Origin of the sequence: Rhodanobacter terrae (genome assembly GCF_042657005.1) — a bacterium.
Taxonomy (GTDB): domain Bacteria; phylum Pseudomonadota; class Gammaproteobacteria; order Xanthomonadales; family Rhodanobacteraceae; genus Rhodanobacter; species Rhodanobacter terrae.
Map to the genome: position 1 here is coordinate 1 of NZ_JBHSNG010000021.1, position 57,671 is coordinate 57,671.

A 57,671-nucleotide genomic window follows, 5' to 3' on the forward strand; every position below is an offset into this window, starting at 1 on the left:
TTCATGGACGTGTTCAGCCGCAAGATCGTCGGCTGGCAGGTCTATGCCGAAGAGAGCAGCGCCCAGGCCAGTGAAGTGCTCAAGGATCTGTGCGTGCGCGAAGCGATACAGCCCCACCAAGTGATTTTGCATTCGGACAACGGTGGTCCCATGAAGGGCGCCACGATGCTGGCGACCTTGCAGGCCCTCGGCATCATGCCGTCCTTGAGTCGTCCGCGCGTGAGCAACGACAACCCCTATTCGGAATCACTGTTCAAGACGCTGAAGTACCGGCCGGCTTATCCGCTGGACGTGTTCGACACGTTGTTCGCCGCGCGAACCTGGGCGACCGGGTTAGTGCACTGGTACAACCACGAGCATCGTCACAGCGCGATCCGCTTCGTGACGCCCGCCCAGCGCCATGCCCATCTGGATCAGGCCATCCTGGATCAACGCGTCGCGCTCTACGAAGCCGCACGTCAATCTCAGCCGCTACGTTGGAAAGGCGCTACGCGCAACTGGACGCGCATCCATACCGTCCATCTGAATCCCGACCAGGACGCCATCACGACAGCTCGTAACCAGGAACGAAAAGCCGCCTGAAAATTAATCATTGAGGCGACAACTAGCTTGAAATTTTCCGTGTGGATGCAGCTTGCTCGGAAGAGAGCATCCCCAAAATCTCCAAGAGTGCATTGCGGAACATGTGCCTCAAGATCGCTCCCGAGCAGGTCGCTTATGGCCGACTTGGGATTCGTGGCTACCACGCCGCCCGGCCACCGGTGTCGGCCGAACACGCAACAGTCCGCTGCGAAATTCCAGGCCTGATCAGCCACATCGATAGCACGCAGTTCGACGTTCGGTCCTGGAGCATCTTTAAGCTGTCGATGTTCTGCGAGCCGCCTTGGTTCTATGTTTTTTATGACGAAGCGACAGATAAAGCTTTGGGGGCGTGGCTTGGTTTTGGGAAGTCCGACCGATTTGCTCTATCGCTTGCATTCCGGGACATGGGAGCACGGCAAAAGCGCGTACCTCCGTATATCGCTCAGGATCGGGGTGGCGAGTACGGGTCAACCTTCTGGGAACAGTTGCTGCCCCGGTTCAACTCGGCGAAGTACTCGCGAGCTTCAGGCGCTCCCCGCTTTGGCGGCCTGGAGGAAACGGCACTGAAGCAAATCAATTTCCGCATCGCCAACCGGCTCGACGGCGCGACCTGGGCAGATCAGCACAGCCGAGCAGCCTCAGGCAACAAGAAAAGTCGGGCAACAGCCCGGCTCGAGCTCGCGATCATCATCCAGGAAGCCAGGCATTTCTGGTTCCACGAATGGAACAAGACGACCCACGGAACCGCTGATGGGTGCCCAGACGACCTGCTTGCTCAGGGAGTCCAGGAGTTCGGCCACATTGGCCATCATGTTACTTGCGATCTTTCGTACTTGATCGCTACATCGATCCCGGTAGACATCACGCTGAACAAGCGAAAGGGCCTGCGTTGCGGCTACCGCGAGTATTGGTCTGACGAACTGAACGCAATCAGGCGGCCCTACAAATTTGAAGAGACTCGCCTCGACCCTGCCAATCCAAGCACGTTGTATGTCAGATGTGATGGCAGGTGGATCACCACGCACTCCCGGGATCACGGCGTGATCCTGCCACTCTCGGATGAAGGTAAGTTCTTCGAAAACTATCGGGGGCGTAGCAATAGCAGGACGGCCCGTGAGGAAGGGCGTCAAAGCCACGAGCGCATTGCGAAGCGGATGGAGCAACTCGAGGCATCAGCCGCCGCCGCGGCTGCCTGCGACGAAGCGGACAGTGGCGCCGCCAACAGCACCACACCCCCAGCGTCGCCATCGATCAAGCCCCAAATCGAATCGATCGACTTCGATCGGCTGCCCGACATTCCGTTTCTACCATGATACGAAGGAGACAGAATCATGTTGCTGACTGGCACGCTGGAGCACGCTCACTTCAAGGCGTGGGAGCGGGAGGCTCGCGTCTGTATCACTCATGCATCGAAAGGCACCTTGGTATTCGTGGTAGGTCCGTCCGGCGCGGGAAAGTCGACGCTCCGAAGCCATCTTGAAGGAACCTCGTACCGGTCAGACGCTGACCCATCGAAGAATCAGATCCCGCTCGTTTCCGTCCTGGCCACAAACTCGGAGAGCGGCTATTTCTCGTCGAAGGATTTCTACAGCCGCATGCTGGGCCAGCTAGGCGACCCCTTCAGGCGCGAGGGCACTTTGGCGGGGAGTCCACAAGCAAAGCAGATGACGCCGGAGCAACTGGATTTTCTTGGCGAACCGTTCTGGGACTCCATCCGTGTTTCGATGACGGAGACGAAGATCAGGCGCGCTTTCGAATGCCTGGCACAGGCTGTACACCTACAAGCGATCTTCGTCGACGAGGCTCAAAGCATGTGCCTCACTCACGTGAATCGCAGCCCGTCAGATCACCTCGAAAGTCTGAAGATCCTTGCCGAAAGGCTTGGAATCATCATCTTTCTCTTTGGGACTTACGACCTGCTTGACATATGGAACCACAGTGCGCAGCTCAACCGACGTAGCCATCTGATTCATTTGCAGCGCTACGACACAGATCTGGACGCCGACCGTGCGGCGTTCTACTCGGTGTTGCGTATGTACTCGAAGGCGATTGGCTTCGAGGAGCCAGCCACGCTGAGCAAACATGCTGAGACCGTCTTGGCATGGACTTTCGGCGTGTTTGGCGAAGTCGAGAAATTGTTCGAGCGCGCGAGGTTCACCGCCTTGGCACAAGGACGGGATGGACTTCGCTGGCAAGACATCGAGGAAGCCAAGTACACGCCAATCCAGACGGAACGCCTAAAGCACGAAATCGAGACAGGGGAGGCACGGGTCAAGGGCGAGCTTCCCAAGCCAGCGAAAGCAGCGCCGACGAAACGGGGGAGCAAGCATCCAGGTCGGCGCAATCCTGTCCGTGACCCCTGTGGCCCCCAACCATGAAGACCATACTCGCGCCGCTTCGCCTGTACGGCTTGGGCACGCCACAAGTTGAATCGCTAGCATCGTTCTATTGCCGCTTGGCTGACGCACACCAAGTTACGCCGAAGCAGCTGGCCAAAGTGCTGTTCAATGATTCGTCGTACTTGAGCATCGACGACGCCCCGGAACTCAAGAGCATCGATCTCGATGCACGGATCTTTTGCACGCATTCGGGCCGAACCGCGGTGATAGTCGAGCGGTTGGAGAAATTGACAGGCGCCGCAAATCTGGCATGCGGGACACTGTTGCGGCTTCGCGGTGCCCTCAGTCGAAACCAGACGGGATCGAGCGTGCAACGGCGCCGATGGTGTCCGATGTGCTACGCGCAGCTCGCCGATAGGATTGTGGAGCCTCTCGCGTGGTGGATTCCGCAGATTACACGCTGCCCGTTACATGGGGCGCGACTCACGGATCGTTGTGCCCGATGCGGCTCATATCAACGCGACTGGCGCATAGGTTCGGTTCGGATGCTCTGCATCAAATGCGGCTTTGCGTTGAAATCCGCTGACAGAATGCGAGACGAAAGCACGCCGTGGGAGGCGTGGTGCCACACCGAGATGTTGAAAGTTCTCACACACATCGCGACGCCCAAATCCGCGGATATTCCGCACCGCGCTGTCGATATATTCCTTGCCAAAGCCATACGGCTTGCCGCGCTGGAGGGGCGCCCATGCCCGGTATCCAGCGAAACAGCGAAGATGCGAGCACTTGGGCACCGCTTGACCACCATATTCGGCATGGCCGCGCGCTGCGGAACAACGCCTATGGACATTTTCTTGCGGCCTGAGGAGGCCGTTTCCCCTGGCCTGTTCGAGTCCGACATTGACACCCCAAGACCGCCGCAGCGACGGGGATTCAACAAACATGGTTATCGACTTTGTGAACGCACGATGCGCAAGTTGCTGGCCCTTCCGAACACAACCATATTGCCCCCCTTCACAAATATATGTTCGGAATATGCGGTGAGCCTCTCCAACTTCAAGCGAAAGAACTCGGAGCTTTGCGCGAAGTACAGTAATGAACGAAGACACCGCATCGAGATCGCCAAGAGCACAAGGTTCGAAGTTGCAAGCAGCTATCTCACCAAGCTGATCGAACAGCTGCAGCGATCCGGTAAGCGCCTACATCGGATGAATACCGTGGCTCAGATGAGGCGGGAAATCCACGTCTCGAAGGCCATCGCTCGCTCGGCGATACGCGTTGCCTTGGCCAAGATGAATGCGAGTCGCGAGATCCAGCCTTCTGACAAGGTTAGTCAAGATGATGTTTCGTCATCGAGTCAGCCACGCGCGTAGGCTTTCGAGCAAATGTGTGACGTCCTACCCCACCCATCGGCAGGTTTAAGAGTGGCTAAGATAACGCCCAAGAAGCTTGCGCAATTGCTGGCTGCCGCCAGGACTACAGCGCAAGGCGTAAACCCCGAGCACGCACAACAGCAGTTCTTCAAAGCGTTGCTTGATGCGACGGTCTACGCTCATGTTCCAGTGGGGAGCCCACCTCGGGGCGTCATGCGCTTCATTCAGTTCATACGCCCTGACAACGGACAGACTGCGTTGCCGTTCTTCAGTGACAAGGGGCAAGCCGAAGCGGCCGCGAACAACACAGCCCTCGTCGTGGCGATGTCGGGCCGGCATCTATTCGAGCTGACACGAGGTGCCTCGCTGATGCTCAATCCGAACGTGGATGCGATCGCGCTCTACCCACCGGAGGTTACGGCCCTCTTGGAGGGAAGACCGCTTGGCAGCTTCACCATGGGCGAGATGCCGGCGCAGACCGAATTCCTGGTCGGGCCACCATCTGTGTCCACGGTTGCGCTGAACATGATCCTACGCAATCTGTTTGAGAAGGAGGCCACGGTAAAGACGGCATTCCTGACGGAGCTGCATCGTGAAGACGATAGCGCAGCAGTCATCCTGCTCCTCACCATCGTGGCTGCCAAGGCACAGCAGGAGCGCCTCCTCCAACTGGTTACGCTCGCATTCAAAACAGAGGCACTTGAGCCCGCTCTGCCGCTCGACATGAGATTCCTGGCACCAGATGAGTCACTCGACCAAATTTGCAACCGTGGCGTGCAGATCTTCGGGACTTGATGAAGGCACTGACTGCATGCTTGCTGCATCTACAGGTTCAGAATCACTTCGGCGAGTTCATCCAGGCGCGCTTTGCGCTGTCGCCATGCCGGCATATGCCGATCCAGCAGCTTGAAGAATCGTGGGCTGTGGTTATGTTCCCTGAGATGGCATAGCTCGTGAAGGATCACGTAGTCGATGCAATCGCGCGGCGCTTTCACCAGCCATGGATTGAGCGTGATCTTCCCTGTCGGTGAGCAGCTTCCCCATTGGGTTTTCATGGCCTGCAGGCGCATGGGCGGCCGCGTCGACTTCCAGCGCAGGGTCGTGAGCATGTCGTCGATGCGTGCGGCAAAAACCGTGCGGGCGCGGGCGCGGTACCATGTCTCCATGGCCCCGCGAATCGAGGCCGGAGCCGTGTCGGGGCTGCGTATCTCAAGGCGACTTCCGCACAACTTCACGGCGGCCTCGGCAGCGGTGGCAGGTATCACTTTCAGCCGATAACGACGACCGAGGTAAATCACGGTTTCCCCGCTGACATATTCGCGCGGCAGCACATGAGTGTGCCGTCGGCGGAAGCCGGTCAGGTGGCCGTGCACCCATCGCGCGCGCTTGCGCACTGCAGCGAGTATGGCCAACCGCGACGCATCGGCCGGCGCATCCACCAGCACCCGGCCTGGTGGTTCGACATGGATGGCAATGCTTCCACGGAGGCGCCGCGGCTGGCTGCGCACCACGAACCGAATGACTTCACCGCCGTAATGGATACTCCAGCCGGCTTCCGGCGACGAGGCATCAGCCACGGCTCAAACCCACCCGCACGATCTGGATAATCTGGTCGACTACAGCCTTCGCCTGGTCCAGCCCCACCCGCGCGAAGAGTTCCGGCAGCAGCGCCTTGCGCACCGCTGCCTCGATGTTCTGCGGGTTGAGCGAGTTCTCGGCGATGGCATTGCGCACCACCTGGTCGATCTCCACGGCGAGATCGATGTAGGCCCTGTGTTCCACATCCTCCATGCCGTCGAAGGCCGCGTCGCCCAGCACCAGCTTCAGCGCACCAAAGTAGGCCATGGCGTGCCGGTTCTCCGCGAACGCGGGCGGGATGCCGGGGACATCGCGCGCCTCGACTTTCTGTTCGAAGGCCTTGAATAGCGCGTATTGCTTCAGCGGGTGGTCGAACATGGCCTCCGCTTCGGCGATGGCCTGCCGCAGCAACTCGCCAAAAACCTTCTGGGCATAGGGGTCTTCGGCGAGTTCCTGCTCGATGGTCTTGCGCACCCGGGTCTTGATCAGGTCGGTTTCGTTGCGGGTCTTTTCCTCCGACCAGGTTTGCGGATCCTCGACCTTGCCCAGCTCGTGCACCAGGTACACGCCCTGCGGGTCGCGCACCTCCTTGCCGATCACCTGCTTGTCCACCAACTTGCGGATCTGCTCCTCGTAGACGCTGTAGTCGATGGTTTCCATCGCGTCTCGGCGGGCAATCTGGCGCAGACTGGAAAAGAAGCGCAGATCGTCCTTGTAACGACGGATCAGTGCCTCGGAGAAACTCTGGTCCTCGAAAAAGCTACGCGATGACAGCGCCGTCTGCAGACACAAGCCGAACTCGGTCAGCGCCGCCGAGAAGTCGTCGCGCAGCTTCTGCCGCTCGTCGTACTCCTCGCCATCGCCCCCCTTCACCAGATGCGGCTTCAGAATTTCGCGGTACTGCTCGGTATCCTTGCGGTTGGCCACACTCTTGAAGAAAGACCACAGGCGGTCGTGCAAGGTTGGCAGGCGTTTGTACTGGGTGCTGAAGTCCTGGTACAAGCCGTCGATATCCGCCAACTCGTACCCGCCCTGGGTGCGCTCTTCCAGATCCTGATAGGCGCGCACGGCGACATCCAGTTCCTTGAGGATGCCGCGGTAATCCACCAGCACGCCGTAGCGCTTGGCATCGTGCAGGCGGTTCACGCGCGCCACGGCCTGGATCAGGTTGTGGCCCTTCAGTGGCTTGTCGATGTACAGAACGGTGTTACGTGGCTCGTCAAAGCCGGTGAGCAGCTTGTCGACCACGATCAGCAAATCGGGCGAACCGTCGCAGCCGAAGTCCTGCAGCGCCTGCTTCTCGTATTCCTCGGGATCAAGCTTGCGATCCACGATGTTCTGCTTCCACCACTTCTGCACTTCCGGCATCGCGTCTTCGTCGATCTCGGCATTGCCTTCGCGGGTATCGGGTGCGGAGATGACGACGGCACTGGTCACCAACCCGGTATCGTCCAGTGCCTTCTTGTAGCGAATCGCATCGAGCTTGCTGTCGGTGGCTACCTGGCCCTTCAGGCCAAGATCCAGCTGCTTGATGTTTTCGTTGAAGTGGGTGGCGATATCCCAGGCGATCAGTTCGATGCGGTTGGCCGCGCCGTAGATAGCCCGTTTCCCGGCGAACTTCTTCTTGAGATCCGAGCTCTGCGCCGACGACAGCGAAGCGGTGATCTTGTCGAACCAGCGGTTGACCGCCTCCTCGTTGATGTCCAGCTCGGGCACGCGCTCCTCGTACAAGAGCGGCGCCACGGTTTCGTCCTCCACCGCGCGCTGCATGGAATAGGCGTGCACGATGGCGCCGAACTTGTTCGCGGTCTTTTCGTTCTTCAGCAGCGGCGTACCGGTAAAGGCGATATAGGCCGCCCGCGGCAGCGCCTTGCGCATGCGCTCGTGGGTTTCGCCGCCGTGGCTGCGATGGCCTTCATCCACCAGCACGATCAGATCCGGCGAATCGTTGCGGCATTCCGCCAGCTTGGAGGCGGTGTTGAACTTCTGCACCAGCGAGAAGGTGATGCGCTCCGTGCCATGACCGATGCGCCTGGCCAGTTCCCGCCCGGAGGTCACCTTGCTACCCTCGCCTTCCTTGCGGGTGGCTATCGCCGAGCCGAAGGCGCCGCCGGTCATGAAGTTGCGCGCCAGCTGGGTTTCCAGGTCGATGCGGTCGGTCACCACCACCACGCGGCATTCTTTCAGCGCGCGGGTCAACAGCAGCGCCTTGGTGAGGAACACCATGGTGAAGCTCTTGCCCGAACCGGTGGTATGCCACAGCACACCGCCTTCGCGCCCACCGTCGGGGCGCTTCTGCGCGATGCGTGCCAGCAAGGCGCGGATGCCGAAAAACTGCTGGTAGCGCGCCACCAGCTTGCCGACCTTGCGGTCGAACAACACAAATCCGCGCAGGAACTCCAGCAACCGGGCGGGCGTTAGCAGCCCCACCAGCAGGCGGTCCTGATCGTTGAGCAGCATCGGCTGCGACCACATCGCCTCGAAGTACCTGCGCAACCGGGCCGGCTTGCCTTCGAACAACGCGCGCTGCGTATCCAGCGGCAGCGTGCGGTTCTTGATCGCTTCCAGCGGCTTCTCGTCGAACTCCTCCTCGCGCCAGCGCGCCCAGAACTTGGTTGCGGTATGCGTAGTGCCGTAGCGACCGTCGGTCTGGCTGATCGACAGCAGCAGCTGGGCATAGGCGAACAGCTGCGGAATCTCGTCCTGACGCTGATTGCGCAGGTGCTGGCTGATGCCTTCGGTGACCATCGCCTTGCCGACCTGCCCCGACTCCGGCCGCTTCGCCTCGATCACGACCAGTGACAAACCGTTGACGTAACAGACGATGTCCGGCGTGCGGTGATGCGTGCCCTGGGCGGACAGCAGCTCGCATTCCTCGGTCACGTCCCACAGGTTCGCGGCCGGATCGGTCCAGTCGATGATGGCGATGGTCGGCTGGTGCTTCTTGCCGTCCGGCATGAACTCGGTGACGGTAATGCCCAGCGCCAGCTTGTTGTACAGCCGCTCGTTGGCCGCCAACAACCCTTCGGCCATCGACAGCGCCGACAGCTCGCGCACGATCTGGTCAATCGCGCTGGGTGACAGCGGATAGCGCTCGCCCTTGTAGTCGAAGCGGCGACTCTGCAGCACCTTGATCAGGCGCGGCTTCAACAGCACCTCGCGCGTGCTCCCGCGCTGCGCCAAACATTCGGCCGCGGTCAGATAGCTCCAGCCCAGATTCGCCAGCAGGTGCAAGGCCGGCAGGTGGGCGCTGTATTGCTCGCGGGTGTCGGGGGCGCTGTCGTTCATGGGCTGGCTGCCTCCGCAGCTTCGGGCAGATGCACGCGGCGCTTTCCGGTAAGCAGCTGCTGCATCAATGCGTTCTTCTCGTCACGGAACGATGCGACCTTCTTTTCCAGCAGCCAAATCTCTCGATCGGCCTGATCCAACAGCTCAGCGATGGCCAACTGTTCCTCCATGGGAGGCAGCGGCACGTGTAACTTCTTGAAGTCGTTCCAACGCAGGCTTCCACGGCGATCTACCGAACTATTGGTCGCTGCGGCAAAGATTTGCCTGAAATGCTCTGTCTTGAGCAGACGGTAGAGATAACTGTCATGCACCTCTGCACTCGTCTTGAAGACTGTGTACATGGGACTCACCAAGCCAAAATCATACAAGTCCTGATAGCCGATAGAGCCTTCCTCAATGTGATTCGTGGCGTACACGAAGCATCCTTTTGGAACCACTTTGTAAGTGGACAGGTCCTTGCTGAAAACTTGCTTCTTGAAGTAGCTGAGCGAATCGACAAGGCCAGCATGCTTCGTGCAGGAGAGCACCGGATAGTTTTGACCCCCGCTGTGTTTTTTGCTGACTTCGTGCGCTATGGATTCAATGCGGGGATATATCCATTCCCCGGGGATCGATCCATGAGGAGTCGAAATTTGCCTAACTTTGGAGCGGAAGCGTTCAAGCCTCCGCTTGCCAGTGAGCACTTTCGAGACAAATGCCCGCCGCTGTTGGCGACTATTATCTAGCAATCGCTCGGTCACAGTGATGGCGTGATCCCATGTCCGCAGTACATGAACAACCCTCCGCTGTTCCGTTACGGACGGCAGACCGAATTTCATTTTTCCGTAGGAGGAAACATTCAAGTGTTTTTGCGCGAGGCCGGTTTGGCCAGCGAACACCTGCCTTCGGCCCGATTCCGAGTTAGTGAGTTGGCTTAGATACTCCGGAAGCAAGTACTTAGGCCGAGGGCGGGCAAAGAGAATGTCTATGCAATTGGCGCCGTCATACTCGGGTGGTACGACACAGGCTGTGCCGGCGAAGCCAGTACGCACAACAAGCACGTCTCCAGTGCGCAGAATTGACTTCTTGTTCTTGAGGCTCCCTTCTTCGGACAGAAAAACCCAGTTAGCGTCATTGACTTTGTTTTCGCGGACATTGCCTGAGCGAAATGCGCGTACGCCCTTAGGTGCATCAACGTAATAGGTGCTCGGATTGACCACGATGCCAACGCTGACGGTTTCACAAGCATCAGCGACCGTGGTGTAGGTCCATCCCTTAGGAAGCATCTTTGCCTCCCTTGCGGCCACGCTTCTCCACGGTCTCCAACTCCTTGATGTCCTCCACATCCGCCGCCAGCGCCTCGGCCTGCCGCCGCTTCGCATCGAACTCGGCATAACGCTCGTGCGCCACCTGCTGCATGCGCTCGTGGCTGATCCGTCCCGCCCCTTTCAGCAGCGGCCGCTCGTTGAAGTCCATGAAGTTGTCCACGTACTGGCGCCAGTCGGCCATGCGGATGTCCTGCCGTTTGCTGGCGCGATCCTCCGCATAGTCGAGGAACATGGCGGCGATGCGGTTGAGCTCCTCTACCTCCGCCGCGGAGAGGTAGTTCTTGGCCACGATCACGTCGGTCTTGCGCACGCGCCCGGCCATCCAGCTGGTTAGCGCCATGTTGGGCTGGCTGGGGTCTGCGCGTTTGAACACGATTTCTGCCGCCGTCTGCTGGGTGACGGCAAACAGCATCTTGTTCTGCACCACGGCGAAGAACTGGCCGGCTGCGGCGGGGTCGTCCCCGTAGTCCACCGACAGCGCGAACAGGTCGCGGATCTTCTGGTAGAAGCGCTTCTCCGAGGTGCGGATTTCGCGGATGCGTTCCAGCAGCTCGTCGAAGTAATCCCAGCCGGCGGGATCCTTCAGGCGCTCGTCGTCGATGACGAAACCCTTGACCAGGTACTCCTTGAGGTGGGTGGTGGCCCACTGGCGAAACTGGGTGCCGCGCGGGGATTTCACCCGGTAGCCCACGGCCAGGATCATGTCGAGGTTGTAGAGTTTGAGCGGGCGCCGCACCTGCCGGCTGCCCTCGGTGCGAACTATTAAGTCATCTTTAATAGTTGGCTCGCCCTGCAATTCGCCCTCCGCCAGCACGTTCTTGATGTGGATGTTGATGTTGGGCACCGAGGTCTGGAACAACTCGGCCAGTTCCGCCTGGCTCAGCCACACGGTGCCGTGATCGGCACGCAGGTAGAAACGGGCGCTGCCGTCTTCGGTGGGGTAAAGCACCAACTCGCCATAGCTTGGCGACGGCGCACCGCCTCCTTCGGGTAGCGCCTTTTTCGGCGGCTTGCGCTCACTCATAGCCAAGTTCCTTCAGGTAGCCGGCCATCTGCTCTTCCAGCCTGGCCAGCTCGGCCTTCAGCTCCAGCCGCTCCTTGCGTACCGCCATCAGGTCGATCTCCTCCTCTTCCTCGAAGGTGTCGACATAGCGCGGGATGTTGAGGTTGTAGTCGTTCTCGGCGATTTCCGCAGGGCTGGCCAGGTAGGCGTACTTGTCGACGTTGGCACGTGCCTTGACCGTATCGAGGATGAGCTGCAGATCTTCCTTTTCGCGTAGAAAGTTCTGGTTCTTGCCGTCCTCGTAGCCGCGGCTGGCGTCGATGAACAGCACCTTTTCGTCCGCCTTTTTCTTGCGGAAAACCAGGATCGCCGCAGGAATGCCGGTGCCGTAGAACAGCTTCTCGGGCAGGCCGATCACGATGTCGAGCAGGTTCTCGTCGATCAGCTGCTTGCGCAGCCGGCCTTCGGCCGACCCACGGAACAACACGCCATGCGGCACCACCACCGCCATGCGACCGGTACGCGGCTTCATGGTCTCGACCATGTGCAAGATGAAGGCGTAATCGCCTTTGGTGCGCGGCGGCACCCCGCGACGGAAGCGGCTGAACTTGTCGGTATCGGCGCCTTCGTGGCCCCACTTCTCCAGCGAGAACGGCGGATTGGCCACCACGATGTCGAAGTGTTTGAGGCTCGCCTCGCTGTCGAGCAGCTTGGGGTTGCGAATGGTGTCGCCCCACTCGATACGGTGGTTGTCCTCGCCGTGCAGAAACATGTTCATCTTGGCCAGCGCCCAGGTGCTGCCGATGGCCTCCTGACCGTACAGCGCGTACTTGCGCGAACCCGACCGCTCGCGGATCAACCGGCCGACCTTGAGCAACAGCGATCCTGAGCCGCAGGTCGGGTCGCTGATTTCGTCACCCGCATGCGGGTCCATCAGTTGTGCCATCAGGGCAGAGACTTCCGGCGGCGTGTAGAACTCGCCGGCCTTCTTGCCACTGGTGGAGGCGAAGTTCTTGATCAGGAACTCGTAGGCATTGCCGATGATGTCCAACGTGCCGACGCGGCTGGGCCGCAGGTTGAGTTCCGGCTTGGCAAAGTCTTCCAGCAGGTGGCGCAGGATGTCGTTCTTCTGCTGCTCGTCGCCGAGCTTGGTGGAGTTGAAGCTGATGTCCTGGAACACGTCGCGCAGCTTGCCGATATTGGCTTCTTCGATGGCGTGCAGCGCCTTGTCGATGCGCTCGCCATTACCGGGGGCGTGACGTTGCTCGTACAGCGCGCGGAAGTTGGCGCGCGCCGGCAGCACGAAGCGCTCGTTCTTGAGCATCTCCTCGATCAGCTCGGGATGCTCGCCGTACTCGGCCTTGTAGTTGTCGTAGTGATCCTGCCAGACGTCGGAAACGTACTTGAGGAACAGCATCGTGAGGACATAGTCCTTGTAGATGCTGGGGTCCACGGTGCCGCGGAACGTATCGCATGCCGACCAGACAGCGGCGTTAATGGTGTCCTGGGCGATATCTTTCACGCTCATCTTCGATCCCTTTTCTGATTCAGCCGAGCCACTGCTCGGCGATGGCTGCCAGTTCCATCTCGCGATTTCGGAGCAGGGACTGCAGCACGTTTTGTTCGGCGGCGGCGAGCTTGGCCAGGGCGACGATCGCCTGTTGCTTGACCATCGAGGGCACCTTGATAGGGACGGCCTCAAGTACCGGCTTGCGGATGCTGAGCTGGGAGCTGCCTTCGGCAGCTTGTGCCAAGTAGCGCTGAACAGGCCCTTGGTTGAGCTGCCATGCCAGGAATTCCGGAAGCACCTCCCCGTACCGTTTCAGACGCAGCACATAGAGATGAGGGGTGCAGACCGTGTGCTCAGACAACCCGGTCACCACGCAGGCGTAGTTCGACGCTCCGCGGGCAGTGAAGAGGATGTCCCCATCCTGTAGCCAATCCGGTTCCTTGCGCCCGCGAATTTCGGTCCGTATCAGCTCGTCGCGGTTTTTGAGACCGGCTGGCGATACATCCTTCATCTGGACCACCGCGACCGAGCCGCCCGGAGTCTCAGCGATGGCGCCTCGGAACGGATGACCCTGGCGGACATCGGCCAAGGCTTGTAGCTCTGTTTGATATGCGTCATCCGACATGATGCGAACATTACTTGACATGCACCGGACTGACAACTATGTTTCATATAAATTAAAGCATCAAGTGTATTGATGCATTTGTGGTGATAAAGATGGCAAAGAACGAAAAAAGACATCCAGCCGCGTGTCCCATGCCGCCTCCGGCGTCCTGCGGAACCCAGGCTCCAGCAACACGGCCAAGTCCCTGGCCGGCAGCGTCTTGGCGCAATCGCGAACAAGCAAGGAGACCTCTACCTCCGTTGCCAGCAAGGCTGCCAAAGCACTGGATGACGGCCGGATGAGCCGCGTCACGAAGACTCTGGCAGGAAGCGCGCTCACGCAGAGGAAGAAGTAAGCGCAACCCGTAATGCCTGGATCGCCCCGTCATCTGACCGCACCGGAAGGCCCGCCTCCATGAACGAGAACATCAGCTCGGCCGCAAATGAGGGAAATCTCCCGCCGCCCGGTACTTCCGACGATCTGCAGGTGCTAATTGCTCGGGCGCGAACGGCGGTCGATTCGATTTCGGAGCAGGTGCAGGAGGTTGCAGCCAACGCTGCAACCGTGACGCTGGCGAAGAAGCAGGCGGCTGATGCACTGACAGAACTCCGCACCAAGCAGGAAGAGATCACGACTGCGGTGGCAGGCATCGGAACCGCGAAAACCGATCTCGATGGACGAATAGCGACTGTGGCCGCGCAGGTCACTGAAATTGAGGGTGCGCGCAAGCACGCTGATCAGACCCGCAGCGAACTGGATGGAGTGCTAGCAGAAGCGACTCAGCACGCAACGAATGCCGATGCCTTCAAGAAGGCGGCACAGTTGGCAAGCGAGGAATCTGTCGGTGCGTTGAATAGTCTGCAAGCTGCCAAGACAGCTGCACAAGGCGACAAGGAAGCCATAGCCACCGCACGAACCGAAGCAACGGCAGCGGCGGAAGTGACCAAGAGCCTGGCCGCACGAGCCGAAACGATCGAACAACGTGTCGCTACCTACGAAGATCGCCTGAAAGAGCTTGAGGCCCAGTGCGCCATCCAGCTGAAGGCGATTGACGATCTACTTCCGGGTGCCACGAGCGCGGGACTTGCCACTGCCTTTGATGACCGCCGCAAGACCTTTCTTGACCCTGGGAAGCACTGGCAATGGATCTTCGTCGGATCCCTTGTGGCGCTAACCCTCCTGGCAGGTACAGCGCTTTTTCACTCCTTCTTTTCCAGCACAACACCTACGCTCGAAAGCGTGTTGGTACTCTGGCTGACCCGGCTGCCTGTAGCTGTAACCCTCGCGTGGCTGGCACTGCACGCAAGCCGCGAAACCGCCCTCGCAAAGCGCCTTGAAGAAGACTACGGATTCAAGGCGGTCACGGCAGCCTCGTTCCAGGGTTTCCACAAGCGGATGACGGAAATGGGGGCGGCAAGCGCAGACAACGCGCCACTCTCCAAGCTCTGCGAGGGCGTGCTTGCGACGATCGCAAACCCACCGGGCCGAATCTACGAGAAACACGAACTCAGCGTGTCGCCGTCTGCAGAGTTCGCCAGCGCTGCAAAAAGCGCGACTGATGTGATCAAGGCAGCAAAGTCGCCGCTGGGGTCGGGTCTGCCGGGAGGCTAACACTCAACTGCAATGTGGCGTTCTGTGACACCCAACCGCGCACTGGCGATGGGTAATGGCTGTTCAGCCTTGCTCGACCACGCGACGCGGTGTTGATACGCAATATCCGAACTCATCCGGCTAGTGCACGGATGCAGCGTGATGCGGCGAGGCGCATCCGCTGAACTCCGCTCGATCGCGGCCACTTCATGGTCAAGCGCACGTGCCCATAACGAAAAAGCGGCAATTCGTGTCAGAACCCGAGGCGGCATAAAGCGTCAAAAGTGACACTTTATGGTGATTTGTCCAGGAGTGTCGGTGAAGAACCCATCGAATGGTGCGCCCGGAGGGATTCGAACCCCCGACCAATGGCTTCGGAAGCCACTACTCTATCCAGCTGAGCTACGAGCGCATTCTGTAACGATTTTTCCCGGCTCGCCGTCCCAATTTGAGTAAAGGACGGTGTGACACTTTACCCGCACTTGGGACCGATGAGTACTGCCTTCGGAGGGCAGTACTCTATCCAGCTGAACTACGGGCGCATGTATGACCGTGCGCGATGCCGAAGCCGCGAGGCCGGCACCGCGGGGAGCGCAGTATAGCCGAGATGCCGTCGGGATGGACCGGCGTGCGGGGGAGCAGCTTTTGTGGCGCTTGCTTTTGTGGGAGCGGCTTCAGCCGCGATGCTCTACCGTCACCAAGAGCTTCGCGATTGACGTCGCTCCCACAGCTGTTGTCCCACAGACCTTCAGCGCGCCTTGAGCAGCGTGGTCAGCGTGTCGGGCTTGCTGGTGTCGCGGACCAGGTGCGGGTATTTCAATCCGTCGTGGTAGTCGATGCGGATCGTCCTGTACTCGTCGAAGTTCTTCACCAGCAGCTCTACCGGCTGGTTCTGGTCCTTCGCCGAGGCTGTGATGGCATCCTTGAGCCCGTCGGCGTCATAGTCGTGGCCATCGACGGCGATCACGGTCATGCCCGGCGACAAGCCGGCCTTGAACGCGGGGCCGTCCCACAGAACGTCATTGATGCTGCCGCCCTTGCCGATGGACACACCTAGCGAATAAGTGAGATCGACGGTATGCCGCCGCGCCTCGATCGCCTTCACTGCCTCGGACGGCTTGTCGGTGTAGACCAGCTTCCAGCCGTGCGACTCGAGGCCGCCGATCAGCGGGCCGTGGCCATCCAGGCGCGTGCGCAGATATTTCGCCCAGTCGTACGGCGCGATGTCGTTGAGTGTCTTGACCACGTCCTCGAACGTGTAGGTGTCGACGTCCCATTTGCCGGGATTGATGCCGAAGAACGCCTTGCCGAAATCGTCGATGGTCTTCTTGCCGCCGCTCAGCTGGCGCAGCTGGCCGTCGACGTCCAGCCAGATCATCTGGCCGGCCGAGTAATAGTCCTCGCTGGCCTGGTAGTTGCGATACGGCAACGGGCGGCGCTGCGCGATGATCGGATCGTTGGTGGTGTCCTGCACGTTGCGGAAGCTGGCCAGGCCCGGACGGCCCTTGTCGTAGGTGGCGGCGGTAAAGGCCCACATGTCGTGCGCCTGGTCCGTATCCCACAAGCCCGAACGCACGGCCATCACCTGGCCCCAGAACTGGGTCTGGCCTTCGTAGACCCACAGCAAGGTGTCGCTCATCGGCACGTTGAAGTTCGGCGTGGCCAGATCCGCGCCACGGCGATACTTGCCGTCCCAGGAGTGGTTGAATTCGTGCGAGAACAGGTCGCGGGCCAGCGCGTTCTTCTTCCACTCGGTGAAGAAGTCCGCCGACGTGCCGTCCTCGCTGGAGCGATGATGCTCCAGCCCGTTGCCGCTCATCTTGTCGCTGAGCGAGACGAGGAAATCGTAGTGGTCGTAGTGATGCGCGCCGTACATCTTGTACATCTGCCGGACCAGGTTCTGGAACAGCTTGATCTGCTCCGGCTTGATCTCGAGGTACTTCGGATCATCGGCGACGATGTCCATGTGCACCGGCGTCCCGGCGCCAGGGTCCAGATCGATGCGCTTGAAGAATTTGCCGGCGTAGATCGGCGAATCGACCAGGTCGTCGTAATTGATCGGCTTGAAATTCAGCGTGCCGCCGTCCCTGGAGGCCACTTCCAGCGCGGTGCCGGCCTGCCAGCCGACCGGCAGTTTCACGCTGGCTTCGGTGTTGATCCGGCGCGCGAAATAGCCGGCCGGATACATCGTCACCGAGTTCCACTGCAGGTTGAGCATCTCCGGCGTCATCACCACGCGGCCCTGGCGCTGGTCCTGGGCCGAAAGGAACTGGAACTCCACTTCCACGCCGCTGGCACCTTGCGGCACGTCGACGTGGAACGCGAAGACGTTGAGCGGGTCGCGCGTCCACGGCAGCACCTGGCCGTTCGCCTTCACCACCAGCCCGGCCATCTTGTCGATCGTGCCGTTCGGCGAATGGTTGCCCGGCAGCCACTGCGGATACAGCAGGGTCAGCGGACCGGCCTGCGCCGGGATCGTCTCGTGCACGCGGAAGATGCGGTGGGCTACGTCGGTGGCGTCCACATCGATCTTCAATGTGCCCTGGTACGGCACATCCTGTGGCGCCGGGACATCGGCGAGCGCACCGAAACTGGCCAGTCCGAAGGCGGCGGCGGCGAGGGCGGAAGCAAGACGGGTGACTTTCAATGGGTTCTCCGGGAGGGAAGGTAAGAGCGTGTTGCCCTGCCGCACGAACCGAACAACCCACGGTACGCAACGGGTAAAACCAGACGGGCGCCTGGATTCCGTACCGGCGAAGACGGCCCAAGCATGGATCCAGGCGGCCGATGCTAGACCGGCAGCCCCGCGCTTAACCCATGCCGAAGGTCATGACCGCGGGTTGCCGGCATCCGATCCGGCCGCCGCATCCGGGTGATGGCATCCATCTTGCTCTTACCAACTCGTACGGGTTGAAGCCGGTACCGCGACCCGCCATTGCCGAGACCCGCATGCACTATCTGTTTGCCGAGCACCGTCATCACGCCAGCGACGCCGATCAGCGCCGCGAGTACCGCCATTACCTGGCGCGCCAGATGGGTCCGATGATCCACGCGCTGATGCTGATGGCGGCGCTGGCATATGGGGTGGGGGTCGTCGCCAGCGCGCTGATCCGCAGTTCGCCGCTGCCGGTACTGCTGCGGCTGGCGCTGCTGCTGCCGCTGCTGCTGGTAGCCATGGCCACCAGGCATGTACGGCGCCCGCGAACGCTCAGCCTGCTGGCGCTGCTGTGCGTATTGCTGCTGGAGATCGGCATCAACCTGAACAGTTTCGGGCACGTGCCGGAGCAGCCGCTGGTGATGCCAGGCTTGCTGTTGCCGGTCGCCTCGTCGGTCATCTGGCTGGGCCGCTGGGATTTCGCCGCGGCCATGGCGATGTGCGCACTGGGGCCGCTGCCGGTGCTGTTGCTCGGCAATACCGATGACGTGCAGATTTTTCAGTACTTCGTCTACATGGCGATCGCGATTTCGCTGTCGGCGGTGCTGCGCGCGTTCATGGCCCGCACGCTGTTCGCGCAATTCCGGCTGGAGCAGCAATTGCGCGAGCAAGCCTATACGGACGGCCTGACCGGCTTGCTGCTACGCAACCGTTTCCTCGAACTGGCACGGCTCGCGCTGGACGACATCCATCGCCAGCAGAAACCGGCATGCATGCTGTTTCTGGATGCCGACCATTTCAAGCAGCTCAACGACGATTACGGTCATGCCGCGGGCGACGCGGCCCTGATCGCACTGGCTACCGCGATGCGCGGGCAGATGCGCCCGAACGATCTGATCGGCCGCATCGGTGGCGAGGAGTTCGCGATACTGCTGCCCGGCCTCGACCTGGAGCTAGCCGGCCAGCGCGCCGAGCAGTTGCGCGTGGCCGTGCGGGCGATCCTGCGCCCGGACGGCCCGCTGACCGTCAGCATCGGCGTCGCCGAATGCGACCAAGCCGGCGAGAATATCGGGAGCCTGCTGGCGCGCGCCGACCAGGCCATGCGCCAGGCCAAGCGCGGCGGCCGCGACCGGATCGTCAGCGCGCCGGGCTGCTGACCGACGGGCTCACCCCGCGCCGGCAGCCAGCTTGCTGTGCCGGATGCCATAACCGAAATAGACCAGGCCGCCCAGCGCCATCCAGATGATGAAGCGCTCATAGGTGATCCACGGCAGGCCGTAGATCAGCACGGCGGAGAACACGATACCCAACGGCGCGGTGAACCACACCGCCGGCGTGCGGAAGTTGCGCTGCAGGTCGGGGCGGCGCACACGCAGCAGCATGATCGAGCCGCAGATGATGATGAAGGCGCTGAGCGTGCCGATGTTGACCAGTTCGGCCACTTCGCCGATCGGCAGCAGGCCGGCGATGAGGGCGGTGAACAGTCCGAGAATCACGGTCGGTCGCGCCGGTGTGCCGAAGCGCGGGCTGACCTTGGCGAACCATCCCGGCAGCAGCCCGTCGCGCGCCAGCGCGAACCAGATCCGCGCCGCGCCCAGCATGAAGGCGAACAGCACGCTGGTGACGCCGATCACCGCCGCCGCCGCGATGATGATGCTGAGCCAGTGCAGCCCGATCGATTCGAACGCGTCGGACACCGACGCATCGCCGCCGAGGTGGCTGTACGGCGTGATGCCGGTCAGCACCAGCGACACCGCGATGTACAGCACCATCGCGATCGCCAGCGACAGCAACACCGCGCGCGGCAGGTCGCGCTGCGGGTGCTTCGCCTCTTCGGCAGCCGTGGTCAGCGTGTCATAGCCGAACACCGCGAAGAACACCACGCTGGCGCCGGTCAGCACGCCCTGCCAGCCGAAGTGGCCGATGCCCGTGGTGGCGTCCACGATGCGCGCGGGGATGAACGGATGCCAGTTCGCCGTATTGATGTAGAACACGCCCACCAGCACCACCAGCAGCACGCCGATCACCTTGATCGCCACCACCGCCGTGTTGAAGCGCGCGCCCCATTCGGTGCGCACGGTCAGCAGTACCGCCACCGCCACCGACACTCCGGCCGCGATCACGTTGAAACGATGGCCGTCACCCGGTGCGGCGATCGCATGAGCGCCGTGTACGCCGAAGACCTGCTGCAGGTAGTACTGCATGGTCTGCGCGCTCATGCTCTCCTGCGCCCACTCCGGCAGATGCACGCCGGCTGAGTTGAGCAGCACCTGCACGTAACCGGACCAGCCGATCGCCACCACCGCGACCACCAGCGCGTATTCCAGCAGCAGATCCCAGCCGATGATCCAGGCGACGCATTCGCCGAGCACCGCGTAGCCGTACGTATAGGCGCTGCCGGTGACCGGGATCAACCCGGCGAACTCGGCATAACACAGCGCCGCGCAGGCGCTGCCCATTCCCGCGATGATGAAGCTGAGCGCCACCGCCGGCCCCGCGTTGGCGGCCGCCTGCTGGCCGGCCAGCACGAAGATGCCGACCCCGATGATGCCGCCGATGCCGATGGCGGTGAGCTGCCACAAACCCAGCACGCGGCGGAAATCGCCACGCGAACCCACCTCCGCCTGCAACTGCTCGACCGACTTGTGCCGCACCAGCTTGCTGAAGAAACTCATCGCATGACCCCTGAAAGCAAGCGGCGATCATAACGAATGCGCCCCGACACACACAGCGCAGTGCAACACGGCGCCGGATTTTGTAGGAGCGGCTCCTGTGGGAGCGGCTTCAGCCGCGAAGCTCCACGCGATGCCTCAGTTCGCGGCGGAAGCCGCTCCCACAGCAGCAGACGGCTTGCCCAGCCACGGCAGCGCCAGCGCGCTGAGCCCGAACACCGCCGCGATGGCCAGTGCGAAACGGCCGTCCAGATGGGCGACGCCGAACCAGCGGCCGCTCAGCAGCGGCACCAGCGCCGTCGCCAGCAAGCGGGCACCTTCCGCCCACAACGCCCAGCGCCGCCGCTCCATCAACGCACCGAGCACGCTCAGGCCGGCCACCAGATAGAACGCGTAAGCCAGCAGTGCCGGCAGGCTGGCGGTGCCGGCCATGCCGAGGAACTGCGTGGTCATCCCCAGCAGTAGCGCAAACTGCAGCAAGGCATAGATCATCCATGCCTTCGGCACCGGCGGATCGAAGCGTTCGTTGGGCACCGCGAAGGCCGGCTTGGGGTAGCGCGCCGCCACGTCGTCCGGCCGCCAGCCCGGCGGCTTCAGCCATAGCAGCAGCTTGTCGCGCCAGCGCCGTGCGTGCCACGCGTCCACGGCGGTGTGCCAGTACACCTCGGCATTCGCCCACAGCGGGTTCCAGCTGCGCAGCGGCGAGCGCGTACCGTAAACCGGCGGGTCGTTGTCGTCTTCCTCGACGAAGCTGCCGAACAGCCGGTCCCATACGATCAGGATGCCGCCGTAGTTGCGGTCCAGGTAGCGGTCGTTCACCGCGTGATGCGCGCGATGGTTGGAGGGCGAGCAGAACACCCGGTCGAACCAGCCGAGCCGGCCGATCTGTTCGGTGTGCACCCAGAACTGGTACAGCAGGTCGATCAGCGCCACGATCACGAACACCTTGAACGGTACGCCAAGCACGGCCATCGGCAGGTAGAACAGCCAGCCCAGCAGCATGCCGCTGCCGGTCTGGCGCAGCGCGGTGGACAGGTTGTAGTGCTCGCTCTGGTGATGCACCACGTGCGCGGCCCACAAGATGTTCACCCGATGCCCGCAGCGGTGCAGCCAGTAGTAGCAGAAGTCGTACAGCAGCAACGCGCCGGCCCAGACCCACCAGCTGTCCGCCGGCAGCGCGAACAGCGCCAGGTGCTCGACGCACCACGCGTAGATGCCCAGCGTCAGCAGCTTGCTGAACACCCCGACGATCTGCGAGATCACGCCCAGCCCGATGCTGTTCATCGCATCGCTGCCCGCATACGCCCGGCGATCGCGCAGCTTCGCTGCCAGCAGCTCGATCCCGATCAACAGGAAGAACACCGGCGTCGCCCAGGTGATGATGAGTTCCTGCGTGTTCACTGCGCTGCTTCCGCCTCGATCATGGCCGCCTCGGTGACGGTATCGTCGCGCTGCACCGAGCGCGCGATCCACCACCAGGCCAGATCATACGTCGACAGCACCACGGGTAGGCCAGCGCGGCAGCGAAGCCATTCGCAGCTGCAGCAACAACGAGCCCCGGAAACGGATGCGGCGCGGTCCTGCCGGACCGCGCCGCATCCCTGCGAACGGTTCGCTCAGAGCTTCGCGTTGATATTGAAGAACAGCATGCGCGGTGCGCCCGCCTGCAGGGTCTGGTTGTACCCGCTGGGATCGGAGGCCACATAGCCGTTGGTGCCGGTGGTGGCGTAATAGTGCTTGTCGGCGAGGTTGGTGATGTTGAGGCCCAGGCTCACGTCCTTCAGCACCGAGACCACGCCGAGGTCGTAGTTCACGCCGGCGTTGAACAGCCAGTACGACGGCACCTGAGAGTCGTTGATATAGGTGATGTAGCGGCGGCCGGTGTACTTGCCGTCGAGGCTGGCGCTCCAGGGACCGGCGATGTAGCTCAGACTGCTGGTGAACATCCAGGTCGGAATGCCCACCACGTACTTGCCGGCGGTGGCCACCACGCCATTGTCTAGGTAGTCGTCCTGATACGTCGACTTGTCGTACGACAGCGAGTTGAGCCAGCGCAAATGCTCGACCGGCTTCCAGATCACCGCCAGGTCGAGGCCGGTACTCTTCACCGAACCGACGTTGTTGAGCACGCTGGAACAGGTCACCACCGCGGGGCACGGCGTCACCGACAACAGGCGGTTGTTGAAACGGGTGAAATAGGCGTCGGCCGAGGCCTCGAACGTGTCGCCGTGCACGCGGTAGCCCAGCTCCAGGGTCTGCGACTGTTCCGGCTTCAGCCTGCTCTTGCTCGCATTGAACGCCGCCTGCGACTGGGTAAACGGCAGGATGCCGTACGACGCCAGGTTCTTGCTGTAGGACGCGTAGATGTCCTGCTGACTGTCGATCTTGTAGTCGACGCCGGCCTGCGGCAGGAAGCCGTCACGGGCGACGATCCGGCCGGCGGCATAGCTGCTGGGGGACAGCGACGTGGCGGTGGTGGTCGTGTTCAACGCCTTGGTGCCGAAGTTGACGGTGAGCTTGTCGTCCATCAGATGGATGGTGTCTTCCACGTAACCCATGCGGGTGGTGGTGTCGTAGTTCTGGAAGAAACCGCGCGCCATCGGCGCCCCGTTCTTGTAGAAGTTGCTGAGATAGGTGTACTGGCCGCTCAGCGCGAAATAGTTGCGCTCCTGGTTGTTGTTGGCGTCTTCGCCCCACACGCCCAGCTCGACGTCGTTGTTGTCCAGCGAAAACTGCAGCGAACCGGTGAGGCCGGTACGGTCCAGGCCGTAGTCGGTGGTGCGCATCGCGATCGGCACGGTCGACGACGATGCCACGTACGGCGTCGCCCACTGCCCTTCGCCGCGGTCGTCGTGATTGTAGGCACCCGCATTCAGTGTGGTGCCGCCGCCCAGGTTGAACGAGCCGCTCAGGCCTACCAGTTTGTCGCGACGGATGCCGCCGCCGGCGTAGTAGTTCACGTCGCCCTTGTCGTAGTTCGCGGGCAGACCGTTCAACGAGGCGGGATATGGGCCCTTGCCGGCGATCGCATTGGCGACCTGCACGGCCTGCGTCCAGTCCGGCTGCCAGTAGTCGTAGTTCCAGCCCAGCACGCGCTCGCTGGTCAGCGACAGATCCTGATAATCGTATTCCTTGCGTTTGGAATCGTCGACGAACAGGCTGATGCGGTTGCCGTCGCCCCACTGGTAGACGCTCTTCAAGTTGATCTGATTCGAGCGCTGGTCGCCGTAGCCTTTCCATTTGCCGGTATCGGCGTGGTCGTACGACACGTAGGCCGAGAAACCGTGGTAGTCGCCGGTATCCAGCCGCACGAAGGTGCGATGCGTGCTGTCGGAACCCAGGGTCTGGTTGACGCGCGCACCGGCCGTGCTGTCCGGATCGGCCGAGAAGAACTGGATGGTGCCGCCGAGGTTGCTGCTGGATGCCGTACCCAGCGCACCGGCGCCCTGCGCCAGTTCGACGGTGCTGAGGTTGTCGCTGGTGATCGCGCGGGTGATCTGCAGGCCGTTGGTGACGCCGTAGCTCATGTTGCCGAGCGGGATGCCGTCCAGCGTGAAGCCGAGGCGGCTCTGGTCGAAGCCGTGCAGCGTGATCTGGGTCGACCACTCGTATGCACCCCATGGATCGGAGGACTGGAAGTTCACGCCCGGCAGCTTGTCGATCGCCTTGAGCGGGCTGCTGCCCGGCGGCAGCGCCTTGATGTCCTCGATGGTGACTTTCTGGATCTGGCGCGTTTCGCCGGTAGCCACCACCGACACGGCTTCCATGGTCCTGGCGTTGCTCGGGCCGGCATCGGCCATGGCATCCGTAGCTGCCGCGACCGCGGGCGCGGCACTGTTGTCGGTCGTGGCGGCAAACAGTGCGCCGCCGTGCAACGCACCGAGGGTGGCCAGCGCGAGCGCGGTTCGGCGAATCGAAACCTTGTGCAGAGACATGCAGAATCCTTCGCGCAGGCATTCGTCGGGAATGCCCGCGTCACGTGTGACAGGGGGTCACCGGAGCCCCTCCGGTGGATGTCCGGGTAGCATGATTTGCGAATGTGATGCCGCCGTTACATCCGCGTGTACGAATGCGTATGGACGTCTATTTCGTACCGCCCCCCATGCGCACATGGGCGGACACATTCCCGCCTTGCCCGCTTGCAGCGACGGCGGCATCCGCCGCAAGCAAGGCCTTGCCCTGCGCCCGCGGCAGCTGCACGCCAAGCAGCGCCGCCAGGGTGGGTGCGATATCGCGCATGTCGATCGAACCGAGATCCCTGGCCGCCGGCACGCCCTTGCCCTCGATCAGGAAGGTCGAGCGCATCTCGGGAAGCGCCGCGTCGTAACCGTGCATGCCGCGGTAATGCCCGGGCGACAGCACCGGCGCGTCGGGCTTGAGGCCCATTTCGTTGCCTGGCCTGAATTGCACGAACCAGCTGGCCTGCGCCGTGCCGCCACGGGCCACGACCTGCTCGTGATCCAGCACATGCGCAATGCCGTATTGCGGATCGGCCTGCAGCTGCCTCAGCAAGGCGGCGACTTCCGCCTTGACCGCGGCGTTCGATGGATCGCGCAATACGATCGCCGCGCTGCCGCCGTCGTTCCATGGCATCGCCTGCCAGCCGGTCACCTCGGCGCCCTTCAGCGTGATCAGGCCCGCCTTGATGAATGGCAGGTAGAGATTGACGTCATGTTGCACCGGTGCGAAGCCATGGTCGGAGACGACCGCCACGACGCCATCCGGGTGCACGCGCCGCGCGGCCGCCACCAGTTGGCCGATCAGCTGGTCGATGCCTTCGAGCGTCTTGCGCGATGCCGGGGTATCCGGCCCGCTGGCATGTTGCTGCGTATCCAGCGCGGTGAGGTAAGCCGTCATGAAATACGGCTTGCGCGTTTCCAGCAGCTTGATCGCGAAACGCGTGCGGTTCTGATCGCCGGGCAGATCCTCGGCGATACCGTCGGCATACGAACCGAGGTCGTGCTCCAGCGACGGCAACAGGCCTGGTGTGGCCAGCGCCGCGAGCAGCTTGCGATCGTCGGCGGTACCGGTGCGCCAGATCTGCGGCAGGTTCCAGTCCACCTGTGCGCCCACGCTCACCGGCCAGTGCACGTTGGCGGTGCTGAGGCCGGCCGCATGCGCCGCATCCCACAACGTCGGCACGCGGATATCGCTGGCGTACCAGTCCCAGCCCTGCTGGTTCTTGTTGGTGGGGTCGAAGGTGAGGTTGCCGCCGATGCCGTGCAGGTTCGGCGACACCCCGGTGATCAAGGTGGTATGGCTGGGATAGGTCAGCGTGGGCAGTACGCCGCGCACGTCGCTGGCATATGCACCCTGCTGCAGGAACGCTTCGAGATTCGGCAGCTTCAGGCCGCGCTGCCGCGCCTGCAGCACGTCGGCCGGACGCAGGCCGTCGATCGAGATCAGCAAGACCGGCGTGGCGATTGCCCGCGCGGACGACAACCCGGCGAGAACACCCAGGGACAATGCGAGCAGCAGACGACGCATGCGGATTCCGCAGAAGGCAAAGGTGCCGCGCATGCTCGGGCAGCATCACTGCAGCCGCATGACAGGCGTGCGTCGACTCCGCTCAGCGGGCGAGCGCTTCGCGGCCGACCGCCGGATCGTCGGTGAAGAACGCATCGATGCCGGCATCGAGATAGACGCGGATCTCGGCGATCAGGCCGGCTTCGTTGTAAGTCACCGGGTCGTTGCCGTGGCGAAAGTCCGTGGCCAGAAACTGATTCTCCGGACGGAAGGTATACGGATGCAGCTCCAGTCCCGCCGCATGCGCGTCGTGCACCAAAGTGGTCGGCCGGCCCAGACGGCCGTCCGCCCCGAGCGGAATGATCGCCGTAATGCTGGGGCCGATCGCATCGGCATAGCGGGCGACTTTGCGCAACCCGGCCGGCGTCATCATGTCGCCGTAGTCGAGCTTGCCGCCCGCGGCCGCCACGTCGTACGGCTGCTGGTCGGCGGCGTCCATCAGCTGCAGCAGACGGATGTTCGGATGGCGCTGCCGGGCATGCACGCCGCCCAACCGGTCGTGCAAATATTCGAGATTGGATATCTCGAACGACTGGATCTCCACCGGCGCCGTGCGCGTGTAGCTGTGCGCCGCCAGCGTGGCCAGCAGCCTGTCTTCCATCGGCAGGCCGAGCTGGCGAAAATAGCTGCCGTGCTTGATCTCCGGAATGATGCCGACCGGATGCCCGACCACCGCCGACTCGGCGGCCACGAAGTCGATGATTTCCTCCAGCGTGGGAATCTGGAACTCGCCGTCGTACTTCGTGCTGCGCAACTGCGGCAGGCGTTCGCGGGCGCGCAGCGTCTTCAGTTCCGCAAGAGTGAAATCCTCGGTGAACCAGCCGGTGACGGCCTTGCCGTCGATCGTCTTGGTGGTCTTGCGGCCGGCGAACTCCGGATGGCTTGCCACATCGGTGGTGCCGCCGATCTCGTTCTCGTGGCGGGCCACCATCACGGCGTCCTTCGTCATGACCAGGTCGGGCTCGATGAAGTCGGCGCCATCGGCGATCGCCTTGCCGTACGAGGCCAGCGTGTGTTCCGGCCGCCACGCAGGCGCGCCGCGATGACCGATCACCAGTACCTTCGCGGCAAGCGGCTTTTCATGAAGGGGAACGGCAACGGGCATGGCCAATATTCCAGCGACGGCGAGGGTGACGCAGCACAGGTGAAACATCGCGGCAACTCCAGCGGCAAGCACTGCGCTGACGAAATAGCCGCCACGCATGACAATCGCATGTTAGTCCTGGCCGCCGCCTCGCGGATCAGCCGCGCGGGTTCCCTGTTCGGCCCATAGACCGCAAACTGCAACATGCGGCAGGCAGCATGTCGCGTTCGCCACCAACCGGGTTGCCCATGACCATCGTGTTCCATCGCCGCTTGCTGCTGCCACCTCTCCTGCTTGTTGCCCTGCTGGCTCTCCTGCCCTGCGCGCAGGCGGCGTCCGCCACCGCGGGATCGCAGCCGCACCGGGTGATCCTGTTCGTGTGGGACGGCATGCGGCCGGATGCGATCAGCGCCGAGGACACGCCGAACCTGCTGGCGCTGGCGCAGCGCGGCAGCAGGTTCGAGGACAACCACTCGACCTACCCCACCTTCACCATGGCGAACGCGTCGAGCTTCGCCACCGGCGCGTTCGTCGGCCCAACCGGTTTCTATGGGAACCACTTCTGGGCACCGGGCGCCAGCGGCCCCAATGCCAAGGGCGCCGCCGTGGATTTCCACAACCCGATCTTTACCGAAGACTATGCCATTCTGCGCGATCTCGACGCGCACTTCGGACACGCACTGCTGGAATTGCCCACGCTGTTCGCGGCGGCGCAGAAGGCCGGCCTGACCACTGCCGCGGTCGGCAAGTCCGGCCCCGCGTTCCTGCAGGACTATAAGCAGGGCGGCGTGATTCTCGACGAGAACACCGCGCTGCCGCTGGCGTTCGCCAGGGAGCTGCAGCGGGCCGGCTACGCCTTGCCTGCCCATACCGCGAACACCTATTCGTCCGCCCAGCTCAGCCTGCGCGAGGACAACGACTCGCCCACCGAGCAGGGCAAGATGGTGACGCTGAAGGATGGCGTGACCGCGGACGCCACCGCCGCGGTGGAGACCACGCCGGCACCGGCCAACGCCTGGATGATGAAGGTGTATCTGGACGTGATCCTGCCGAACCACCGGCCCGATCTCAGCGTGGTGTGGCTGCGCAACCCGGACACCACCCAGCATATGTACGGCGTCGGCTCGCCGGAATTCCATCTCGCCTTGAAAGCGCAGGACCAGCTGCTGGGCCAGCTCGAAGCCCGGCTGCAGCAGCTCGGCATGGCCCAGGACACCGACATCATCGTGGTGTCCGACCACGGCCACAGCAACATCGCCGGTCCGCGCGACCTGTTCCCGCTGCGCCAGATCAACGATGGCCGCGTCGCCGGCATCGACAACGAATGGGGCTACTCGGTCTCCGGCGGTATCCGCCTGGCCGATCAGCTCACCCGGGCCGGCTTCAGCGCGTTCGACGGCTCCGGCTGCATGTACGTGCCGGTGCTGAGCGGCCTGCGCGCCGACGGCAGCTCGCTGCAACCGACCCGCTTCGACGACGACGGCCACCTGTGCGGCAAACCCGGTCCGTACACCACGCCCAGCTACGTCGTGCCCGAACCGCTGCCGAAGGATGCGCTGGTGCTCGCGTCGAACGGGGGCACCGAATACCTCTACCAGCCCGAACACGATGCGGCCCTGATCAAGCGCACGGTGCGCTTCCTGCAGTCGCGCGAATACGTCGGCGCGGTCTTCGTGGCGAAGCGCTACGGCGACATCCCCGGCACCTTGCCGGCGGAAAGCGTGCATCTGGAGAACGCCGCACGCGGGCCGGACATCATCATCAGCTACGCCTGGAATGCGGACGCCGTGATCCAGGGTTTCCGCGGCACCGAATACGCCAGCCAGGCGAACGAGCGCGGCGAACACGGCAGCTTCAGCCCGATCGACGTGCACAACACCTTGCTCGCCGCCGGCCCCGGCTTCCGGCACGGCTTCAGCGATCCGCTGCCCAGCGGCAACGTGGACGTCGCTCCCACCATCGCCGCCCTGCTCGGGCTGTCGCTGCCCAGGGCGCAAGGCCGTGTGCTGCACGAGGCCCTGGCCGGCGCACGGATGCGCCCGCTCGCCGACTACCGCGTCACGCCGACCTCGCTGCAACCGAAAGAGCCCGCCACCGGCCTGAGCATGCGGCGCATCGACGGCAGCCCGCTATCCGCCACGCGCTTCGACTTCACCGTGCGGCTCAAGCAGCTCAGCGCCGGCGGCAAGAGCTGGACCTATTTCGACCAGGCCGGACCGGAGCGCCATTGAGCGCAACGACCGCGCTCACGGTCGCCGCGCCGGATCTGCGGGGCCAGACTGGCTATTAGCCGACTATTTCCTGGACGGGTTTTTCTTTGCCGCGCGTGGAGCGGTTTTAGCCACGCTCTTCTTGGTCGCGGCAGGCTTGGCATTCTTCGCACCCGGCGCCTTCTTGACGGCGCTCTTGCCGGCGGCGACTGCCGGCTTGTTCGCAACCGGCGCGACCGCCGCCTTCTTCGATGCCGGCGCGGCGTTGGCTACCGGCTTCGTCGCGGCTTTGGCGGCCTTCTTCGGCTTCTTTGCAGTCACGACCCCCGCAACCGGGCCGGCGTTGATGGCTTCGCCAAGCGTGTTCAAGAACTTCTCCGGCGCCCAGGCACGCTGAAAATGCGCCACCATTTCCCGGAAGACTTCACTCTGCTCCAGCATCAGAGAAAACAAGTCATGTTTTTTCGATTTGTCCTTTTTATGCGATTTGTCTTTGCTCATGATCCGGCCTCGGCAGTGATGGGAATTCAATGTAGCCGAGGCCAGGACGCTTTGCCACGGGCCCTTCGCGGGATGGGCAGTGGCCTGTTTTTCTTATACCCCTATCGGCAGCATCGCTGTTGCTGCATCGGTGGGCACGGCACGCTGCCGTAGGAGCAGAACACGCAGCAGTCACCGGCTTCCGGACGCAGCAGCTCGCCGCAGCCTGTGCACTCGTAGAAAAACTGGCAGGCATCGGTAGGCATGGTTTCGGTTGCCTGATGGCCGCAATACGGACAGGTCAACGTGCTCTGCAGAACCGGTCGAGTCTTCATCGGTTTTTTTGCCGTGGACCAGGCGAACGACGCTTGTGCAAACGGGAACTCGCGCCAGCATATCTCCGTTCGCGCTTTTTCTAGCGTGAGCCGCGCTCGGCGCCGCCGGCTCCATACAGGTCGCGATAGAGCTGGCTCACCCGCTGTTCCAGTTCACCGCCCCGATGGGATTTATCGAAGGCGTCGTTGAGCTGCTTCTCGGCAAGATGGACGTGGCGCAGGAATCGCCTGGTGTCGCTCGAGAGACCGAGCTCGGTCATCTGCCGTTCCAGGCTTGCCTCGTTGTCTGCAGCGAGTGTCTGCGGGTTTCCTGATGCGGTTTCGGTGACCATGGGCGTGTCGGGGCTGACGGTGTCGGGGCTGATGTCGTTCATGACATTTCCCACGCAAGACGCTTGCCATCCCGGACGCCGCCGCGGCGTCATGCAGGTGCGCCGATCCCGCATGCCGCCCGGCTGCCCGCATCCGCGGGAAGCGCAGCATCTGGCGATGCGGTCTTGGCGGGTTCCGGCGAACCCGCCTCCGCCCAATGACGACAGAAACTGCCCTTGTTTGACACCCACGTTCAGGAAGAACGCCCCTCCAGGCGCGTTTCCGCATGTTCGTCCATCGTGGTCACTGGTACACGTGCAACCGCCCGATCGTCCAGGCGTGGTAGGACTCCAGCAGGCCCGGCACGGCGCAGTCGTCGTACAAGCCGTTGCAGCGCCTGCGCAGCTCGGTCGCCGCCGAGAAGTACGGATCGGTCGGCACACCGGCCGCCTGCAGCACCATGCTGGGCAGGAATGCAATGTCGAGCATCGGATAGTTCGGCATCGGCGTGGCCGTGAAGTTGCTCTTCAACATGTAGTAAGTGAGGTAGTCGCGGTATGGCCCCAGCCCAGGCGGCAAGCTGCGCGCCAGCGCGCGGATCTGTCCGCCGAAGGACGGCTGATGGTCGCCGAAATGCACCAGCACGGTGGGCTGCGGGCGATCGAGGAAATCGCGCTCCAGCCCGCGCATCGCCACATCCGAATCGTGCAGGCGCGACAGATAGGTGTCGAAATTCAGGCCCGCGTCCTTCGACAGCCCGCGCAACAGGTTGCGGTACGCCGGCGGCAGGCTGGACATAGGATCGTCGTCGTGCGGCCCATGCTGGTTCAGCGTCAATATCATGATGAACACCGGTTGCCCCGGCTTCCTGACCTTGTCGTAGATGCGCTTGGCCGCGGCGAACATCTGCGCGTCGCTCTCCTCCCATTCCTCCAGGCCCAGCTCGTTGGCACCGTACAGGTGGTCGAAGCCATAGGCCCGATACGCGTTGCGGCCGTTGATGAAACTCGCTTCGGTCGGATAGATGCCGATGGTGAGGTAGCCGAGCCGGCGCAGCTGAAGTGCCAGCGCATCGTGGATTTTCGGCGCCAGCACGTACGGCGCATACATGCCGCCGGGACCGAAGATGTCCTGCGGCATGCCAGTCAACGCGGCGAACTCGCTGACCCAGGTGCCGCCGCCGAACGTGTGCACGCGCAGCACGCCATGCGCTCGCGTGCGCATGTCCGGCTGGAACATTTCGGCGCGGCACGGCGGCACGTTGCAAGTGTTGTAGATCGACGGATCGAACGTGCTCTCCTCCAGCACCTGCACGATGTCCGGATACGGCGGATGCGCCCTGCCGGGCTCGCCCTGCGCGGTTTTGCCCCAGTCCTGCTCGGCGACGGCGTCGCTGGCCATCGGCGGCAGCTTCACTGCGGCGTCGCGGAAGGTGACGAAGAAATTGGTCAGCTGCGCATCGTCGGACAGCTTCTCCCACACATTGCGCGAATGCACCTGCGCGAACGGACCTGTCGGCAGCATGCACAGCCAGAACGCCAGCATGCCCAGCACGGTGCCGCCCAGGCGCACGCCGGCAGCGGGCCGCGGCCGCAGCCCCGCCAGCAGGCGCCAGTCCCAGCGCCACGCCAGGTACAGCAGCGGCGGCACAAGCACGCACAGGCCGATGCCCAGCGTGTACAGGTGCGGGTAATGGCGAAGCGTGTCGACCAGGCTGGTGTGCACGTAGTAGATGAAATCCGACGGCATCAGTTGCGAATCGAGGTAGCGCAGCTTTATCGTCGAAATGAATTTCAGGGCCAGAAACAGGCCGCCGCCGACCAGCAAAGCCGTCGCGAAGCGGCCGAAGGCGAACAGCAGCACGCCGAACGTGCACAGCATGAGCCCCGCGATGAAGCACTGCTGCAACAGCAGCGGCTCCTGCCGTGCGGTGAGCTCGATGCAGACGCCGAAGAAAATCAGCGCGCACAGCGATACCGCACCGGTTCGCACGAGACGTAACGAGATTCGAGGCATGAATGGACAGTCCCCCTGAAGGACCTTGTGTCACTGGAATGACATCTTACGGTCTTGGATCGGTAGCAAACAGGAATGATCGCCGGGCGTTCCACTGGCGTTGGGTATCGCACCGCCCGGCCGCGACGGCAAACCGCCACTGCGATCTGCTAGTTTTCACGGCCTGGACCCGCACGCCCCACGGACCTGCCATGCCGCTACGCCCGCCCCGCTTCGCCGCCCCGCTGCTCGCCCTGGCGCTGGCCCTGCTCGCCGGCTGTGCCGGTCAACCCTGGAAGTCCGGCGAGACACCCGACGGCGCGCGCGCGAAGGTGGTGATCCTGGAAACCACCGACGTCCATGCCAACGTGCTGAGCTACGACTATTACAAGCTGAAGCCGGACGACTCGCTGGGCTACGAGCGCACGGCCACGCTGATCCGCCGCGCCCGCGAGGAATTCCCCAACACCTTCCTGTTCGACAGCGGCGACACCATCCAGGGCAGCGTGCTGGCCGATTACCAGGCGCTGGCGAAACCGGTCGGCTGCGACCAGGAACTGGCGATCTATCGCGCGATGGACGCGATCGGCTACGACGGCGGTACCGCCGGCAACCACGAATTCAACTACGGCCTCGGCTTCCTGTCGCAGGTCACCGGCACGCCGATGAACGTGGATGGCGGCCACACGAACCGCTGCGCCGGGCCGCACTTCCCGCTGGTGCTGGCCAATGTCTACAGCGCGCGCGATGGCGAACCGATCTTCAAGCCATGGACGATCGTCCGCAAGACCATCGAGGCCTATACCGAGGACGGCAGCAAGATCCGCGTACCGCTGCGGGTCGGCATCATCGGCTTCACGCCGCCGCCGATCATGGAATGGGACAAGCAGAAGCTGGCCGGCAAGGTCAGTGTCAGCGGCGTGGTCGAGGCGGCGCGGAAGTACCTGCCGCAGCTGCAGGCGCAGCATCCCGACCTGATCGTGGCGATCCTGCATGGCGGCCTGGACACCTCCCCGTACACCCCGCAGATGGAAAACGCCGGCTGGTACCTCGCCGGCGTACCCGGCATCGACGTGCTGCTGCTCGGCCACTCGCACACCGAATTCCCCGGCCCGCACTACGCCGGCATGAAAGATGTCGACGCACGACTTGGTTTCGTCCGTAATGTGCCCGCGGTGATGGGCGGATTCTTCGGCAAGGACCTGGGCGTGATCCAGCTGGTGCTGAACCGTCGGCAGGATCGCTGGGCGGTCGATCTGGACAATACGCATAGCGAAGTGCGTCCGATCTGCCAGCTCACATCCGGCAAGGACAAATCAGGCCAGGAAAAGAGCTCTTGCGTGCCCGCCGATCCCGAAATCGCACCGCTGGTGCAGCAGGCGCATCAGGCCGCGATTGCCTTCGTCAACACGCCGATCGGCGAAAGCACCGTGCGACTGAGCAGCTACTTCGCCGACGAAGGCAACATGACCGCGCTGGCGCCGATCAACGCCGCGCAGGCCGACTACGTGCGCGCCGAACTGCCCCGGCTGCATCCGGAGCTGGCCGGCGTGCCGGTGCTGTCCGCCGCCGCCGCGTTCCGCACCGGCTTCGGCGGCCCCGACGACTACACCGACGTCGCCGCCGGCCCGCTCACCTTGCGCAGCGCCGCCGACTTGTACTTCTATCCGAACACGCTGGCCGCGGTGAAAACCGACGGCGCCGGCCTCAAGGCTTGGCTGGAAAAATCCGCCGAACGCTTCAACCGCATCGACCCGGCGAAGACCGGCGAGCAGCCGCTAGTCAATGACCATTTCCCCGGCTTCAATTTCGACCAGATCCAGGGCGGCATCCACTACGTCATCGACGTGTCCAAACCGGTTGGCCAACGCATCACGTCGTTGACGTACCGCGGCAAGCCGGTCGCCCCGGCCGAGCCCTTCATCATCGTCACCAACAACTACCGCGCCAGCGGCGGCGGCAATTTCCCCGGCCTCGACGGCCGCGACATCGTGCTGGCGGCGCCGGACGGCACCCGCGAGATCCTGGCCAGGTGGCTGCAGCGCCGGCACATGATCCGCAGCGCCGATCTCGAACCGACCTCGTGGAGGTTCGCGCCGCTGAAGACGCACGGCCCGGTAGTGTTCACCGCCGCCAGCGGCAAGCAGGACTTGGCGCGCGAGGCTGGCGTCGGCCATATCCGCCAAGTGAAGGACCACGGCGACGGCATGGCCACTTACGCGATCGATTTGTCGCGCTGACGCCGGAGCATACGTCGCCGCCTGCATCTCTCTCACGGCCGATGTCATTATTCGGCGCCTGAAGATCCCTCACCCGGCCAGCGAGGCATTGTCGATGACGAAGCGGTACTTCACGTCGCCCTTCAACATGCGCTCGTAGGCCTTGTCGATGTCCCGCACCGGTATCATCTCGACGTCGGCGACGATGTTCTTCTCGGCGCAGAAATCCAGCATTTCCTGAGTCTCGGCGAGACCGCCTATCATCGAACCGGCGATCGCGGTCCGCCTGAAGATGAGGTTGCCCACGCTGGGCGACGGATGCGCATGTTCGGGCACGCCGACCAGTACCAGCGTGCCGTCGCGTTTGAGAAGCCTGATGTAGGCGTCGAGGTCGTGGCTGGCCGCGACCGTGTCGAGGATGATGTCGAACGCGCCTGCCTGCCGGGACATTTCATCGGCGTTGCGCGATACCACCACCTCGTCCGCACCCAGGTTCAACGCGTCCCGCCGCTTGCCTGCCGAGGTGGTGAAGGCGACGGTGTGCGCGCCCATGGCGTGCGCGATCTTCACGCCCATGTGGCCCAGACCGCCGATGCCGACGACGCCCACCTTCTTGCCCGGTCCTGCCCGCCAGTGCCGCAGCGGCGAATACGTCGTGATGCCTGCGCACAGCAACGGCGCGACCGCGGCGAGCTGTTCGCGCGGGTGGCGGATCTGCAGCACGAAGCTGTCGCTGACCACGATGCATTGCGAATAGCCGCCCAGCGTGTGTCCCGGCGCATCCGGTGTCCGGCTGTTGTAGGTGGCCACGAAGGCGTTTTCGCAATACTGCTCCAGCCCCTCGGCGCAGGACGGGCAATGCTGGCAGCTGTCGACCAGACAGCCCACGCCCACGGTATCGCCCGCCTTGAAACGCGTGACATTCGACCCGACGGCGCTGACGTGACCCACGATCTCGTGACCGGGCACGCAGGGATACAACGTGCCGGCCCATTGCGAGCGCACGGTGTGGAGGTCGGAATGACATACGCCGCAAAAGGCGATATCGATCTGCACGTCGTGCGGCCCGGGCGTGCGGCGTTCGATGTCCATCGGTGCCAGCGGTTTGTCGGCAGCAAGGGCGCCATAGGCTTTGGTCGTCATGCAAATGGATCCTTCGACTTGTGGAGAAAGAACGGTCAAAGTAGCGCGCCTGTCGGAACGACAATGCGTGCGCGCGGCTCACCCAAGCGGCCCGGCCAGGTATTCCGCGTCGGTGACTTTCTGCAGCCATTCCACGGTCTTGCCGTCCAGTGCCTCCTGAATGGCGATGTGGGTCATGGCCGTGGTCGGCGTTGCGCCGTGCCAGTGCTTGTGACCCGGCGGGCACCAGATCATGTCGCCCGCACGGATCTCGACGATGGATCCTCCCTCGCACTGCGTCCAGCCTTTGCCCGCAGTGACGATCAGTGTCTGTCCCAGCGGATGCGTGTGCCAGGCGCTGTGCGCGCCGGGTTCGAAAGTGACGATGCCGCCACCCACGCGCGAGTCGCCGGTGCGCTGGAACGGCATGTCGATGCGCACGTTGCCGGTGAAATACTCGGCTGGTCCCTTGATGGATGGCTGCGAGCCGTTCCTGCTGATTTCCATGGTCGTTCTCTGATGGACGAAGCGATCACTTGCCCGCGCGTGCGGCGAGGTGGGCCGGATAACGATCGCCCTGCACATGGATGTCGGCCAGGGCGTCCTCGATCTGGCGCAGATCGTCCTTGCTCAACGCTATCGCCGCGGCGCCGATGTTTTCCTGCAGGCGATGCGGCTTGGTGGTGCCTGGGATCGGCACGATCCACGGCTTCTGCGCAAGCAGCCAGGCAAGCGCGATCTGCGCGAGCGTCGCCTGCTTGCCGGCGGCGATCCTGCCCAGCAGATCGACCAGCGCCTGGTTGGCCTGGCGCGCCTCGGGCGAGAAACGCGGCACGATGTTGCGGAAGTCGTCCTTGGCGAACGAGGTGGTCGCGTCGATCTTGCCGGTCAGAAAACCCTTGCCCAGCGGACTGAACGGCACGAAGCCGATGCCCAGCTCCTCGCAGGCCGGCAGCACGTCCTTCTCCGGCTCACGCCACCACAGCGAGTACTCGCTTTGCAGCGCCGCCACCGGCTGCACGGCATGCGCAAGACGGATCGACTGCACGCCCGCTTCCGAGAGACCGAAGTGCCTGACCTTGCCTTCGGCGATCAGGTCCCTGACCGTGCCGGCCACGTCCTCCATCGGCACATTCGGATCGACGCGATGCTGGTAGAACAAGTCGATGCGGTCGGTCCTGAGTCGCTTGAGCGACGCTTCGGCGACCTCACGGATACGCACCGGCCGGCTGTCCATGCCCGTCGTCGAGTTACCGTCCTTGAAGCCGAACTTGGTGGCGATCACCAACTGGTCGCGAAACGGCGCCAATGCCTCGCCCACCAGTTCCTCGTTGGTGAACGGTCCATAGGCTTCGGCGGTGTCGAAGAACGTCACGCCGGCTTCGACAGCCTGCCGAAGCAAGGCGATCGCATCCTGTTTCTCCATCGCAGCACCATAGGCGAAGTTCAGACCCATGCAGCCAAAACCGAGCGCCGAGACTTCCAGGCCGCTCTTGCCGAGAGTGCGCTTTTTCACGGTTTTGCTCCTGCCGAAAGGGGGGATGCACGTAGTCTGTGCCGGCGGCGCTTGCTTGATTAGACGGCGCAATCCGAATGCACCTATGATTTATATTCATTAATCGGCGACCGGCGCATGCCTCGCGAGAACTACAACGATCTGCTGGCCTTCCTGACGGTGGCGCGCGAACGGAGCTTCACCCGCGCCGCCGCGCAACTGGGCGTGTCCCCATCGGCGCTCAGCCACACCATCCGCGGACTGGAAGCCCGGCTCGGCCTGCGCCTGCTCACCCGGACCACGCGCAACGTCGCCCCCACCGAGGCGGGCGAGCGCCTCTTCCGGGAACTGGCACCCAACTTCGGCGACATCGATGCGGCCCTGGCGAACCTGAGCGAGCTGCGCGACAAGCCCAGCGGCACCTTGCGCATCACCACCGGCGAACACGCCGCCACGACGATTCTCTGGCCGGCGCTGCGGAAACTCTTGCCGGACTACCCGGACATCCACATCGAAGTCATTTCCGACTCCGCCTTGATCGACGTCGTCGCCCAGCGATTCGATGCGGGCATTCGTCTGGGCGAGCAGGTGGCCAAGGACATGGTCGCCACACCCATCGGGCCGCCGATGCGGATGGCCGTCGTCGGCGCGCCCGACTACCTTGCTTTGCGTCCGCCCGTGCATACCCCGCGCGATCTCACCGGGCACGACTGCATCAATATCCGCTTCCTTACCCATGGCGGACTTTACGCATGGGAGTTCGAACAAGACGGCCACGCCCTGAACGTTCGCGTGGAGGGCCGGCTGGTCTTCAACAGCAGCGGGCAGATCCGCACGGCGGCTCTCGACGGCTTCGGCCTGGCCTGTCTGCCGGAGGACATGGTGCTGGCGGATATCGCGGCGGGCAGGCTCGAGCGCCTGCTGGGCGACTGGTGCCCGCCGTTTCCCGGCTATCACCTCTACTACCCGAGCAGGCGCCAGCACTCGCCGGCGTTTTCGCTGCTGGTGGAAGCACTGCGCTACCCGTGAGGCCCTGCCATGCGGACGAAAGGCCGGCTGTCGAGGTTCCCTTATCGTTGTTCTCGACCCACTATAGGGGGCCTCGAAAAACCTGTGGCATGGACTGTCATCCCAGCGAAAGCTGGGACCCAGTGACTCTAATCCTTGAAACCCAAGGGCGCTGGATCCCAGCTTTCGCTGGGATGACGAGTACTGGCCGGGCTTTCGAGGTCTCCATAGGTATTCCCTCGCGCTACCGCGCGCGGACTCGCACCAGCAAGGACTGTTCATGATCCATCACCCATGGCGACGAGCCTTCGCCGTTGCCGTTTTGCTCTTCGCGACCCAGGCCGTGTTTGCGCAGACACCGAAAACCGTGCTGCTGCAGGACCTCACCTGGACCGAAGTGCGCGACCAGGTCCAGGCGGGCAGGACCACCATCATCATCCCGATCGGCGGTACCGAGCAGAGCGGCCCGGACGTCGCGCTGGGCAAGCACAACGCCCGTGCGGCGTGGTTGTCGCAGCGGATTGCGGAAGCGCTGGGCAATGCGCTGGTCGCGCCGGTCGTCGCGTATGTGCCCGAAGGCAGCTACGCGCCGCCGACGGCGCACATGCGCTTTCCCGGAACCATCACCATCCCCGACGAGGTGTTCGAGAAGATGCTGGAGTCCGCCGCGAACAGTTTTGCCGTGCATGGTTTCCGCAACATCGTCTTCCTGGGCGACCACGGCGGCTACCAGAACGATCTCAAACGGGTAGCCGCCCACCTCAACAAGAGCTGGGCCCGCTCCGCGGCGCGGGCCTTCGTGCCGCCGGAATACTACGGCGCCAGCTCGGACGGTTACGCGCGTATCCTGCGTCAGCGGGGTTATCGCGACGACGAAATCGGCACGCATGCGGGACTCGCCGACACCTCCCTGCAACTCGCCGTCGCGCCGCAGATGGTCCGGCTGGACCGATTGCACAGCGGCGCGAAACTCGGCCCGGCGGACGGCGTTTATGGCGGCGACCCGCGCCGCTCCACCGCGGCGCTCGGCCGTCTCGGTATCGACGCGATCGTGTCGCGCACGGTCGATGCCATCAGGAAGGACACCGCTGGGCGATAATGCGACACCCATACCCCACTACTTCCCATCACTGATAACGAAGATCGCCATGACTCCACGTTCCTCTCGTTTTTTCCGGATCGCCGCGTGTGTCGGCGTTGCCCTGGCCGGCGTCTGCGGTACGTCCATCGCCGCCGCACAGTCCGTGGCTACCGTGGCCGGCATGCCTGCCGTTATGAACGCCGGCAACATGTACAGCGAGGCCGGCGTCAATCACCTCAGTCCGGCGGTAGCTGGAGCCTTGCCGCGGATCTACGTTCCCAACCTGCGCTCGAACACGGTCTCCGTGATCGACCCGGCGAAGTTCAAGGTGATCGATACCTTTCCCGTCGGCCACAGCCCGCAGCACGTGGTTCCGGCATGGGATCTGAAGACGCTGTGGGTGACCAACAACGCCGAGGGACACAACGACGGCAGCCTCACCCCGATCGACCCGAAGACCGGCAAGCCGGGCAAGGCGATCGCGGTGGACGATCCCTACAACATGTACTTCACGCCGAACGGCAAGGAGGCGATCGTGGTGGCGGAGTCGCATGCGCGGCTGGACTTCCGCGATGCGCATACGATGGCGTTGCACGGCAGCCTGTCCGTGCCGCAGTGCAAGGGCATCAATCACGCCGATTTCTCGATCGACGGCAGGTACGCGATCTTCACCTGCGAATTCGGCGGCAGGCTGGCCAAGATCGACATGGTCAAGCGCAAGGTGGTGGGCTATCTGCTGCTCGACAAGAAGGGTATGCCGCAGGACATCCGCATCTCGCCCGACGGCAAGGTGTTCTATGTCGCCGACATGATGGCGAACGGGGTCTTCCTGGTCGACGGCGACAGCTTCACCAAGATCGGGTTCATCAAGACCGGCGTCGGTACGCACGGGATGTATCCGAGCCGGGACGGCACCAAGCTGTATGTCGCCAACCGCGGCTCCAACCGCATCCACGGGCCGCGCCACGGCAAGGGCAGCGTGTCGGTGATCGATTTCGCCACGCGCAAGGTCGTCGCGAACTGGCCGATCCCGCACGGCGGCAGCCCGGACATGGGCAATGTCAGCGCCGACGGCAAGCTGCTGTGGCTGTCGGGACGCTTCGACGATGTGGTCTACGCGTTCGACACCACCACCGGCGCGGTCAGATCCATCAAGGTCGGCGCCGAGCCGCACGGACTGGCCGTCTGGCCGCAGCCCGGGCGCTATTCGCTGGGCCACACCGGGATCATGCGTTGACTGGATATAACGAAAAGTTGCAAATGAATCTGTTGACCTCAGCGCAGCAATCCCTTTAAGGTCGGTTCCATGTCGCCGCTTTTCTCGCCAGCACGCATGCATTTCGCCCCGGCCTCCGCCGGGCACGTGCCGTTGCTGGCGGGCGTCAACATTCGTTCCTTCGCCACCACGATTACGATTACCACCACGACTCGGTCGGGGTGGGTGTCCGTGCGCGAATAGGTTCTTCACTACGCAACGGCCCCGCCCTCGATGAGGCGGGCCGGTGCACTCCCCAAGCACAAGCCGATCCGCCAGCGAGCACGGGCCTCAACTGGAGGTCATCGTGAACATCTGTGCGTCCGAGCTTGCCGAATATCCGCCGCGGCTCCTGCTTCCCCTGCCTGCATCGGCGGCGACGCCGCGTCGGCGTGTGCTGTGCGTGGGCGTGATCGGCCCGGGCCGGGTCGGCAGCGCCCTGCTGGAACAGCTGCGGGCCGCGCAGCCGCGGCTGCTTCGCGACAACGGACTGGAACTGCGGTTGTGCGGCGTGGTGGCCAGCAAGCGCATGTGGCTGGACTGCGACGATGCCGAACTCAACGGCCGCCACGGCGGCGCACAGATCTGGCGGCCGAACGACCTGGATGCGTTTGCCGAGCACGTGCGCGGCAACGATGGCCGGCACGCGCTGCTGATCGACTGCAGCGCGAACGATGACGTGGCCGCCCACTATCCCCGCTGGCTCGGCGCCGGCGTGCACGTGGTGACGCCGAACAAGCTCGCCGGCAGCGGCCCGCTGCCGCGTTGGCAGGCCATCCGCGCAGCCTGCGCCAGCGGCGCGCGCTTCCGCTACGAGGCCACCGTATGCGCGGGCCTGCCGGTGGTGCAGACGCTGCGCGATCTGCTCGACACCGGCGACGAACTGCTGGCGGTGGAGGGCATGTTCTCCGGCACGCTGGCATGGCTGTGCAACCGCCATGACGGCCAGCAGCCGTTCTCGGCGCTGGTGCGCGAGGCGCATGCACTGGGCTACACCGAACCGGATCCGCGCGACGACCTGTCCGGCATGGACGTGGCGCGCAAGCTGGTGATCCTGGCACGCGAAGCGGGCTGGCCGCTGTCGCTGGAGGATGTCGCGGTGGAGAGTCTGGTGCCGCGCGCGCTGGCTGCCCTTCCGCTCGAAGACTGCCTGCAACGGCTGCACGAACTGGACGCGCTGATGTCCGCCCGGCTGACCGAGGCGACCACGGCCGGCGGCGTGCTGCGCTACGTCGCCAGCCTGGACCGTCATGGCCGCGCCCGCGTCAAGCTGGTCGTCCTGCCCGCGAAGCACCCGTTCGCGCACACGCGGCTGACCGACAACATCGTGCAGTTCACGACACGCCGTTACTGCGACAATCCCCTATCGGTGCAAGGCCCCGGCGCCGGTCCCGAAGTGACCGCCGCCGGCGTGTTCTCCGACCTGCTGCGCATCGCCGAGTCGCTGGAGGTGCGCGCATGAATTCCGATTTCATGGGTACCGACTTCCTGGGTACCGACTTGCTGGAACCCGTCATGGCCGCACCGCGCCGCCCCAAACTTCCCCAGGTCGCCTACGCCTTCGCACCTGCCAGCGTCGGCAACGTGGGCGTGGGTTTCGACCTGCTCGGCCACAGCCTGGCCGGCGCCGGCGATCGCGCCGAGGTGCGCCGGATCGACGAGCCGGTGGTGCGCATCGCGGCGATCCGCGGCTGCGTCACCGAACTGCCGACCGACCCGCGGCAGAACACGGCGGGCGTCGCCCTGCTCGCCTTGCGCAAGGCGCTGGGCCTGCAGCACGGTTTCGAGCTGATCCTGCACAAAGGCATTGCACTGGGTTCGGGCATGGGCGGTTCGGCCGCGTCCTGCGTGGCTGCGCTGGTGGCCGCCAACGCCTTGCTGGTGCAGCCGCTTCCGCGCGAGTCGCTATACGGTTTCGCGCTGGACGGCGAGACCGTGGCCAGCGGCAGCCGGCACGGCGACAATCTCGGCTCGATGCTGCTCGGCGGCCTGGTGCTGGCCACCCACGAGCGCCTGCTGCGCATCCCGGTGCCGGCGGACTGGCATTGCGCGCTGGTGCATCCGCACGCGGTGCTGGAAACGCGCAAGGCTCGTGCGGCACTGGCCGGGCACTACGCGCTGGGCGAGTTCGTGGCGCAAAGCTCGAACCTCGCCCTGGTGCTGGCCGGCTGCTATCGCGGCGATGCGGCGCTGGTGCGCGAGGGCCTCAAGGATGTACTGGTGGAACCACGCCGCGCACCGCTGATACCCAACTTCGCGCGGGTGAAACAGGCCGCGCTGGATCATCGCGCGCTGGGCGCCAGCATTTCCGGTGCCGGTCCCAGCGTGTTCGGCTGGTACGACAACCGCACCGACGCCGAAACCGCCGTCACCGCGATGCAGGCTGCGTTCGCCGAGGCGGGGCTGGACAGCGATGGGTGGGTGTCGCCGGTCGACGGTCCGGCCGCCGCGTTGATCCCCTCTATCGACGGGGCCCAGGCATGAGCGCGATCTGTGGGAATGGGTGTGCGTGTGGATGTGGGAGCGACTTCAGTCGCGATGACCTTGCGATGAGGCTGGAAGGTATCGCGGCTGAAGCCGCTCCCACAGCAGCCGCTCCCAGCATGTTCGCGGCAGGCGCACACTATTCGAGGCGGCCATGAGCCAACCATTGCGCTACCACAGCACCCGCGGCGCCGCTCCGGCCGTGCCGATCAGCCAGGCCATCGCCGCCGGGCTCGCTCCCGACGGCGGCCTTTACGTGCCCGAGGCCTTGCCATCGATCGATCCGGCCGCCTTCGATCCGCGCGGCCCGCTGGCCGACACCGCGGCCACCTTGCTGGCGCCGTTCTTCGCCGGCGATCCGCTCGCCGACGACCTGAAGGTGATTTGCGCCGAGGCATTCACGTTCGACGCGCCGCTGCGTGCCTTGGCCGCCCATCCCGCCACGCCGATGCTGGAGCTGTTCCATGGCCCGACCTCGGCGTTCAAGGATTTCGGCGCACGTTTTCTCGCCGCCTCCCTGCGCCGGCTTCCGCGCCTCGATGCACGGCCGCTGACCATCCTGGTCGCCACCTCGGGCGACACCGGCGCCGCAGTGGCGGCGGCGTTCCACAGGCAAGCGGACGTGCGCGTGGTGATCCTGTATCCCGACGGGCTGGTTTCGCCGCGCCAGGCGCACCAGCTCGGCTGCTTCGGCGACAACGTCAGCGCGCTGCGCGTGGCCGGCCGCTTCGACGATTGCCAGCGCATGGTCAAGGCCGCGCTCGGCGACGGCAGCTTGCAGGCGCGACTGCCGCTGTCCTCGGCCAACAGCATCAGCCTCGGCCGCCTGCTGCCGCAGATGAGCTACTACGCGCATGCGGCGCTGGGCTGGTGGCGCGAACACGGCACGCCGCTGAACTTCATCGTGCCCACCGGCAACCTGGGCAACGCGCTGGCCTGCCTGTGGGTGCGCAAGCTGGGGCTGCCGGTCGGCGAGGTACGGCTGGCCTGCAACGCCAATGCCACCCTGCCCGATTACTTCGCCGGCGCCGATTACGCGCCCCGCGAAGCCGTGGCCACGCTGGCGAACGCCATGGACGTGGGCGCACCGAGCAACTTCGAGCGGCTGCGCTGGACCTTTCCCGATGAAAACCACCTGCGCGATCTGCTGCAGGCACACAGCGTCGACGATGCCGCCATCCGCGACACCGTCGCCAGCCACGCGCGAGAACACGGCGAGGTGTTCTGTCCGCACACCGCCACCGCGATGCACCAGCTCGATCGGCTGCGCCAGGCCGGCGATCGCTCGCCATGGGCAGTGGTCGCCACCGCCCACCCGGCGAAGTTCGAGAGCGTGGTGGAACCGCTGATCGGCCATCCGCTCGCGGTACCTCCCGCGCTCGCCGCGATGCTGGCGCGTCCGGCCCATGCCGAACCGCTGCCGGCGAATGACGCCGCGCTCAGAACCTGGCTATCGAGCCATTGAGGGATGGTCGGAAATATTTGTGGGAGCGACTTCAGTCGCGATGGCGCGGCAGCGACCTGCAGCATCTCGGCATTACAGCGGCTCGACACAACCGGGTGGCGCAGCGCGCTGCCACGCCTCGCGACTGAACTCGCCCCCACAGGCAAACGGGCAGCTCGGCGACGGGCAGAAGCTTGTCCAGGCGTTCCTCAGCGAGACAGGGCGGATCGGGCCAATCCAGGGAACGCGCGGCTACGCCGGCGATGTTGGCACCGGCCCTATCTCGCTTTTTCCAGTGATACCAGCTGCTGCGCCCACACCAGCTTTTCCAGTACGGACCGGTCGACGCAGGTGATCGGCGCGACCTCGCCGAATGTCAGCCGGCTGAGTCTTGTCTGCGTGATCTGGGCCATCAGCAGGCTGGTGATCTCCGGCTGTGTCAAACGCAGATGCAATGTGAACAGCGTCTCATCCACGACTCGCTCCTTTCCATGGCCACGTCAAGCGCTCCCGGTGCGGCGTCAGAGGCTGCCATGGCGCTCGTGCTGGAGAGCCCGGCAAACTGTGGTGCGCCGCTCATATTCACCATTTGCGATTGCCATTGTCAACCAATTCGGCTTGGATTTATGACGTACTGCGGGTGCAACACTCGGCGGGCTCATGAGTCTCAAAGCATCCGCTTCCAGCCATTTTGGGCAACGCCTTCAGCAGGCGCTCGACCGCACGATGATTCCTCCCGGTCGACAGCGCACGACGGCGCTGGCCAACTACTACGCCATCGCCCGCGAGACGGCACGACTGTGGCTGGCTGGCCGTGCCATACCCGAGCTCGGCCGCCTGATCGAGATCGCCGACGATTGCCGGGTCAGCCTGAACTGGCTGGCGACGGGGCGCGGCCCGATGGTGGTGCAGCCGTCGCTGGGCGAGGAAGCCAGGAACTACGAAGTGCTGAGCCCGGACGAGCAGAAGGTGCTCAAAGCCGTCCGCAAGCTCTCGGTCAAACGCCGCCAGGGCCTGCTGGCACTGCTCGATGCGCGCGACTGAGCACAGTCAGCCATGCAGCTTCCTGCACGGCTCCGTTTCGCAGCAAAAACCGCGCAAACCCGACAGAGCCGCGGCATGTGAAGGTGCTTGGACGGCTAGCCGTCCAAACCGCATCCGGCGTGCTTAGAAGTTTTCGTCATAAAAAAAACAGTTGACAGCTCCGTACGACCTGCCTTACGGTCAACCACATGTCGCAGCGCAACAGCCACCGCAGCACCACCGAAAACAATCGTCTCGCGACGATTGCCGGTCTGCTGCAGGTTCGCGGCACGCTCCTTCTTGCCCTTGTACTCGTACTCCTCATTACCAACGGAGGTGCGGGCTGAGGGCATGTGTCCAGGTAACTAAGCAATAACCTGAAGACTCCCAAAGAACCCCGCACCGGCAACGGCGCGGGGTTTTTTGTTGCCCTCGGCTCGCATCAGCGGAGCCAGCGATGAACCCCGATTCAGACGTAGCAGCAACAACCTCCGGCAGCGCCCGCGCTGACGACGACCGCGTACGCATCTTCGACACAACCTTGCGCGACGGCGAGCAGGCGCCCGGTTTCTCGATGGACCGGCGCACGAAGTTGCGCATCGCACAAGCACTGGAGGCGCTCGGCGTCGACGTGCTGGAAGCGGGTTTCCCGCAGGCTTCGCCGGATGATTTCGCCGCGGTGGCCGAAATCGCCCGCACGCTGAAGACCACCACGGTGTGCGCGCTGGCGCGCTGCCAGAATGGCGACATCGACAGCGCCGCACGCGCACTGGAACAGGCGCGGCATGCGCGCATCCACGTGTTCCTGTCGACCAGCCCGCTGCATCGCGAGCACAAGCTGGGCATGAGCAAGACGCAGGTGGTCGATGCCGCGGTGGCCGCGGTTGAGCGCGCCCGCGGACTGTGCCACGAGGTGGAGTTCTCCGCCGAAGACGCTTTGCGGACCGAACCCGCATTCCTCGCCGAGGTGTTCAGCGCCGTCGTCGCCGCTGGCGCCACCACGCTGAATGCGCCGGACACGGTGGGCTATACCACCCCGGCCGAAATCGTCGAGCTGTTCAGCTACCTGCGCCGGCATGTGCGCGATGCGCACAAGGTGATCTTCTCCAGCCACTGCCATGACGACCTCGGCATGGCGGTAGCCAACAGCCTGGCCGCGGTAAGCGCCGGCGCGCGCCAGGTGGAGTGCACCATCAACGGCATCGGCGAGCGCGCCGGCAACGCCGCCTTGGAGGAAGTCGTGATGGCGCTGAAAGTGCGCGCGCCGCATTTCGGCGTCGACACCCGCATCGACACGCGCCGGCTGTACCCCACCTCGCGCCTGCTGACCCAACTGACCGGCCAGGCCGTGCCGCGCAACAAGGCGATCGTGGGCGACAACGCGTTCGCGCACGAGTCGGGCATCCACCAGCACGGCATGCTCAAGCATCGCGGCACCTACGAAATCATGCGTCCGCAGGACGTCGGCATCGCCGAGACGCGGCTGGTGCTGGGCAAGCACTCCGGCCGCGCTGCGCTGCGCCAGCGGCTGGAGACGCTGGGGCACACGCCGGATGACGCGGCGCTGGACGCGATCTTCGGTCGCTTCAAGACGCTGGCCGACAAGAAGCGCGAAGTGCACGACGAGGATCTGGAAGCGATCGCGCTGGGCCTGGACCCGGATGCGGCCGGCCCGTGGCGACTGGTGCAACTGAACACCAGCACGCATCTGGGCGGCAGCGCCTCGGCTTCGGTGAAGCTGCGCCATGACGACGGCCGCGAAGTCGGCGAAGCGGCGATCGGCGATGGCCCGGTCGATGCCGTGCTGCGCGCGATCGAACGCGCCACCGGCAGCGACCTGCAGCTGACCGATTTCCAGGTACGCGCCGTCAGCGAAGGCGGCGACGCCCAGGGCCAGGCCCAGCTCACCGCCCGCCATGCCGCCCGCGAATGGCGCGGCCACGGCGTCAGCACCGACATCGTCGAAGCCACCGCGCTGGCCGCGCTCGCCATCGTCAACCGTATCGAACGACAGATGCCGGCCACCCCGCCGGTCGCCGTCGCCAACCTGTAAGGAGCCGTCATGAGCAACACGTCTTTCCTGTGGCACAACGGTCGCATCAAGCCCTGGGCCGATGCCAGCGTCCATGTCAGCACGCATGCCCTGCACTACGGCTCCTCGGTGTTCGAAGGTGAGCGCGTCTACGCCACGCCGCAAGGGCCCGCGTATTTCCGGCTGGCCGAACACACGCGGCGGCTGTTCGAATCGGCGGCGATCTACGAGATCGAGATCGGCTACAGCGAGGACGAGATCAACGCGGCCTGCATGGAACTGATCCGCGCCAACGCGATGCGCTCGGCTTACGTGCGGCCCATCGTGTTCCGCGGCGCCGGCGGCCTGGGCGTGCTGCCGAAGGGCGGCTCGCCGGTCGAGGTGGCGATCATGGCGCTGGACTGGGGCGCGTACCTGGGCGATGCGGTGGAAAAAGGCGCCGACGTGTGCGTGTCCTCGTGGCATCGCCCCGCGCCGAACACCTTGCCGAGCTGGGCCAAGGCCGGCGGCAACTACCTCAGCAGCCAGCTGATCGGACTGGAAGCGCGTCGCGGCGGCTACGACGAAGGCATCGCGCTGGGCCACAACGGCTTGCTCAGCGAAGGCGCCGGCGAAAACCTCTTCCTGGTCAAGCGCGGCAAGCTGCTCACGCCGCCGTCGAGCGCCGGCATCCTCGCCGGCATCACCCGCGACAGCGTGCTCACGCTGGCCGCCGATCTCGGCATCGCGGTGGAAGAGCGCGACCTGCCCCGCGAGGCGCTGTACACCGCCGACGAAGTGTTCATGACCGGCACCGCCGCCGAGATCACGCCGGTGCGCTCGGTCGATCGCAAGGTCGTCGGCCCCGGCACGCCCGGCCCGATCACCAGACAATTGCAGCAGGCGTTCTTCGGCCTGTTCGACGGCCGTACCGAAGACCGCTGGGGCTGGTTGAGTTTGATTAATGCGGTCGTCCCTGACCGCGAAGATCAAAACCCGGCCATCCATGGCCGGACTCCTCATCAACAGCTCGCTCCTATGGAGGCATCGGCGTGAGTGCGAAGACCTTATTCGAGAAGGTGTGGAACGCGCATGTCGTCGTGCCCGAAACCGCCGACACGCCGGCGGTGCTCTACGTGGACCTGCATCTGGTGCACGAGGTGACTTCGCCGCAGGCGTTCAGCGAACTGCGCGAGCGCGGCCTGCCGCTGCGTCGTCCCGATCGCATGCTGGCCACGCTGGATCATTCCACGCCGACCTTGCCGAGGAATGCCGACGGCAGCCGCCCCTACGCGAACGCCGAAGCGCAGGCGCAGGTGACCCAGCTGGAAACGAACTGCCGCGAATTCGGCGTCGAGCTGCACGGCTGGGACAGCGCCGATCGCGGCATCGTGCACGTGATCGGTCCGGAGCTGGGTGCCACCCAGCCCGGCATGACGATCGTCTGCGGCGACAGCCACACGTCCACGCATGGCGCGTTCGGCGCGCTGGCATTCGGCATCGGCACCACCGAAGTCGGCCACGTGATGGCGACGCAGTGCCTGCTGCAACGCAAGCCGAAGACCATGGCGGTGCATGTGGACGGCCAGTTGCCGCCAGGCATCGGCGCGAAGGATCTGATCCTGCACATCATCGGCACGATCGGCGTCGACGGCGGCACCGGCTACGTACTCGAGTACCGCGGCGCGGCGATCGAGGCGCTGTCGATGGACGAGCGCATGACCGTCTGCAACATGTCGATCGAAGCCGGCGCACGCGCCGGGCTGATCGCGCCGGACGAGACCACCTTCGCCTGGCTGAAGGGACGTCCGCGCGTGCCGCAGGGCGCCGCGTGGGATGCCGCGGTGGAGCGCTGGCGCGCCTTGCGCAGCGACGACGACGCCACCTACGACTGCGAAGTCCGCATCGACGCGGGCAAGGTGAAGCCGACGGTCACCTACGGCACCCATCCGGGCATGGCGATCGCGATGGACGCGCCGGTGCCGGCGGCGACCAATGCGCAGGAACGCCGTGCGCTGGACTACATGAAAAGCGAAGCAGGCAAGCCGATGCAGGGCACGCCGGTCGACGTGGTGTTCGTCGGCAGCTGCACCAACTCGCGCCTTTCCGACCTGCGCGAGGCCGCCAACGTGCTGCGCGGCCGCCGCGTCGCCGATGGCGTGCGCATGCTGGTGGTGCCCGGCTCCGAAGCGGTGCGCCGCGACGCCGAGCGCGAGGGTCTGCATCAGGTATTCACCGCCGCCGGCGCCGAGTGGCGTGTGCCGGGTTGCTCGATGTGCATCGCCATGAACGGCGACCTGGCCCAGCCGGGCCAGCTGGTGGTGAGCACCTCCAACCGCAACTTCGAAGGCCGCCAGGGCAAGGGCGCCCGCACCGTACTGGCCAGCCCGGCCACCGCCGCGGCGTCCGCGCTGGCCGGCCGCATCGCCGATCCGCGCGACTACCTGGTGGAGGTAGCGGCATGAGAAACAGGAGTGAGTGGAGAGAAGCGAGAAACGAGAGAAAGCCTCCACCCGGAGTCTCGACGCTGCTCTCTTGCCTTCCACTCGTTTCTCACTCCTCTCCACTCACTTCTCCACACCAGGATCCGCCATGAAGCCCATCACCCGCATCCACTCGCGCACCGCCGTGCTGGCCGACGAGAACATCGATACCGACCGCATCATCCCGGCGCGATTCCTCACCACCACCACCCGCGAAGGGCTGGGCAAGCTGTGTTTCCACGACTGGCGCTATCTGGCCGACGGCAGCGACAACCCGGCCTTCCCGCTGAACCAGCCGCAGGCGCAGGGCTGCTCCATCGTCGTGGCCGGACGCAACTTCGGCTGCGGCTCTTCGCGCGAACACGCGCCGTGGGCGCTGCTCGACTACGGCGTGCAGGCGGTGCTGTGCAGCGAGATCGCGGACATCTTCCGCGGCAACGCGCTGAAGAACGGCTTGCTGGCGATCGTGATCGACGAGCTCGAGCACCGCTGGCTGCTCAAGCACCCCGGCATCGAACTGGTGATCGACGTGCGCGGCCAGTTCATCGCGCTGCCCGACGGCGGCCGCATTCCGTTCCGGCTGGAGCCGTTCGCACGGCACTGCCTGCTCAACGGCGTCGACCAGCTCGGCTACCTGCTGCAGCACGCCGACGCGATCACTCACTACGAACAACTGGAGAAAGCGGCATGAAGGCACACATCGTCACCTTGCCCGGCGATGGCGTCGGCCCCGAAGTCACCGCCGCCGCGGTCGCCGCGTTGAAGACCGTGGCCGCCCGCTACGAGCACGTGTTCACGTTCGACGAACAGCTGATCGGCGGCGCCGCGATCGACGCCACCGGCGAATCGTTGCCGGCAGCGTCGCTGGCGGCCTGCCAGTCCGCCGACGCGGTGCTGCTGGGCGCGGTCGGCGGCCCAAAGTGGTCCGATCCGAATGCGAGCGTGCGTCCCGAGCAGGGCCTGCTGGCGCTGCGCGCCGCGCTGGGCGTATACGCCAACCTGCGCCCGCTGCAGGTGCATCCGGCACTGGCCAACCTGTCGCCGCTGAAGAACGAGAAACTGAAAAACGTCGACGTGCTGTTCGTGCGCGAACTCACCGGCGGCGCCTACTTCGGCGCGAAGACGCGCAGCGCCGATGCCGCCACCGACGAATGCAAGTACACCGTCGCCGAAGTCGAGCGGGTGGTGCGCCGCGCGTTCGAGCTGGCACGCGGCCGCCGGCGTCACCTCACCTCGGTGGACAAGGCCAACGTGCTGGAGACCTCGCGCCTGTGGCGCAGCACCGTGCAGCGCATCGCCGCCGACTACCCGGACGTGAAGGTCGAGCACCAGCTGGTCGACTCGATGGCGATGCTGCTGCTGACCCAGCCCAGCCGCTACGACGTGGTGGTCACCGAGAACCTGTTTGGCGACATCCTCACCGACGAGGCCGCCGCGCTGGCCGGTTCGCTGGGCCTGCTGCCGTCCGCGTCGATGGGCGACGGCAAGGCCGGCCTGTACGAGCCGATCCATGGCTCCGCGCCGGACATTGCCGGCCAGGGCGTGGCCAATCCGGTCGGCGCGATCCTCTCCGCCGCGCTGCTGCTGCGTCATTCGCTGGGCCTGGAAGCCGAAGCGATCGCCGTCGAGGCGGCAGTCGACCGGGTGCTGCGCCATGGCCCGCACAGCCGCGACATCGGCGGCACTGCCGGCACCGAGGCAGTGCGCGATGCCGTACTCGCCGCGATCGAGGACCACGCCGACAGCACCGCCGCGTTCTTCAGCGGAGCACGCGCATGCGGCTGACGCGAACCACCGGCGCTCATCGACCCGGCTCCCATCAACCTGGCTTCGATCAGCTTGGCTTTGAACAACGTTTCCCCAGCGGACGCACGGACGCGTCCGCCTTTTCTGCCGTCCCCTGCGTGTTCTCGGCACCGGATGCCCTCCGTGCGTTCCCAAGGCGCCCGTTCCCGTCCGCTTCGCCAATTTCCCCCGCACGCAGGGGACGCTTTTTTCCTTCGACCCGGTTTCCATCCACCCAGCGGAACACCCATGCGCAGTGACCTGATCAAGAGCGGCCCCGACCGCGCCCCTGCCCGCGCGATGTTGCGCGCCACCGGACTGGACGACGCGGCGATTGCCCGGCCGCTGATCGCGGTGGTGCACACCTGGTCGAACGTGAGTCCGTGCAACCTCAACCTGCGCGAGCTGGCGGTCGAGGCCGCCGCCGGCATCCGCGCCGCCGGCGGCACGCCGATCGAGTTCAACACGATCGCCGTCACCGACGGTATCGCGATGGGTACGCCCGGCATGCGCGCCTCGTTGATCAGCCGCGAGGTGATCACCGATTCGATCGAGCTGGCGGTGGACGGTCACTGCCTGGACGCGATGGTGGTGCTGTGCGGCTGCGACAAGACCATTCCCGCGGCCGCCATGGCGCTGGCCCGGCTGAACATTCCCGGCGTCGCGCTGTACGGCGGCAGCATCGCGCACGGCACGCACGACAACCATCCGATCACCATCCAGCAGGTGTTCGAAGCCGTCGGTGCGCATGGCGCCGGCAAGATCGACGACGCCGAACTGGCCGCGGTCGAGCGCGACGCCTGTCCTGGCGCCGGTGCCTGCGGTGGCCAGTTCACCGCCAACACGATGGCGATGGTGCTGACCACGCTGGGCCTGTCGCCGATGGGCTTCAACGATATCCCGGCCACGCACCCGGCCAAGGGCGCGGCCGCATTCCGCTGCGGCGAGCTGGTGATGGAGTGCCTCAAGACCGAGCGCACCCCACGCGAAATGCTGACCCGAACCTCGTTCCGCAACGCCGCCCGCATGGTCGCCGCCACCGCCGGTTCCACCAACGCGGTGCTGCACCTGCTGGCGATCGCGCGCGAAGCCGGCGTCGAGTGGACGCTGGAAGATTTCGAGCCTGCTTCGGTGCACACGCCGGTCATCGCCGACCTGCTGCCCGGTGGGCGCTACACCGCGGTGGAGATGTTCGGCGCCGGCGGCAGCGCGCGCGTGGCGCAGGAACTGATCGCCGCCGGCATGCTGGAGGACGCACCCACCGTCACCGGCCGCAGCCTGTTCGCCGAAGCGGCGGCGGCGCCGCGTGCGGAAGCGCAGGACGTGGTGCATCCGGTCAGCCAGCCACTGAAACCGCGCGGCGGCTATTCGATCCTGTACGGCAACCTCGCACCGGAGGGCTGCATCCTCAAGCTGGCCGGCAAGAGCGGCCACTTCGAAGGCAGCGCGCGCGTATTCGAGAGCGAGGAAGAAGCGTTCGCCGCCGTGCAGGGCGATCGCATCCATGCCGGCGACGTCATCGTAATCCGCAACGAAGGACCCGCCGGCGGCCCCGGCATGCGCGAGATGCTCGGCGTCACCGCGGCACTGGTCGGCCGCGGCCTCGGCAACGACGTGGCGCTGATCACCGACGGCCGTTTCTCCGGCGCCACCCACGGCTTCATGGTCGGCCACATCGCGCCGGAAGCGGCACGCGGCGGCCCGATCGCGCTGCTGCGCGACGGCGACCGCGTGGTGATCGATGCCGAGCACCGCGAGCTGCGCACCAGCGCCGACCTGGAAAGCCGCCGGGCGGGCTGGCACCCGCGCCCGCCGAAAGTCACCCATGGCGCGCTGGCGAAATACGCGCTCCTGGTCGGCTCCGCCTCCGACGGCGCCACCACCAATCAACGAACGGACGTCCAGACGTCCACTTCTCGTACCGCGCCAACCGCCTCGACAACTACCCTCAACGAACCTGCAGGAGTCACCGCATGAGCACCACCACTTCTCCCAACATCCTGAAAAACGCCCGCATCGCCGTGCTCGGCTACGGCAGCCAGGGCCGCGCGCATGCGCTGAACCTGCGCGATTCCGGCCTCGACGTCGTGGTCGGCCTGCGGCCCGGCGGCCCGACCTGGAAGCGTGCCGAGGCCGATGGCTTCGCCGTGGTCGAACCGGCCAACGCAGTGCGCGGTGCCGACCTGGTTGCCGTGCTGACGCCGGACATGGTGCAGCCGGCGCTGTACAAGGAGGCGATCGAACCGAACATCAAGCCCGGTGCCGCGCTGCTGTTCGCGCACGGCTTCAACGTGCACTTCAAGCAGATCACCTCGCGCGCGGACATCGACGTGGTGCTGGTCGCGCCGAAGGGTCCGGGTGCGCTGGTGCGCAGCGAATACGAGCGCGGTCGCGGCGTGCCCGCGCTGTTTGCCGTGCATCAGGATGTCAGCGGCCACGCCGAGGCGAAGGCCAAGGGCTACGCCGACGGCATCGGCGGCGGTCGCGCACTGCTGATCGAGACCGATTTCAAGGAGGAGACCGAGACCGACCTGTTCGGCGAACAGGCGGTGCTGTGCGGCGGCGCCAGCGAGCTGGTGATCGCGGGCTTCGAAACCCTGGTCGAGGCCGGCTACCAGCCTGAGATCGCCTACTACGAGGTGATGCACGAACTGAAGCTGATCGTCGACCTGTTCTACGAGGGCGGCTTGACCAAGATGCTGCAGTTCGTCTCCGAGACCGCACAGTACGGCGATTACGTCAGCGGCCCGCGGATCATCGACGCCGGCACCAAGGCGCGCATGAAGGAAGTCCTCAACGACATCCAGGACGGCACCTTCGCGCGCAACTGGACGGCCGAATACGCCGCCGGCCTGCCGAACTACAAGCGCCTGAAGCAGGCCGATCTCGACCATCCGATCGAGCAGGTCGGCGCGAAGCTGCGCGCGCGGATGCCGTGGCTGCAGCCGGCGCCGACCGAGGCCGCCAAGGCGCCGCTGAAAAAGGTGAGCTGACGTTCTCTGCTTCCTCCCCTGCGCGCAGGGGAGGAAGCATTGCCAACCGAATTGTTGAGGAATTCCGCTAGTGCCAGTGAATGCGCAACCGAAAGCCGAGTCAGATCCGGATCGACACCTGCTTGCCGGCCAGCCGATGAGCGGCGCCGACGTGATCGTGCAGGTGTTCGCCGATGAAGGCGTCGAAGTGATGTTCGGTTATTCCGGCGGCGCGATCCTGCCGGTGTACGACGCCGTGTTCCGCTACAACGCCACGCACCTGAAGGAGAACGGCGACGAACCGATGCCGCTGATCGTGCCGGCCAACGAACAAGGTGCGGGCTTCATGGCCGCGGGTTATGCGCGCGCCTCCGGCAAGGTCGGTGTGGCCGTGGTCACCTCCGGCCCCGGCGCAACGAACATGGTCACGCCGGTGCGCGACTCGATGGCCGACTCGATCCCGCTGGTGGTGATCTGCGGTCAGGTGAGCACCGCCGCGATCGGCAGCGACGCGTTCCAGGAGGCGCCGATCAGCAACATCATGGGCGCCTGCGCCAAGCACGTGTTCCTGGTCACCGACCCGGCGCAGCTGGAAGCGACCTTGCGCACCGCATTCACCCTCGCCCGCAGCGGTCGCCCCGGGCCGGTGGTGGTGGACGTGCCGAAGGACGTGCAGAACACCGCGCTGAACTTTCGCGGCACCGGCGAGCTGGCGCTGACCGGCTACCGCGCGCGACTGCGCGCGGTGGAACAGTCGGCGCTCGGCGATGCCGACTGCGCCGCGTTCTTCGCCGCGCTGATGCAGTCGAAGCGGCCGTTGATCTATGCCGGTGGTGGCGTGATCGCGGCGGGTGCGTCGGCCGCACTGCGCGCGTTCGTCGATGCGTTCGAATTGCCGGTGACCACCACCTTGATGGGTCTTGGCGCATTCGACACCACCGATCCGCTGGCGCTGCACATGCTGGGCATGCACGGCACGGCGTATGCGAATTACGCGGTGGAGGATTGCGACTTCGTGCTGGCGCTGGGCGCACGCTTCGACGATCGCGTGGCCGGCGTGCCGGACAAGTTCGCGCCGCGCGCGAAGTTCATCGCGCACATCGACATCGACCCGGCCGAGATCGGCAAGGTGAAGTCCGTGCACTGGCATCATGTCGGCCCGATGGTGCGTGCGCTGGAACGGTTGACCAGCTACGGCCGCGCGCACGGACTGCGGCCGTCGCTGCAGGCCTGGCACGCGCACGTGGCCGAGCTGAAGCGCGTGCATGCACTGAACTACGACCGCGCCAGCGCGCTGATCCAGCCGTATGCGGTGCTGGAGGCGATCAACCGCCACACCGGCGGCCGCGCCATCATCAGCACCGGCGTCGGCCAGCACCAGATGTGGTCGGCGCAGTACTTCGACTTCCGCGCGCCGCGGCACTGGCTCACCTCCGGCTCGATGGGCACGATGGGCTTCGGCCTGCCGGCGGCGGTCGGCGCGCAGTTCGCCAGGCCCGACGCGCTGGTGATCGACATCGACGGCGACGCCAGCATCCGCATGAACATCGGCGAGCTGGAAACCGTCACCACCTACAACCTGCCGATCAAGGTGGTGGTGCTCAACAACGTCGGCGACGGCATGGTGCGGCAGTGGCAGAAGCTGTACTTCAAGGGCCGCTTCGCCGCCTCGGACAAGAGCCTGCACCGGAAGGACTTCGTGCTTGCGGCGCAGGCCGACGGTTTCGCCTGGGCGCAGCGGCTGGAGAGAGTGGAGGAACTGGAGGCGACCATCGCCGCGTTCCTCGCCTTCGAGGGCCCGGCCTTTCTCGAAGTGATGATCGACCAGGACGCCGGCGTGTATCCGATGGTCGGTCCCGGTGCCAGTTACGCGCAGATGATCACCGGCGACTTCATTGCCTCGCGCCATGCATCCCCCGTGCAGGAAGCCGCACCCTCCCACATGTTCTGAGCATCATCCCGGAGCGAACCGTCATGAACCACACCTTGTCCATCCTGTTGCAGAACGAAGCCGGTGCGCTGGTGCGCGTCGCCGGCCTGTTCGCCGCCCGCGGCTACAACATCGACACGCTGACTGTCAGCGCCACCCATGATCCGGCCGTGTCGCGGCTCACCCTGAGCCTGCAGTGCGACGATGCCGGCGTTGCGCAGATCCTGCAGCAGACGCGCAAGCTGGTCGACGTGCTGCAGGTGGCCCATCCGGCGACGGCACTGGCGGCATGAATGCAGTCGCCGCGCCGGCCGACGACGATGCGGCAGCAGCCGACGACTTGCTGGCGCAGAGCCGCGCCGCACGCGTCTACGACGTGGCGCACGAGTCCGCGCTGGAAGCCGCGCCGCTGCTCAGCGCGCGACTCGGCCGGCCGGTGCTGCTCAAGCGCGAAGACCAGCAGCCGGTGTTCTCGTTCAAGCTGCGCGGCGCGTACAACCGCATGGTGCAGCTGGACCCGGCGCAACGCGCGCGTGGGGTGATCGCCGCTTCCGCCGGCAACCACGCGCAAGGCGTGGCGCTGGCCGCGGCCAAGCTGGGCATCCGCGCCACCATCGTGATGCCGGTGACCGCGCCGCAGGTGAAGGTGGATGCGGTGCGCCGGTTCGGCGGGGCGATGGTGGAAATCGTGCTGGC

The 57,671-nt window shown here is 64.7% G+C and carries 47 protein-coding genes and 1 tRNA gene (1 of these 48 running past the window's edge); 27 read left to right on the top strand and 21 right to left on the bottom strand.

Going from position 1 to position 57,671, the window contains the following annotated elements; translation table 11 throughout:
• The 5 genes from ACFPPB_RS15920 to ACFPPB_RS15940 all read left to right on the top strand — a co-directional run.
• A partial coding sequence (locus ACFPPB_RS15920; protein WP_377328855.1) for a transposase occupies nt 1–582 on the top strand: 582 nt, incomplete at its 5' end.
• A 101-nt stretch (nt 583–683) separates the two neighbouring features.
• The gene (locus ACFPPB_RS15925; RefSeq protein WP_377328857.1) at nt 684–1,895 is read left to right on the top strand and encodes a hypothetical protein; all 1,212 of its coding nucleotides are present in this window, start codon (nt 684–686) and stop codon (nt 1,893–1,895) included.
• An 18-nt stretch (nt 1,896–1,913) separates the two neighbouring features.
• The gene (locus ACFPPB_RS15930) at nt 1,914–2,960 is read left to right on the top strand and encodes a TniB family NTP-binding protein (protein WP_377328859.1); all 1,047 of its coding nucleotides are present in this window, start codon (nt 1,914–1,916) and stop codon (nt 2,958–2,960) included.
• Nucleotides 2,957–4,294 (top strand): TniQ family protein, encoded by a 1,338-nt coding sequence (locus ACFPPB_RS15935; protein ID WP_377328861.1) that lies wholly within the window; start codon nt 2,957–2,959, stop codon nt 4,292–4,294. The genes ACFPPB_RS15930 and ACFPPB_RS15935 overlap by 4 nt, the downstream gene beginning before the upstream one ends.
• Before the next feature lie 51 nt (nt 4,295–4,345).
• A complete protein-coding gene (locus tag ACFPPB_RS15940) occupies nt 4,346–5,089 on the top strand; it encodes an SseB family protein (protein WP_377328863.1) in 744 nt (247 codons plus the stop codon).
• Between the two features lie 29 nt (nt 5,090–5,118).
• On the opposite strand, the gene ACFPPB_RS15945 is transcribed toward ACFPPB_RS15940, so the two are convergent.
• From ACFPPB_RS15945 to ACFPPB_RS15970, 6 genes are read right to left on the bottom strand one after another with little or no spacing between them, the layout of a single operon-like run.
• Nucleotides 5,119–5,871, bottom strand: a complete 753-nt coding sequence (locus ACFPPB_RS15945; RefSeq protein ID WP_377328865.1) for a M48 family metallopeptidase — start codon at nt 5,869–5,871, stop codon at nt 5,119–5,121.
• Nucleotides 5,864–9,160, bottom strand: a complete 3,297-nt coding sequence (locus ACFPPB_RS15950; RefSeq protein WP_377328867.1) for a type I restriction endonuclease subunit R — start codon at nt 9,158–9,160, stop codon at nt 5,864–5,866. The genes ACFPPB_RS15945 and ACFPPB_RS15950 overlap by 8 nt, the downstream gene beginning before the upstream one ends.
• A complete protein-coding gene (locus ACFPPB_RS15955; RefSeq protein WP_377328869.1) occupies nt 9,157–10,425 on the bottom strand; it encodes a restriction endonuclease subunit S in 1,269 nt (422 codons plus the stop codon). Before ACFPPB_RS15955 ends, ACFPPB_RS15950 begins: the two co-directional genes overlap by 4 nt.
• A complete protein-coding gene (locus ACFPPB_RS15960; protein WP_377328871.1) occupies nt 10,415–11,491 on the bottom strand; it encodes a virulence RhuM family protein in 1,077 nt (358 codons plus the stop codon). Before ACFPPB_RS15960 ends, ACFPPB_RS15955 begins: the two co-directional genes overlap by 11 nt.
• Nucleotides 11,484–12,998, bottom strand: a complete 1,515-nt coding sequence (locus ACFPPB_RS15965) for a type I restriction-modification system subunit M (protein ID WP_377328873.1) — start codon at nt 12,996–12,998, stop codon at nt 11,484–11,486. The genes ACFPPB_RS15960 and ACFPPB_RS15965 overlap by 8 nt, the downstream gene beginning before the upstream one ends.
• Nucleotides 12,999–13,017: 19 nt before the next feature.
• Nucleotides 13,018–13,605 (bottom strand): restriction endonuclease subunit S domain-containing protein, encoded by a 588-nt coding sequence (locus ACFPPB_RS15970; protein ID WP_377328875.1) that lies wholly within the window; start codon nt 13,603–13,605, stop codon nt 13,018–13,020.
• A gap of 393 nt (nt 13,606–13,998) precedes the next feature.
• Between ACFPPB_RS15970 and ACFPPB_RS15975 the strand changes: the two genes are divergently transcribed.
• A complete protein-coding gene (locus ACFPPB_RS15975; RefSeq protein ID WP_377328877.1) occupies nt 13,999–15,195 on the top strand; it encodes a hypothetical protein in 1,197 nt (398 codons plus the stop codon).
• 314 nt (nt 15,196–15,509) lie between these two features.
• On the opposite strand, the gene ACFPPB_RS15980 is transcribed toward ACFPPB_RS15975, so the two are convergent.
• Together ACFPPB_RS15980 and ACFPPB_RS15985 are read right to left on the bottom strand one after the other, a co-directional pair.
• Nucleotides 15,510–15,586, bottom strand: a tRNA-Arg gene (locus tag ACFPPB_RS15980).
• A 336-nt stretch (nt 15,587–15,922) separates the two neighbouring features.
• A complete protein-coding gene (locus ACFPPB_RS15985) occupies nt 15,923–17,821 on the bottom strand; it encodes a M61 family metallopeptidase (protein ID WP_377328879.1) in 1,899 nt (632 codons plus the stop codon).
• 302 nt (nt 17,822–18,123) lie between these two features.
• On the opposite strand from ACFPPB_RS15985, the gene ACFPPB_RS15990 reads away from it, so the two are divergent.
• Nucleotides 18,124–19,206, top strand: a complete 1,083-nt coding sequence (locus ACFPPB_RS15990) for a GGDEF domain-containing protein (protein ID WP_377328881.1) — start codon at nt 18,124–18,126, stop codon at nt 19,204–19,206.
• 9 nt (nt 19,207–19,215) lie between these two features.
• On the opposite strand, the gene ACFPPB_RS15995 is transcribed toward ACFPPB_RS15990, so the two are convergent.
• From ACFPPB_RS15995 to ACFPPB_RS16015, 5 genes are all read right to left on the bottom strand, one after another.
• Entirely contained in the window at nt 19,216–20,724 is a 1,509-nt protein-coding gene (locus ACFPPB_RS15995; RefSeq protein WP_377328883.1) for an amino acid permease, read from the bottom strand.
• Between the two features lie 135 nt (nt 20,725–20,859).
• Entirely contained in the window at nt 20,860–22,122 is a 1,263-nt protein-coding gene (locus tag ACFPPB_RS16000) for a sterol desaturase family protein (protein ID WP_377328885.1), read from the bottom strand.
• A gap of 215 nt (nt 22,123–22,337) precedes the next feature.
• Entirely contained in the window at nt 22,338–24,656 is a 2,319-nt protein-coding gene (locus ACFPPB_RS16005; RefSeq protein ID WP_377328887.1) for a TonB-dependent receptor, read from the bottom strand.
• A 148-nt stretch (nt 24,657–24,804) separates the two neighbouring features.
• Nucleotides 24,805–26,208, bottom strand: coding sequence for an alkaline phosphatase family protein (locus ACFPPB_RS16010; RefSeq protein ID WP_377328889.1), 1,404 nt, complete (start codon nt 26,206–26,208; stop codon nt 24,805–24,807).
• A gap of 82 nt (nt 26,209–26,290) precedes the next feature.
• On the bottom strand, nt 26,291–27,352 hold the full coding sequence (locus tag ACFPPB_RS16015) for a glycerophosphodiester phosphodiesterase (protein WP_377328891.1): 1,062 nt from the start codon (nt 27,350–27,352) through the stop codon (nt 26,291–26,293).
• A gap of 227 nt (nt 27,353–27,579) precedes the next feature.
• Between ACFPPB_RS16015 and ACFPPB_RS16020 the strand changes: the two genes are divergently transcribed.
• Nucleotides 27,580–29,562, top strand: a complete 1,983-nt coding sequence (locus ACFPPB_RS16020) for an alkaline phosphatase family protein (RefSeq protein ID WP_377328893.1) — start codon at nt 27,580–27,582, stop codon at nt 29,560–29,562.
• A gap of 63 nt (nt 29,563–29,625) precedes the next feature.
• Here the strand turns inward: ACFPPB_RS16020 and ACFPPB_RS16025 are convergent, their stop codons facing one another.
• The 4 genes from ACFPPB_RS16025 to ACFPPB_RS16040 all read right to left on the bottom strand — a co-directional run bounded on the left by ACFPPB_RS16025 (nt 29,626) and on the right by ACFPPB_RS16040 (nt 32,684).
• On the bottom strand, nt 29,626–30,042 hold the full coding sequence (locus ACFPPB_RS16025) for a hypothetical protein (RefSeq protein WP_377328895.1): 417 nt from the start codon (nt 30,040–30,042) through the stop codon (nt 29,626–29,628).
• Nucleotides 30,043–30,143: 101 nt separating this feature from the next.
• Entirely contained in the window at nt 30,144–30,356 is a 213-nt protein-coding gene (locus ACFPPB_RS16030) for a GDCCVxC domain-containing (seleno)protein (RefSeq protein WP_377328897.1), read from the bottom strand.
• 80 nt (nt 30,357–30,436) lie between these two features.
• The gene (locus ACFPPB_RS16035) at nt 30,437–30,730 is read right to left on the bottom strand and encodes a hypothetical protein (protein WP_377328899.1); all 294 of its coding nucleotides are present in this window, start codon (nt 30,728–30,730) and stop codon (nt 30,437–30,439) included.
• Between the two features lie 241 nt (nt 30,731–30,971).
• Nucleotides 30,972–32,684 carry an LTA synthase family protein gene (locus ACFPPB_RS16040; RefSeq protein ID WP_377328901.1) on the bottom strand — a complete coding sequence of 571 codons (1,713 nt, stop codon included), beginning with the start codon at nt 32,682–32,684 and terminating at the stop codon, nt 30,972–30,974.
• A 191-nt stretch (nt 32,685–32,875) separates the two neighbouring features.
• Between ACFPPB_RS16040 and ACFPPB_RS16045 the strand changes: the two genes are divergently transcribed.
• On the top strand, nt 32,876–34,903 hold the full coding sequence (locus tag ACFPPB_RS16045; protein WP_377328903.1) for a bifunctional 2',3'-cyclic-nucleotide 2'-phosphodiesterase/3'-nucleotidase: 2,028 nt from the start codon (nt 32,876–32,878) through the stop codon (nt 34,901–34,903).
• Between the two features lie 69 nt (nt 34,904–34,972).
• Here ACFPPB_RS16045 and ACFPPB_RS16050 read toward each other — a convergent pair whose 3' ends face one another.
• From ACFPPB_RS16050 to ACFPPB_RS16060, 3 genes are all read right to left on the bottom strand, one after another.
• Nucleotides 34,973–36,025 carry an NAD(P)-dependent alcohol dehydrogenase gene (locus ACFPPB_RS16050; protein WP_377328904.1) on the bottom strand — a complete coding sequence of 351 codons (1,053 nt, stop codon included), beginning with the start codon at nt 36,023–36,025 and terminating at the stop codon, nt 34,973–34,975.
• A gap of 78 nt (nt 36,026–36,103) precedes the next feature.
• Nucleotides 36,104–36,511 (bottom strand): (R)-mandelonitrile lyase, encoded by a 408-nt coding sequence (locus ACFPPB_RS16055; protein WP_377328906.1) that lies wholly within the window; start codon nt 36,509–36,511, stop codon nt 36,104–36,106.
• 25 nt (nt 36,512–36,536) lie between these two features.
• Nucleotides 36,537–37,520: an aldo/keto reductase gene (locus ACFPPB_RS16060; protein ID WP_377328908.1), complete on the bottom strand. Its 984-nt coding sequence runs from the start codon at nt 37,518–37,520 to the stop codon at nt 36,537–36,539.
• A gap of 117 nt (nt 37,521–37,637) precedes the next feature.
• Between ACFPPB_RS16060 and ACFPPB_RS16065 the strand changes: the two genes are divergently transcribed.
• The 6 genes from ACFPPB_RS16065 to thrC all read left to right on the top strand — a co-directional run bounded on the left by ACFPPB_RS16065 (nt 37,638) and on the right by thrC (nt 44,792).
• Complete coding sequence (locus ACFPPB_RS16065) at nt 37,638–38,528, top strand: LysR family transcriptional regulator (protein WP_377328911.1); 891 nt, start codon at nt 37,638–37,640, stop codon at nt 38,526–38,528.
• Between the two features lie 259 nt (nt 38,529–38,787).
• Nucleotides 38,788–39,606, top strand: a complete 819-nt coding sequence (locus ACFPPB_RS16070; protein ID WP_377328913.1) for a creatininase family protein — start codon at nt 38,788–38,790, stop codon at nt 39,604–39,606.
• Between the two features lie 49 nt (nt 39,607–39,655).
• Nucleotides 39,656–40,825 carry a YncE family protein gene (locus ACFPPB_RS16075; protein ID WP_377328915.1) on the top strand — a complete coding sequence of 390 codons (1,170 nt, stop codon included), beginning with the start codon at nt 39,656–39,658 and terminating at the stop codon, nt 40,823–40,825.
• A 325-nt stretch (nt 40,826–41,150) separates the two neighbouring features.
• Nucleotides 41,151–42,305, top strand: a complete 1,155-nt coding sequence (locus ACFPPB_RS16080; protein WP_377328917.1) for a homoserine dehydrogenase family protein — start codon at nt 41,151–41,153, stop codon at nt 42,303–42,305.
• A 53-nt stretch (nt 42,306–42,358) separates the two neighbouring features.
• Nucleotides 42,359–43,327 carry a homoserine kinase gene (locus ACFPPB_RS16085; protein WP_377328957.1) on the top strand — a complete coding sequence of 323 codons (969 nt, stop codon included), beginning with the start codon at nt 42,359–42,361 and terminating at the stop codon, nt 43,325–43,327.
• A gap of 154 nt (nt 43,328–43,481) precedes the next feature.
• Nucleotides 43,482–44,792 (top strand): threonine synthase, encoded by a 1,311-nt coding sequence (thrC, locus tag ACFPPB_RS16090; RefSeq protein WP_377328919.1) that lies wholly within the window; start codon nt 43,482–43,484, stop codon nt 44,790–44,792.
• A 257-nt stretch (nt 44,793–45,049) separates the two neighbouring features.
• On the opposite strand, the gene ACFPPB_RS16095 is transcribed toward thrC, so the two are convergent.
• Entirely contained in the window at nt 45,050–45,247 is a 198-nt protein-coding gene (locus tag ACFPPB_RS16095; RefSeq protein WP_377328921.1) for a hypothetical protein, read from the bottom strand.
• 184 nt (nt 45,248–45,431) lie between these two features.
• Between ACFPPB_RS16095 and ACFPPB_RS16100 the strand changes: the two genes are divergently transcribed.
• The 12 genes from ACFPPB_RS16100 to ilvA all read left to right on the top strand — a co-directional run.
• The gene (locus ACFPPB_RS16100) at nt 45,432–45,815 is read left to right on the top strand and encodes a helix-turn-helix domain-containing protein (protein WP_377328922.1); all 384 of its coding nucleotides are present in this window, start codon (nt 45,432–45,434) and stop codon (nt 45,813–45,815) included.
• Between the two features lie 188 nt (nt 45,816–46,003).
• Nucleotides 46,004–46,141 (top strand): hypothetical protein, encoded by a 138-nt coding sequence (locus tag ACFPPB_RS16105; RefSeq protein WP_377328924.1) that lies wholly within the window; start codon nt 46,004–46,006, stop codon nt 46,139–46,141.
• A gap of 110 nt (nt 46,142–46,251) precedes the next feature.
• Nucleotides 46,252–47,847: a 2-isopropylmalate synthase gene (locus ACFPPB_RS16110; RefSeq protein WP_377328926.1), complete on the top strand. Its 1,596-nt coding sequence runs from the start codon at nt 46,252–46,254 to the stop codon at nt 47,845–47,847.
• 9 nt (nt 47,848–47,856) lie between these two features.
• On the top strand, nt 47,857–48,861 hold the full coding sequence (locus ACFPPB_RS16115) for a branched-chain amino acid transaminase (protein ID WP_377328928.1): 1,005 nt from the start codon (nt 47,857–47,859) through the stop codon (nt 48,859–48,861).
• Complete coding sequence (gene leuC / locus ACFPPB_RS16120; RefSeq protein ID WP_377328929.1) at nt 48,858–50,270, top strand: 3-isopropylmalate dehydratase large subunit; 1,413 nt, start codon at nt 48,858–48,860, stop codon at nt 50,268–50,270. Before ACFPPB_RS16115 ends, leuC begins: the two co-directional genes overlap by 4 nt.
• 127 nt (nt 50,271–50,397) lie before the next feature.
• Nucleotides 50,398–50,979, top strand: a complete 582-nt coding sequence (leuD, locus tag ACFPPB_RS16125; RefSeq protein ID WP_377328931.1) for a 3-isopropylmalate dehydratase small subunit — start codon at nt 50,398–50,400, stop codon at nt 50,977–50,979.
• Nucleotides 50,976–52,073 (top strand): 3-isopropylmalate dehydrogenase, encoded by a 1,098-nt coding sequence (gene leuB / locus ACFPPB_RS16130; RefSeq protein ID WP_377328932.1) that lies wholly within the window; start codon nt 50,976–50,978, stop codon nt 52,071–52,073. Before leuD ends, leuB begins: the two co-directional genes overlap by 4 nt.
• Nucleotides 52,074–52,322: 249 nt before the next feature.
• Nucleotides 52,323–54,050 carry a dihydroxy-acid dehydratase gene (gene ilvD / locus ACFPPB_RS16135; protein WP_377328934.1) on the top strand — a complete coding sequence of 576 codons (1,728 nt, stop codon included), beginning with the start codon at nt 52,323–52,325 and terminating at the stop codon, nt 54,048–54,050.
• On the top strand, nt 54,047–55,066 hold the full coding sequence (gene ilvC / locus ACFPPB_RS16140) for a ketol-acid reductoisomerase (protein WP_377328936.1): 1,020 nt from the start codon (nt 54,047–54,049) through the stop codon (nt 55,064–55,066). The genes ilvD and ilvC overlap by 4 nt, the downstream gene beginning before the upstream one ends.
• A gap of 136 nt (nt 55,067–55,202) precedes the next feature.
• Nucleotides 55,203–56,996, top strand: a complete 1,794-nt coding sequence (gene ilvB / locus ACFPPB_RS16145) for a biosynthetic-type acetolactate synthase large subunit (RefSeq protein ID WP_377328959.1) — start codon at nt 55,203–55,205, stop codon at nt 56,994–56,996.
• A gap of 23 nt (nt 56,997–57,019) precedes the next feature.
• Nucleotides 57,020–57,268 (top strand): acetolactate synthase small subunit, encoded by a 249-nt coding sequence (gene ilvN, locus ACFPPB_RS16150; protein WP_072759207.1) that lies wholly within the window; start codon nt 57,020–57,022, stop codon nt 57,266–57,268.
• Nucleotides 57,265–57,671, top strand: the 5' portion of a protein-coding gene (gene ilvA, locus ACFPPB_RS16155) for a threonine ammonia-lyase, biosynthetic (RefSeq protein WP_377328938.1). The gene runs 1,171 nt beyond the window's last position; only the first 407 of its 1,578 coding nucleotides appear in the window; the start codon lies at nt 57,265–57,267; its stop codon lies beyond the right edge, outside the window. The genes ilvN and ilvA overlap by 4 nt, the downstream gene beginning before the upstream one ends.

What these genes read in the sequence shown, in the direction of transcription:
- ACFPPB_RS16055 (WP_377328906.1), bottom strand. Translation starts at nt 36,511, where the DNA reads ATGGAAATCAGCAGGAACGGCTCGCAGCCATCCATCAAGGGACCAGCC.
- leuB (WP_377328932.1), top strand. Translation starts at nt 50,976, where the DNA reads ATGAAGGCACACATCGTCACCTTGCCCGGCGATGGCGTCGGCCCCGAA.
- ACFPPB_RS16065 (WP_377328911.1), top strand. Translation starts at nt 37,638, where the DNA reads ATGCCTCGCGAGAACTACAACGATCTGCTGGCCTTCCTGACGGTGGCG.
- ilvD (WP_377328934.1), top strand. Translation starts at nt 52,323, where the DNA reads ATGCGCAGTGACCTGATCAAGAGCGGCCCCGACCGCGCCCCTGCCCGC.
- ACFPPB_RS16110 (WP_377328926.1), top strand. Translation starts at nt 46,252, where the DNA reads ATGAACCCCGATTCAGACGTAGCAGCAACAACCTCCGGCAGCGCCCGC.
- ACFPPB_RS15965 (WP_377328873.1), bottom strand. Translation starts at nt 12,998, where the DNA reads ATGAGCGTGAAAGATATCGCCCAGGACACCATTAACGCCGCTGTCTGG.
- ACFPPB_RS15925 (WP_377328857.1), top strand. Translation starts at nt 684, where the DNA reads ATGTGCCTCAAGATCGCTCCCGAGCAGGTCGCTTATGGCCGACTTGGG.
- thrC (WP_377328919.1), top strand. Translation starts at nt 43,482, where the DNA reads ATGAGCCAACCATTGCGCTACCACAGCACCCGCGGCGCCGCTCCGGCC.
- leuD (WP_377328931.1), top strand. Translation starts at nt 50,398, where the DNA reads ATGAAGCCCATCACCCGCATCCACTCGCGCACCGCCGTGCTGGCCGAC.
- ACFPPB_RS15960 (WP_377328871.1), bottom strand. Translation starts at nt 11,491, where the DNA reads ATGAGTGAGCGCAAGCCGCCGAAAAAGGCGCTACCCGAAGGAGGCGGT.
- ACFPPB_RS16010 (WP_377328889.1), bottom strand. Translation starts at nt 26,208, where the DNA reads ATGCGTCGTCTGCTGCTCGCATTGTCCCTGGGTGTTCTCGCCGGGTTG.
- ilvC (WP_377328936.1), top strand. Translation starts at nt 54,047, where the DNA reads ATGAGCACCACCACTTCTCCCAACATCCTGAAAAACGCCCGCATCGCC.
- ACFPPB_RS15995 (WP_377328883.1), bottom strand. Translation starts at nt 20,724, where the DNA reads ATGAGTTTCTTCAGCAAGCTGGTGCGGCACAAGTCGGTCGAGCAGTTG.
- ACFPPB_RS16100 (WP_377328922.1), top strand. Translation starts at nt 45,432, where the DNA reads ATGAGTCTCAAAGCATCCGCTTCCAGCCATTTTGGGCAACGCCTTCAG.
- ACFPPB_RS16045 (WP_377328903.1), top strand. Translation starts at nt 32,876, where the DNA reads ATGCCGCTACGCCCGCCCCGCTTCGCCGCCCCGCTGCTCGCCCTGGCG.
- ACFPPB_RS16020 (WP_377328893.1), top strand. Translation starts at nt 27,580, where the DNA reads ATGACCATCGTGTTCCATCGCCGCTTGCTGCTGCCACCTCTCCTGCTT.
- ACFPPB_RS16075 (WP_377328915.1), top strand. Translation starts at nt 39,656, where the DNA reads ATGACTCCACGTTCCTCTCGTTTTTTCCGGATCGCCGCGTGTGTCGGC.
- ACFPPB_RS16015 (WP_377328891.1), bottom strand. Translation starts at nt 27,352, where the DNA reads ATGCCCGTTGCCGTTCCCCTTCATGAAAAGCCGCTTGCCGCGAAGGTA.
- ilvN (WP_072759207.1), top strand. Translation starts at nt 57,020, where the DNA reads ATGAACCACACCTTGTCCATCCTGTTGCAGAACGAAGCCGGTGCGCTG.
- ACFPPB_RS16035 (WP_377328899.1), bottom strand. Translation starts at nt 30,730, where the DNA reads ATGAACGACATCAGCCCCGACACCGTCAGCCCCGACACGCCCATGGTC.
- ACFPPB_RS15930 (WP_377328859.1), top strand. Translation starts at nt 1,914, where the DNA reads ATGTTGCTGACTGGCACGCTGGAGCACGCTCACTTCAAGGCGTGGGAG.
- ACFPPB_RS15935 (WP_377328861.1), top strand. Translation starts at nt 2,957, where the DNA reads ATGAAGACCATACTCGCGCCGCTTCGCCTGTACGGCTTGGGCACGCCA.
- ACFPPB_RS16050 (WP_377328904.1), bottom strand. Translation starts at nt 36,025, where the DNA reads ATGACGACCAAAGCCTATGGCGCCCTTGCTGCCGACAAACCGCTGGCA.
- ACFPPB_RS16025 (WP_377328895.1), bottom strand. Translation starts at nt 30,042, where the DNA reads ATGAGCAAAGACAAATCGCATAAAAAGGACAAATCGAAAAAACATGAC.
- ACFPPB_RS15975 (WP_377328877.1), top strand. Translation starts at nt 13,999, where the DNA reads ATGAACGAGAACATCAGCTCGGCCGCAAATGAGGGAAATCTCCCGCCG.
- ACFPPB_RS16070 (WP_377328913.1), top strand. Translation starts at nt 38,788, where the DNA reads ATGATCCATCACCCATGGCGACGAGCCTTCGCCGTTGCCGTTTTGCTC.
- ACFPPB_RS15970 (WP_377328875.1), bottom strand. Translation starts at nt 13,605, where the DNA reads ATGTCGGATGACGCATATCAAACAGAGCTACAAGCCTTGGCCGATGTC.
- ACFPPB_RS16115 (WP_377328928.1), top strand. Translation starts at nt 47,857, where the DNA reads ATGAGCAACACGTCTTTCCTGTGGCACAACGGTCGCATCAAGCCCTGG.
- ACFPPB_RS16085 (WP_377328957.1), top strand. Translation starts at nt 42,359, where the DNA reads ATGGCCGCACCGCGCCGCCCCAAACTTCCCCAGGTCGCCTACGCCTTC.
- ACFPPB_RS16040 (WP_377328901.1), bottom strand. Translation starts at nt 32,684, where the DNA reads ATGCCTCGAATCTCGTTACGTCTCGTGCGAACCGGTGCGGTATCGCTG.
- ACFPPB_RS16030 (WP_377328897.1), bottom strand. Translation starts at nt 30,356, where the DNA reads ATGAAGACTCGACCGGTTCTGCAGAGCACGTTGACCTGTCCGTATTGC.
- ACFPPB_RS16005 (WP_377328887.1), bottom strand. Translation starts at nt 24,656, where the DNA reads ATGTCTCTGCACAAGGTTTCGATTCGCCGAACCGCGCTCGCGCTGGCC.
- ACFPPB_RS16105 (WP_377328924.1), top strand. Translation starts at nt 46,004, where the DNA reads ATGTCGCAGCGCAACAGCCACCGCAGCACCACCGAAAACAATCGTCTC.
- ACFPPB_RS15955 (WP_377328869.1), bottom strand. Translation starts at nt 10,425, where the DNA reads ATGCTTCCTAAGGGATGGACCTACACCACGGTCGCTGATGCTTGTGAA.
- ilvB (WP_377328959.1), top strand. Translation starts at nt 55,203, where the DNA reads ATGAGCGGCGCCGACGTGATCGTGCAGGTGTTCGCCGATGAAGGCGTC.
- ACFPPB_RS15990 (WP_377328881.1), top strand. Translation starts at nt 18,124, where the DNA reads ATGCACTATCTGTTTGCCGAGCACCGTCATCACGCCAGCGACGCCGAT.
- ACFPPB_RS15950 (WP_377328867.1), bottom strand. Translation starts at nt 9,160, where the DNA reads ATGAACGACAGCGCCCCCGACACCCGCGAGCAATACAGCGCCCACCTG.